Source organism: Streptomyces sp. BK022 (assembly GCF_004217355.1).
Classification (GTDB): Bacteria; Actinomycetota; Actinomycetes; order Streptomycetales; family Streptomycetaceae; genus Streptomyces; species Streptomyces griseoluteus.
Map to the genome: position 1 here is coordinate 1 of NZ_SHKU01000007.1, position 56,828 is coordinate 56,828.

50 protein-coding genes (1 of these 50 running past the window's edge) are annotated in these 56,828 nt (G+C 72.7%); 20 read left to right on the forward strand and 30 right to left on the reverse strand.

The features are described from left to right. Positions 1 to 364 precede the first annotated feature (364 nt). Entirely contained in the window at positions 365 to 1,372 is a 1,008-nt protein-coding gene (locus tag EV284_RS26550) for a stage II sporulation protein M (RefSeq protein ID WP_130338502.1), read from the reverse strand. 139 nt (positions 1,373 to 1,511) lie between these two features. Between EV284_RS26550 and EV284_RS26555 the strand changes: the two genes are divergently transcribed. After that, entirely contained in the window at positions 1,512 to 2,390 is an 879-nt protein-coding gene (locus EV284_RS26555) for an RDD family protein (protein WP_130338503.1), read from the forward strand. Between the two features lie 12 nt (positions 2,391 to 2,402). On the opposite strand, the gene EV284_RS26560 is transcribed toward EV284_RS26555, so the two are convergent. The 8 genes from EV284_RS26560 to EV284_RS26595 all read right to left on the reverse strand — a co-directional run bounded on the left by EV284_RS26560 (position 2,403) and on the right by EV284_RS26595 (position 10,621). Continuing rightward, positions 2,403 to 3,017, reverse strand: a complete 615-nt coding sequence (locus EV284_RS26560) for a hypothetical protein (RefSeq protein WP_130338504.1) — start codon at positions 3,015 to 3,017, stop codon at positions 2,403 to 2,405. A gap of 116 nt (positions 3,018 to 3,133) precedes the next feature. Continuing rightward, positions 3,134 to 4,591, reverse strand: coding sequence for an adenosylhomocysteinase (ahcY, locus tag EV284_RS26565; RefSeq protein WP_130338505.1), 1,458 nt, complete (start codon positions 4,589 to 4,591; stop codon positions 3,134 to 3,136). A gap of 373 nt (positions 4,592 to 4,964) precedes the next feature. After that, positions 4,965 to 5,945: a cation diffusion facilitator family transporter gene (locus tag EV284_RS26570; RefSeq protein ID WP_130338506.1), complete on the reverse strand. Its 981-nt coding sequence runs from the start codon at positions 5,943 to 5,945 to the stop codon at positions 4,965 to 4,967. A gap of 151 nt (positions 5,946 to 6,096) precedes the next feature. Continuing rightward, a complete protein-coding gene (gene manA, locus EV284_RS26575; protein WP_130338507.1) occupies positions 6,097 to 7,245 on the reverse strand; it encodes a mannose-6-phosphate isomerase, class I in 1,149 nt (382 codons plus the stop codon). A gap of 51 nt (positions 7,246 to 7,296) precedes the next feature. Further along, positions 7,297 to 8,424, reverse strand: a complete 1,128-nt coding sequence (locus EV284_RS26580; RefSeq protein WP_130338508.1) for an SIS domain-containing protein — start codon at positions 8,422 to 8,424, stop codon at positions 7,297 to 7,299. A 53-nt stretch (positions 8,425 to 8,477) separates the two neighbouring features. Beyond that, complete coding sequence (locus tag EV284_RS26585) at positions 8,478 to 8,648, reverse strand: Trm112 family protein (protein ID WP_130338509.1); 171 nt, start codon at positions 8,646 to 8,648, stop codon at positions 8,478 to 8,480. A 118-nt stretch (positions 8,649 to 8,766) separates the two neighbouring features. Continuing rightward, complete coding sequence (locus EV284_RS26590) at positions 8,767 to 10,128, reverse strand: phosphomannomutase/phosphoglucomutase (protein ID WP_130338510.1); 1,362 nt, start codon at positions 10,126 to 10,128, stop codon at positions 8,767 to 8,769. Between the two features lie 73 nt (positions 10,129 to 10,201). Beyond that, the gene (locus EV284_RS26595; RefSeq protein ID WP_130338511.1) at positions 10,202 to 10,621 is read right to left on the reverse strand and encodes a DUF3499 domain-containing protein; all 420 of its coding nucleotides are present in this window, start codon (positions 10,619 to 10,621) and stop codon (positions 10,202 to 10,204) included. Between the two features lie 321 nt (positions 10,622 to 10,942). Here EV284_RS26595 and EV284_RS26600 point away from each other — a divergent pair, with 321 nt between their 5' ends. Then, on the forward strand, positions 10,943 to 11,395 hold the full coding sequence (locus tag EV284_RS26600) for a metallopeptidase family protein (RefSeq protein ID WP_130339294.1): 453 nt from the start codon (positions 10,943 to 10,945) through the stop codon (positions 11,393 to 11,395). Between the two features lie 39 nt (positions 11,396 to 11,434). On the opposite strand, the gene EV284_RS26605 is transcribed toward EV284_RS26600, so the two are convergent. From EV284_RS26605 to EV284_RS26615, 3 genes are all read right to left on the reverse strand, one after another. After that, positions 11,435 to 12,931, reverse strand: a complete 1,497-nt coding sequence (locus EV284_RS26605; RefSeq protein ID WP_130338512.1) for a DUF5719 family protein — start codon at positions 12,929 to 12,931, stop codon at positions 11,435 to 11,437. Further along, positions 12,928 to 16,593 carry a glycosyltransferase gene (locus tag EV284_RS26610; protein WP_130338513.1) on the reverse strand — a complete coding sequence of 1,222 codons (3,666 nt, stop codon included), beginning with the start codon at positions 16,591 to 16,593 and terminating at the stop codon, positions 12,928 to 12,930. The genes EV284_RS26605 and EV284_RS26610 overlap by 4 nt, the downstream gene beginning before the upstream one ends. A 202-nt stretch (positions 16,594 to 16,795) precedes the next feature. Continuing rightward, the gene (locus EV284_RS26615) at positions 16,796 to 17,059 is read right to left on the reverse strand and encodes a WhiB family transcriptional regulator (protein WP_030377564.1); all 264 of its coding nucleotides are present in this window, start codon (positions 17,057 to 17,059) and stop codon (positions 16,796 to 16,798) included. Between the two features lie 596 nt (positions 17,060 to 17,655). Here EV284_RS26615 and EV284_RS26625 point away from each other — a divergent pair. The 4 genes from EV284_RS26625 (at position 17,656) to EV284_RS26640 (ending at position 21,549) form a co-directional block, all read left to right on the forward strand. Next, the gene (locus tag EV284_RS26625) at positions 17,656 to 18,162 is read left to right on the forward strand and encodes a cysteine dioxygenase family protein (protein ID WP_130338516.1); all 507 of its coding nucleotides are present in this window, start codon (positions 17,656 to 17,658) and stop codon (positions 18,160 to 18,162) included. Between the two features lie 45 nt (positions 18,163 to 18,207). Then, positions 18,208 to 19,167 (forward strand): 2-phospho-L-lactate transferase, encoded by a 960-nt coding sequence (gene cofD / locus EV284_RS26630; protein WP_130338517.1) that lies wholly within the window; start codon positions 18,208 to 18,210, stop codon positions 19,165 to 19,167. Next, positions 19,164 to 20,465 (forward strand): coenzyme F420-0:L-glutamate ligase, encoded by a 1,302-nt coding sequence (locus EV284_RS26635; protein WP_130338518.1) that lies wholly within the window; start codon positions 19,164 to 19,166, stop codon positions 20,463 to 20,465. The genes cofD and EV284_RS26635 overlap by 4 nt, the downstream gene beginning before the upstream one ends. Positions 20,466 to 20,538: 73 nt before the next feature. Further along, a complete protein-coding gene (locus tag EV284_RS26640; protein WP_207229143.1) occupies positions 20,539 to 21,549 on the forward strand; it encodes a DNA-3-methyladenine glycosylase in 1,011 nt (336 codons plus the stop codon). A gap of 6 nt (positions 21,550 to 21,555) precedes the next feature. Here EV284_RS26640 and EV284_RS26645 read toward each other — a convergent pair whose 3' ends face one another. Beyond that, the gene (locus tag EV284_RS26645; RefSeq protein WP_130338519.1) at positions 21,556 to 22,638 is read right to left on the reverse strand and encodes an NDP-sugar synthase; all 1,083 of its coding nucleotides are present in this window, start codon (positions 22,636 to 22,638) and stop codon (positions 21,556 to 21,558) included. Positions 22,639 to 22,868: 230 nt separating this feature from the next. On the opposite strand from EV284_RS26645, the gene EV284_RS26650 reads away from it, so the two are divergent. The 4 genes from EV284_RS26650 (at position 22,869) to EV284_RS26665 (ending at position 28,595) form a co-directional block, all read left to right on the forward strand. Then, entirely contained in the window at positions 22,869 to 23,624 is a 756-nt protein-coding gene (locus EV284_RS26650; RefSeq protein WP_130338520.1) for a TIGR03089 family protein, read from the forward strand. 106 nt (positions 23,625 to 23,730) lie between these two features. Beyond that, entirely contained in the window at positions 23,731 to 24,903 is a 1,173-nt protein-coding gene (locus tag EV284_RS26655; RefSeq protein WP_242625836.1) for an LCP family protein, read from the forward strand. Positions 24,904 to 25,137: 234 nt separating this feature from the next. Beyond that, the gene (locus EV284_RS26660; protein WP_130338522.1) at positions 25,138 to 26,883 is read left to right on the forward strand and encodes an LCP family protein; all 1,746 of its coding nucleotides are present in this window, start codon (positions 25,138 to 25,140) and stop codon (positions 26,881 to 26,883) included. A gap of 113 nt (positions 26,884 to 26,996) precedes the next feature. Further along, on the forward strand, positions 26,997 to 28,595 hold the full coding sequence (locus tag EV284_RS26665; RefSeq protein WP_242625837.1) for an LCP family protein: 1,599 nt from the start codon (positions 26,997 to 26,999) through the stop codon (positions 28,593 to 28,595). Between the two features lie 57 nt (positions 28,596 to 28,652). On the opposite strand, the gene EV284_RS32845 is transcribed toward EV284_RS26665, so the two are convergent. Further along, complete coding sequence (locus EV284_RS32845) at positions 28,653 to 28,790, reverse strand: hypothetical protein (protein ID WP_165425656.1); 138 nt, start codon at positions 28,788 to 28,790, stop codon at positions 28,653 to 28,655. Between the two features lie 261 nt (positions 28,791 to 29,051). Between EV284_RS32845 and EV284_RS26670 the strand changes: the two genes are divergently transcribed. After that, positions 29,052 to 30,425, forward strand: a complete 1,374-nt coding sequence (locus EV284_RS26670; protein ID WP_165425672.1) for an LCP family protein — start codon at positions 29,052 to 29,054, stop codon at positions 30,423 to 30,425. Positions 30,426 to 30,715: 290 nt separating this feature from the next. Here the strand turns inward: EV284_RS26670 and EV284_RS26675 are convergent, their stop codons facing one another. After that, positions 30,716 to 31,264, reverse strand: coding sequence for an acyl-CoA thioesterase (locus EV284_RS26675; protein ID WP_130338525.1), 549 nt, complete (start codon positions 31,262 to 31,264; stop codon positions 30,716 to 30,718). Between the two features lie 119 nt (positions 31,265 to 31,383). Here EV284_RS26675 and EV284_RS26680 point away from each other — a divergent pair, with 119 nt between their 5' ends. Then, entirely contained in the window at positions 31,384 to 32,658 is a 1,275-nt protein-coding gene (locus EV284_RS26680; protein ID WP_207229145.1) for an LCP family protein, read from the forward strand. 61 nt (positions 32,659 to 32,719) lie between these two features. Here EV284_RS26680 and EV284_RS26685 read toward each other — a convergent pair whose 3' ends face one another. Then, a complete protein-coding gene (locus EV284_RS26685; RefSeq protein WP_030814394.1) occupies positions 32,720 to 33,880 on the reverse strand; it encodes an acyl-CoA dehydrogenase family protein in 1,161 nt (386 codons plus the stop codon). Between the two features lie 179 nt (positions 33,881 to 34,059). On the opposite strand from EV284_RS26685, the gene EV284_RS26690 reads away from it, so the two are divergent. Further along, the gene (locus EV284_RS26690; protein ID WP_130338526.1) at positions 34,060 to 35,403 is read left to right on the forward strand and encodes a UDP-glucose/GDP-mannose dehydrogenase family protein; all 1,344 of its coding nucleotides are present in this window, start codon (positions 34,060 to 34,062) and stop codon (positions 35,401 to 35,403) included. A gap of 114 nt (positions 35,404 to 35,517) precedes the next feature. Here the strand turns inward: EV284_RS26690 and EV284_RS26695 are convergent, their stop codons facing one another. Further along, positions 35,518 to 36,024, reverse strand: coding sequence for a CGNR zinc finger domain-containing protein (locus tag EV284_RS26695; protein ID WP_130338528.1), 507 nt, complete (start codon positions 36,022 to 36,024; stop codon positions 35,518 to 35,520). An 82-nt stretch (positions 36,025 to 36,106) separates the two neighbouring features. Between EV284_RS26695 and EV284_RS26700 the strand changes: the two genes are divergently transcribed. Then, positions 36,107 to 36,466, forward strand: a complete 360-nt coding sequence (locus EV284_RS26700) for a VOC family protein (RefSeq protein WP_130338530.1) — start codon at positions 36,107 to 36,109, stop codon at positions 36,464 to 36,466. A 119-nt stretch (positions 36,467 to 36,585) separates the two neighbouring features. On the opposite strand, the gene EV284_RS26705 is transcribed toward EV284_RS26700, so the two are convergent. Then, positions 36,586 to 36,945: a MerR family transcriptional regulator gene (locus tag EV284_RS26705; RefSeq protein ID WP_130338532.1), complete on the reverse strand. Its 360-nt coding sequence runs from the start codon at positions 36,943 to 36,945 to the stop codon at positions 36,586 to 36,588. A 53-nt stretch (positions 36,946 to 36,998) separates the two neighbouring features. On the opposite strand from EV284_RS26705, the gene EV284_RS26710 reads away from it, so the two are divergent. After that, positions 36,999 to 38,075 (forward strand): alkene reductase, encoded by a 1,077-nt coding sequence (locus EV284_RS26710; RefSeq protein WP_130338534.1) that lies wholly within the window; start codon positions 36,999 to 37,001, stop codon positions 38,073 to 38,075. Between the two features lie 46 nt (positions 38,076 to 38,121). Here the strand turns inward: EV284_RS26710 and EV284_RS26715 are convergent, their stop codons facing one another. Genes EV284_RS26715 through EV284_RS26725 form a run of 3 tightly spaced genes read right to left on the reverse strand, consistent with a single transcriptional unit; the run spans position 38,122 to position 40,963 of the window. Next, positions 38,122 to 39,300 carry a dipeptidase gene (locus EV284_RS26715; RefSeq protein WP_130339300.1) on the reverse strand — a complete coding sequence of 393 codons (1,179 nt, stop codon included), beginning with the start codon at positions 39,298 to 39,300 and terminating at the stop codon, positions 38,122 to 38,124. A 5-nt stretch (positions 39,301 to 39,305) separates the two neighbouring features. Then, the gene (purE, locus tag EV284_RS26720; RefSeq protein ID WP_130338536.1) at positions 39,306 to 39,827 is read right to left on the reverse strand and encodes a 5-(carboxyamino)imidazole ribonucleotide mutase; all 522 of its coding nucleotides are present in this window, start codon (positions 39,825 to 39,827) and stop codon (positions 39,306 to 39,308) included. Continuing rightward, positions 39,824 to 40,963 (reverse strand): 5-(carboxyamino)imidazole ribonucleotide synthase, encoded by a 1,140-nt coding sequence (locus EV284_RS26725; RefSeq protein WP_165425659.1) that lies wholly within the window; start codon positions 40,961 to 40,963, stop codon positions 39,824 to 39,826. The genes purE and EV284_RS26725 overlap by 4 nt, the downstream gene beginning before the upstream one ends. A gap of 196 nt (positions 40,964 to 41,159) precedes the next feature. Between EV284_RS26725 and EV284_RS26730 the strand changes: the two genes are divergently transcribed. Further along, positions 41,160 to 41,645, forward strand: a complete 486-nt coding sequence (locus EV284_RS26730; RefSeq protein WP_130338540.1) for a GtrA family protein — start codon at positions 41,160 to 41,162, stop codon at positions 41,643 to 41,645. Here the strand turns inward: EV284_RS26730 and EV284_RS26735 are convergent. Next, the gene (locus EV284_RS26735; protein WP_130338542.1) at positions 41,642 to 42,907 is read right to left on the reverse strand and encodes an ATP-binding protein; all 1,266 of its coding nucleotides are present in this window, start codon (positions 42,905 to 42,907) and stop codon (positions 41,642 to 41,644) included. The genes EV284_RS26730 and EV284_RS26735 overlap by 4 nt on opposite strands. Before the next feature lie 51 nt (positions 42,908 to 42,958). Continuing rightward, positions 42,959 to 43,636 (reverse strand): response regulator transcription factor, encoded by a 678-nt coding sequence (locus EV284_RS26740; protein WP_030814361.1) that lies wholly within the window; start codon positions 43,634 to 43,636, stop codon positions 42,959 to 42,961. A 493-nt stretch (positions 43,637 to 44,129) separates the two neighbouring features. On the opposite strand from EV284_RS26740, the gene EV284_RS26745 reads away from it, so the two are divergent. Further along, positions 44,130 to 45,668 carry an oligopeptide:H+ symporter gene (locus EV284_RS26745; RefSeq protein WP_130338544.1) on the forward strand — a complete coding sequence of 513 codons (1,539 nt, stop codon included), beginning with the start codon at positions 44,130 to 44,132 and terminating at the stop codon, positions 45,666 to 45,668. 73 nt (positions 45,669 to 45,741) lie between these two features. Here EV284_RS26745 and EV284_RS26750 read toward each other — a convergent pair whose 3' ends face one another. From EV284_RS26750 to EV284_RS26760, 3 genes are all read right to left on the reverse strand, one after another. Then, complete coding sequence (locus EV284_RS26750; RefSeq protein WP_130338546.1) at positions 45,742 to 46,098, reverse strand: hypothetical protein; 357 nt, start codon at positions 46,096 to 46,098, stop codon at positions 45,742 to 45,744. 156 nt (positions 46,099 to 46,254) lie between these two features. Further along, complete coding sequence (locus EV284_RS26755) at positions 46,255 to 46,815, reverse strand: ATP-binding protein (RefSeq protein ID WP_130338548.1); 561 nt, start codon at positions 46,813 to 46,815, stop codon at positions 46,255 to 46,257. Between the two features lie 290 nt (positions 46,816 to 47,105). Continuing rightward, positions 47,106 to 47,483, reverse strand: coding sequence for an STAS domain-containing protein (locus EV284_RS26760; RefSeq protein ID WP_030814352.1), 378 nt, complete (start codon positions 47,481 to 47,483; stop codon positions 47,106 to 47,108). A 245-nt stretch (positions 47,484 to 47,728) separates the two neighbouring features. Between EV284_RS26760 and EV284_RS26765 the strand changes: the two genes are divergently transcribed. Together EV284_RS26765 and EV284_RS26770 are read left to right on the forward strand one after the other, a co-directional pair. Continuing rightward, on the forward strand, positions 47,729 to 48,625 hold the full coding sequence (locus EV284_RS26765) for an RNA polymerase sigma factor SigF (RefSeq protein ID WP_130338550.1): 897 nt from the start codon (positions 47,729 to 47,731) through the stop codon (positions 48,623 to 48,625). A 226-nt stretch (positions 48,626 to 48,851) separates the two neighbouring features. Further along, complete coding sequence (locus EV284_RS26770) at positions 48,852 to 50,390, forward strand: RICIN domain-containing protein (protein ID WP_130338552.1); 1,539 nt, start codon at positions 48,852 to 48,854, stop codon at positions 50,388 to 50,390. 37 nt (positions 50,391 to 50,427) lie between these two features. Here EV284_RS26770 and hutI read toward each other — a convergent pair whose 3' ends face one another. From hutI to hutU, 4 genes are read right to left on the reverse strand one after another with little or no spacing between them, the layout of a single operon-like run. Then, entirely contained in the window at positions 50,428 to 51,603 is a 1,176-nt protein-coding gene (gene hutI, locus EV284_RS26775; protein WP_130338554.1) for an imidazolonepropionase, read from the reverse strand. A gap of 47 nt (positions 51,604 to 51,650) precedes the next feature. After that, positions 51,651 to 52,988, reverse strand: coding sequence for a formimidoylglutamate deiminase (locus EV284_RS26780; RefSeq protein WP_130338556.1), 1,338 nt, complete (start codon positions 52,986 to 52,988; stop codon positions 51,651 to 51,653). Next, positions 52,985 to 54,187 carry an allantoate amidohydrolase gene (locus EV284_RS26785; RefSeq protein WP_130338558.1) on the reverse strand — a complete coding sequence of 401 codons (1,203 nt, stop codon included), beginning with the start codon at positions 54,185 to 54,187 and terminating at the stop codon, positions 52,985 to 52,987. The genes EV284_RS26780 and EV284_RS26785 overlap by 4 nt, the downstream gene beginning before the upstream one ends. A gap of 59 nt (positions 54,188 to 54,246) precedes the next feature. Next, positions 54,247 to 55,911, reverse strand: a complete 1,665-nt coding sequence (gene hutU, locus EV284_RS26790) for a urocanate hydratase (RefSeq protein WP_130338560.1) — start codon at positions 55,909 to 55,911, stop codon at positions 54,247 to 54,249. 146 nt (positions 55,912 to 56,057) lie between these two features. Here hutU and EV284_RS26795 point away from each other — a divergent pair, with 146 nt between their 5' ends. After that, positions 56,058 to 56,828, forward strand: the 5' portion of a protein-coding gene (locus EV284_RS26795; RefSeq protein ID WP_130338562.1) for a diaminopimelate decarboxylase. Its footprint extends 630 nt past the window's final position; the window shows 771 of its 1,401 coding nt (coding positions 1-771); it begins with the start codon at positions 56,058 to 56,060; its stop codon lies off the right edge, out of view.

Sequence of the window (56,828 nt, forward strand, 5' to 3'; positions counted from 1 at the left end):
TGTACTCACCCTCTCGGGCTTTCCTCCGGGCTTCCCTTCGGTGTTTCCGACTCTATCAGATCTTTTTCCGATCCGATTTCCTCGGTGCTTTCCAGTTCTTCGCTTTCGCGTTTCCCTTTCCGGCGGTTCCGACTCTATCAGAAGCTTTCGGCCGGTCTTACCGGCTTCATTTTCCGATTTATCGGGGGTGCTTCTCGGTGATCGCATTCAGCGATGTTCCGACGAAGCCAGATAAAGCTTAATGGTTAGCCTTGAACTTGTCCAGCTCCAGGCAACTGTTCGACTCTACCTCCCCGCTCCACCCGTGTCAACAGGTTTTGTGGGGCGATGAGGAGACTAGCAGCTCGGCAGGGTCGCGCGCACATCAGGCGGCGGTGGGGTCCGTGGAGCTGCGTTCGGCCTCCTGGAGGTCGCCGGTCTCCCCCTCGCGTACCGCCCGGCCGCCCAGGACGTAGACGTAGCTGAGGAAGGCCAGCTCGGCCAGGACGCCGATGGTGATGCGGGCCCAGGTGGGCAGGCCGGACGGGGTCACGAAGCCCTCGATGGCGCCGGACACGAACAGCACCAGGGCGAGGCCGATGGCCATGCCCACGGCGGCGCGGCCCTCTTCTGCGAGCGCGGTACGGCGGGGCCGCGGGCCGGGGTCGATGACGGTCCAGCCGAGGCGCATACCCGTGCCCGCGGCCACGAAGACCGCGGTGAGTTCGAGCAGGCCGTGCGGGAGGACGAGGCCGAGGAAGGTGTCGAGGCGGCCCGCGGAGGACATCAGGCCGAAACCGACCCCCAGGTTCAGCATGTTCTCGAACAGGATCCAGAGGACCGGGAGGCCCAGGAAGACGCCCAGGACGAGGCAGAGCGCGGCCGCCTGGGCGTTGTTCGTCCACACCTGTGCGGCGAAGGACGCGGCGGGGTGGCTGGAGTAATAGGTCTCGTAGCCGCCGCCGGGGCGGGTCAGTTCCCGGAGGTGGCCGGGGGCCGCGATGGACGCCTGCACCTCGGGGTGGGTGCCGATCCACCAGCCGAGGAGGATCGCCACCGCGGTGGAGAGCAGTGCGGTCGGCACCCACCAGTGGCGGGCGCGGTAGACGGCGGCCGGGAAGCCGCGGCCCAGGAAGCGGGTCACGTCGCGCCATGAGGCGCGGCGGGTTCCGGTGACGGCGCTGCGGGCGCGGGCCACGAGCCGGCTGAGCCGGCCGGTGAGCTGGGGGTCCGGGGCGCTGGAGCGGATGAGGGAGAGGTGCGTCGCGGTGCGCTGGTAGAGGGTGACGAGTTCGTCGGCCTCCGCGCCGGTGAGGCGGCGCCGGCGGCGGATCAGGGCGTCGAGGCGGTCCCACTCGGCACTGTGCGCGGAGACGAAGACGTCCAGGTCCATCGGGTCTGCCTGCTCCTCGACTCGTCGTGGCCAGCCGCCACCGAACCACGGGACACTGTCAGCTTGTCGTACCGGGGTGCGATGCGCCCTCAGCTTGGCAGACTTGTGCCCCAGGGGTGGGCGAGGGAAGGACGGCGGCGTGAGTGAGCTCGTGACCGGTGAGGCGGTGGCTCTGGAGCTGCGGCCCGCGAAGCTGCCGAGCAGGGCGTTGGCCGTGCTGATCGATCTGATCGTGGCCGTGCTCGTCTACATCGCCGTGGTGATCGGGCTTGTGGCGGCCACCTCTTCGCTGGACGACGCCGCGCAGGCCGCGATGTCGGTGGCGGCCTTTCTGCTGGTGCTGGTCGGCGGGCCCATCGCGATCGAGACGCTGAGCCATGGGCGGTCGCTGGGGAAGCTGGCGTTCGGGCTGCGCGTGGTGCGTGACGACGGTGGGCCGGTGCGGTTCCGGCACGCGCTGGTGCGTGGTGGTGTCGGGATGATCGAGATCCTCATGACGTTCGGGGTGGTGGCGTGCATCGCCTCGCTGGTCTCGGAGCGGGGGCGGCGGCTCGGGGACGTGTTCGCGGGGACGCTGGTGGTGCGCGAGCGGATTCCGGTGGGCCGGGCCGGTGTGGTCCCGCCTCCGGCGCCCGAGTTGGCGGGACGGTTCGCGGAGCTGGATCTGTCGGCCGTGCCCGACGGGCTCTGGCTGGCCGTGCGGCAGTACCTGACGCGGATGCACCAGCTTCAGCCGCAGGTCTCCTGGTCGATGGCGTCGCGGCTGGCCGCCGACGTGGCCGCGCGGACGGGAGCCGCCGTGCCGCCGGATCTCCAGGCGCGGCCGGCCGTGTTCCTGGCGGCCGTGGTGCATGAGCGGCAGTCCCGGCAGGCGCGGCAGGCGCCTCGCTACGAGGGCGGTGGGGACCACACGGTGGCTTCGGTGTCTCCCCCGGCCGCCGCGCCGGTGAGCGAGGAGAACGTGACGGCACCGAAGGCGCCGCCGAGCCGGTCCACGGGGTTCGCGCCGCCCGCCTAGTGGGCCGGGCGGTCAGGGGAACGTCGACGGTGGGGTCTGGAGGTCCTCCAGCTCGATGCCGGGGGCCGAGAGGACGACGTCCCCGGCGATGTGCACAGCGTGCCTTTCCCCCGTGTCCAGGGCTGTGACCTGGTATTCGTCCACGATCAGGGGGCCGTTGTCAGTGGTGTGTGCTTCTCTGTCGACCAGTGCCCAGGACTGGTCCACGGTGCGGGGGGCGAGGACCGGGTCGGTCAGGGCGACGAGGCGTACGCGGGTCGCGGAAGAGGAGGGGGCGAGGCGCAGGAGACGTGCGGTGGCGACGAGGAACGCCGGGGACGTGCCGGTGAAGGCGTGGGCGGGCACATTGCCCTCCGTCGCCTCCAGCCCGGCCGGGTCGGTGCGGACCCAGGTGACGCCGTCGAGGGCGGCGCCGCGGACCTGCCAGCCGCCGGCGTGGAGTTCGAGGCGGATGGGGCGGCCGAGGTCGTCCAGGGCGAGGTCGACCGAGCCCCGGTGCGCGCCGTCGGGGGCGGTGAGCTGGGAGACGTAGCGCCAGCCGGAGGGGCCGGGGGCGCACTGGAAGTGTTCTTCCGCGAGGGGGGTGTGATCGTGCGGATCGTGGAGCGAATATCGGCCGCGCGGCATGGCAGGTCCTGGGGTCTGGCGGGCTGACGGTCCGGGGCCGCTGGTCCGGCGCAAAGGGGCAGGCCCCCGGCACGGGGGTGCGGGGGCCTGCCTCGGATGGTGCGGGGATCAGCGGCTCAGTAGCGGTAGTGGTCCGACTTGAACGGACCGTCGACCTCGACACCGATGTACGCGGCCTGCTCCGGGCGCAGCTGGGTGAGCTTGACGCCCAGCGAGTCCAGGTGCAGGCGGGCGACCTTCTCGTCCAGGTGCTTGGGGAGCACGTAGACGCCGGTCGGGTACTCGTCGGGCTTGGTGAACAGCTCGATCTGGGCCAGGGTCTGGTCCGCGAAGGAGTTGGACATCACGAACGACGGGTGGCCGGTGGCGTTGCCCAGGTTCAGCAGGCGGCCCTCGGACAGGACGATGATCTTCTTGCCGTCGGGGAAGGTCCAGGTGTGGACCTGCGGCTTGACCTCGTCCTTGACGATGCCCGGGATCTTGGCGAGGCCGGCCATGTCGATCTCGTTGTCGAAGTGGCCGATGTTGCCGACGATGGCCTGGTGCTTCATCTTGGCCATGTCGGAGGCCATGATGATGTCCTTGTTGCCGGTCGTGGTGACGAAGATGTCGGCCTTGTCGACCACCTCGTCCAGCGTGGTGACCTGGTAGCCGTCCATGGCCGCCTGGAGCGCGCAGATCGGGTCGATCTCCGTGACGATCACCCGGGCGCCCTGGCCGCGGAGGGACTCGGCGCAGCCCTTGCCGACGTCGCCGTAGCCGCAGACGACGGCGGTCTTGCCGCCGATGAGGACGTCGGTGGCGCGGTTGATGCCGTCGATCAGGGAGTGGCGGCAGCCGTACTTGTTGTCGAACTTCGACTTGGTGACGGCGTCGTTCACGTTGATCGCCGGGAAGAGCAGGACGCCGTCGCGCTGCATCTCGTACAGGCGGTGGACGCCGGTGGTGGTCTCCTCGGTGACACCACGGATCTCGGAGGCGAGCTGGGTCCACTTCTGCGAGCCGTCGGTGATGGTGCGGTTGAGCAGCTCGAGGATGACGCGGTGCTCGTCGGACTCGGCGGTGTCGGGCGAGGGGACCTTGCCGTCCTTCTCGTACTCGACGCCCTTGTGGACGAGGAGGGTGGCGTCGCCGCCGTCGTCCAGGATCATGTTCGGGCCGCCGGTGGGGCTGTTCGGCCAGGTCAGCGCCTGCTCGGTGCACCACCAGTACTCGTCCAGGGTCTCGCCCTTCCAGGCGAAGACGGGGATGCCCTGCGGGTTGTCCGGGGTGCCGTTCGGGCCGACGGCGATGGCGGCGGCCGCGTGGTCCTGGGTGGAGAAGATGTTGCAGGAGGCCCAGCGGACGTCGGCGCCGAGGGCGACGAGCGTCTCGATGAGCACGGCGGTCTGCACGGTCATGTGCAGGGAGCCGGTGACGCGGGCGCCGGCCAGGGGCTGGGCCTCGGCGTACTCCTTGCGGATCGACATCAGGCCGGGCATCTCGTGCTCGGCGAGGGTGATCTCCTTGCGGCCGAACTCGGCCAGGGAGAGGTCGGCGACCTTGAAGTCCTGTCGGTTGTCGACAGTGGTCATGGCGGGCTGCTCCTCGAAGTCGGGGCGAGGTGGGTACGGCTGGTCTGCACGGCGACGGACACAGGGGTGCCCCGAGAAGAGGACACAGGCATGCCCGCGTACGCGCAGCGCAGTCCGTCGGAGGCCCTCTCTCCCTCGGACGGTCCGCTCCGGGACCGCCCGACCGCCATCAGCAGCGACGTCTGGCTCCGTCCCAAGCTACACCGGAGGGCGGGGCGCGCCCCAGTCCGCGTTCGGACACCCCGTGCCGTCCAGGTGACGGGTGTGGCGCGAACGGGTGGGTGCGGGGCCGGAGCCCCGGGTGCGCCGAGGCCCCCGGCGCGGTCGGTGGGGACCGGGGTGCGGCGGGGGCCTCGGTGCGGCGGTGTGGGGGTCAGTGGTCGGCCGGGTGGGGGTTCGGGCCGCCCGGTGTGGCGAGTGGGTCCGGGCCCTTGGCGGCCTCGGCGGCGCTGTAGATGTCCGGCTCCAGGTAGATGACGCGGGCGATCGGGACGGCCTCGCGGATGCGGGCCTCGGCGCGGTCGATCGCGTTGGCGACCTCGGCGGCCGTGTCGTCGTGCTGGACGGCGATCTTGGCGGCGACGAGGAGCTCCTCGGGGCCGAGGTGGAGGGTGCGCATGTGGATGACGCCGGTGACGGTGTCGCCGTCGACGATGGCGGCCTCGATCTTCTTGACGTCCTCCAGGCCGGCGGACTCGCCGAGCAGCAGGGACTTGGTCTCGGAGGCGAGCACCAGGGCGATCACGACGAGCAGGACACCGATGCAGACGGTGCCGATGCCGTCCCAGACGCCGTTGCCGGTGAGCAGGGCGATGCCGACGCCGCCGAGGGCGAGGACCAGGCCGATGAGCGCGCCGAAGTCCTCCAGCAGGACGACGGGCAGCTCGGGCGCCTTGGCGCGGCGGATGAACTGGGCCCAGGAGAGCTTGCCGCGCAGCTCGTTGGACTCCTTGATGGCCGTGCGGAAGGAGAAGCCCTCGGCGATGATCGCGAAGACGAGGACGCCGACCGGCCAGTACCAGTGCTCCACCGGGTGGGGGTGGCTGATCTTCTCGTAGCCCTCGTAGATGGCGAACATGCCGCCGATGGAGAAGAGGACGATGGAGACCAGGAAGGCGTAGATGTACCGCTCGCGGCCGTAGCCGAAGGGGTGCTGCGGGGTGGCCTCGCGCTTGGCCTTCTTGCCGCCGATGAGCAGCAGGAACTGGTTGCCGGAGTCGGCGACCGAGTGGACGCCCTCGGCGAGCATCGACGAGGAGCCGCTGAACGCGAACGCCACGAACTTCGATGCCGCGATCGCCAGATTGGCGCCGAGTGCCGCCACGATCGCCTTGTTACCGCCTGACGCGCTCATGAGTCCGCGTTTTCCCTTCGCCCTTGTCGGCTTCCCGGCACCCCCGCACGGCTCTTGTGCCCCCACGGGTCGCTTCTTTGCACGTGCTTTGCCGGTGGGCCATTGTTGCAGTCCCACCGGCATGCGGCGCCTCAGGTGTCCACAGGGGTGGTCATACGATCACAGTGGCGCGGAACAACGTGCCCTCGCCGGACGCCTCGGCCTTCTCCCCCGCCGGGACGAAGACGGACCGCCCGGGCAGCAGGCCGTGCTCGCCGACGCGGACCGAACCGGCCGTGCACAGCAGGATCTGCGGGGTCGGGAGGGTCACGTCGCGGGTGGTCTCGCCGGGCAGGACCCAGCGGGAGAGCCGGAATTCGTCGATGGGGGTCTCGTAGACCTCCTCGCCGTCCGGGGACGCCTCGGGGCGCAGGACACCGGGGTCGCCCGCCTCGAAGCGGACCACGCGCAGGAGTTCGGGGACGTCGATGTGCTTGGGGGTCAGGCCGCAGCGCAGGACGTTGTCGGAGTTGGCCATGATCTCGACGCCGACCCCGTCCAGGTAGGCGTGCGGGATGCCCGCCCCGAGGAACAGGGCCTCGCCGGGCTGGAGCCGTACGTGGTTCAGCAGCATGGCGGCGATCACGCCGGGGTCGCCGGGGTAGTCGCGGGCCATCTCGGCGTACGGGGTGTACGGGCCGCCGAGTCGGGCGCAGGCGGCCGTGGCCTCGGTGACGGTGTCGGCCATGTCCTCGGGGTCCGCGGTGAGGATCGCGGTGAGCACCTCCCGCAGCGCGGCTTCCTCGGGCTTGGCGCGCAGCAGGTCGACGTACGGCTTGAGGGAGTCGACGCCCAGGCCGTCGAGCAGGCCGGCCGCGTCGGCGGGGGTGCGGAAGCCGCACAGGCCGTCGAACTCGGTGAGGGCGCAGATGAGTTCGGGCTTGTGGTTGGCGTCCTTGTAGTTGCGGTCGGGCGCGTCCACGGGGACGCCCCTGCGCTCCTCCTCGGCGTAGCCCTCGCGGGCCTGGGCCAGGTCGGGGTGGACCTGGAGGGAGAGCGGGGCGCCCGCGGCGAGGATCTTGAGCAGGAAGGGCAGGCGCGGGCCGAACTTCGCCACCGCCTCGGCGCCCAGCTCGCGCTCCGGGTCGGCGTCGATGATCTCGGCCAGGGTGCCGCGCGGGGTGCGCGACGGGGCGCCGGGGTGGGCGCCCATCCACATCTCGGCCTGGGGTTCGCCGGTGGGCTCGGTGCCCAGCAGCCGCGGGATGGCGGTGGTCGAGCCCCAGGCGTAGGGGCGGACGGTGTTGTCGAGGCGGTCCATGTGTCTTCTCTGTCTCCGTACGGGCGCCGCGGACGGGTGCCTGGGGTCAGCTCAGGCGCCGGCGGCGAGCGCCAGGTAAACGGCGGCGAAATCGGTGACGGCGATCAGGTCGGCGAGGGTCTCCAGGTCGCCGCCCTCCTCCGGCTCGAGTTCGCTGATCGGCGTGTCGTGGCCGAGGGCGAGGTCGCGGGCGGCGGGGGCGGCGCTGAGGCCACCGAGGGGGCGGTCCCGGAGCAGCACCACGCGCGCGTGCATCGCGGGTGCCTCCTCGACGCGGTCGCGGAAGAAGTCGTCCGGATCGGCGCGGGCGGCCAGCGGGCCGGAGAGCAGGGCCTCGTGCGCGAGGAGCGCCTCGGGGAGTTCGGCCACCAGGGCGGGGCGACCTGCGAGTTCGGCAAGGGCGGCGGCGAAGCGGCGACCCGCCGGACCAGCGGAGGTGCCCTCCGTCCAGACGACGGGCAGGGCGTCGGCGAGTTCCGCGGCGAGCGTCTTGGCCGCGTTGCCGTAGGTGGCGATGGCCGGGCCGCAGCGCTCGGCGACCTGGTCGAGGCGGTCGGCCACCTTCTCCAGCGCCTCGGGGCCGGCGGTCAGCAGGCCGACCCGGTCCAGGAGGGCCAGCAGCGGGGTGAGCAGGGCCCAGAAGACGCCGGAGGAGGACGCGGCGACCGGCTCGCCCTGGTCGTACGGCGCCGTGGCCATCGGGATGAACATGCCGTGCGCGCCCGCGACCGCCTCCGCGAGGGGGGTGTCGGCGGGGGCCACGGCCACCACGGAGCAGCCTCTGCGGTACGCCTGTTCCGCGAGGAGGCCGAGGCTCGGTTCCGTGCCGTCGGGGGTGGCGATCAGCAGCAGGTCCACGGAGCCCGCCCAGCCGGGCAGTTCCCAGCGCAGGGCGCCGGGGGCGGGGGCGACCCCGGTGGCCTCCAGGCGGATCACCGGGCTGCCGGGGCCGGCCAGGGTGCCGAGGAGGTCGGCGGTGTGGGTGGCGGCGGCGCCGGGTCCCGCGATCAGTACGGCGCGGGGGCGGCCGTCGGGCCGGAGGGCGCCGACTCCGGCCTCGGCGGCGTGCCGGGCCGCGGTGCGGACCCTGGCGCCCGCTTCCGCCGCGGCGCGCAGCATCCCCCGGCGGTCGGCCTCGGCGAGGCCCTCCGGGGTGTCCAGGAGCGATTCGTCGAGCATGGGCGGGGTGCCTCCGATCGCCGGGGTCCTACTGCGGTGTGCTGCGGCCGCGCCTACTCCGGGCGGCGGGCCTCGTCGACCAGGAGGACGGGAATGCCGTCGCGGACGGGGTACGCCAGGCCGCATTCCTGACCGGTGCAGATCAGCTCCGCGTCCTGCTCCTTGAGGGGGGCGTGGCAGGCCGGGCAGGCCAGGATCTCCAGGAGACCGGCTTCGAGCGGCATGGGGTGTCCCTTCGGGCGGCAACGGGGTCTACGGATGTGCTGGTCAGCGTACCGTGGCGCTCCGCCGGCCGGGCGGGGTGCGTCCCGCCCGTCGCCGCCGGCCCGCGCACGGAGGCACCTACGCGCGGATGATCGCCAGGACCTCGTCCCTGATCTTCGTCATCGTCGCCTCGTCCTCCGCCTCGGCGTTCAGCCGGAGCAGCGGCTCCGTGTTGGAGGGGCGGACGTTGAACCACCAGGTGGGGGTGGAGACCGTGAGGCCGTCGAGGTCGTCCAGGGTCGTGTCGGCGGCCGGGGTGTAGGCGGCGCGGAGGGCGGCCAGGCGGGCCTGCTGGTCGGTGACCGTGGAGTTGATCTCGCCGGAGCCCGCGTAGCGGTCGTACTGGGCGGTGAGGGTGGACAGGGGGGTGGGGTGGGTGCCCAGGGCGGCGAGGACGTGGAGGGCGGCCAGCATGCCGGTGTCCGCGTTCCAGAAGTCCTTGAAGTAATAGTGGGCGGAGTGCTCGCCGCCGAAGATCGCGCCGGTGCGGGCCATCTCCGCCTTGATGAAGGAGTGTCCGACGCGGGTGCGGACCGGGGTGCCGCCGTGCTCCAGGACCACCTCGGCGACCGTGCGGGAGGTGATCAGGTTGTGGATGACCGTGCCGGTACCGCCGTTGCGCGCGAGTTCGCGGGCGGCGACCAGGGCGGTGACGGCGGACGGGGAGACCGGGTCGCCGTTCTCGTCCACGACGAAGCAGCGGTCGGCGTCGCCGTCGAAGGCGAGGCCGATGTCCGCGCCCTCCTGCACGACCCGCTTGCGCAGGTCGACGATGTTGGCCGGGTCCAGCGGGTTGGCCTCGTGGTTGGGGAAGGTGCCGTCCAGCTCGAAGTACATCGGGACGACGGTCAGCGGCAGCCCCGCCAGGACCGTCGGGACGGTGTGCCCGCCCATGCCGTTGCCCGCGTCCACGACGACCTTCAGCGGACGGATCGCGGTCAGGTCGACCAGCGAGCGCAGGTAGGCGGCGTAGTCGTCGAGGGTGTCGCGCGCGGTGAGGGTGCCCGGTGCGGCGGCCGGGGCGGGAGCGCCCGTCTCCGTCCACCGCTCGACCAGGGCGCGGATGTCGGCGAGGCCGGTGTCCTGGCCGACCGGGGCGGCGCCCGCGCGGCACATCTTGATGCCGTTGTACCGGGCCGGGTTGTGCGAGGCGGTGAACATCGCGCCGGGCAGGTCCAGCGCGCCCGAGGCGTAGTAGAGCTGGTCCGTGGAGCACAGGCCGATCTCGGTGACGTCGACGCCCCGGTTCAGCGCGCCGCGTGCGAAGGCGCGGGAAAGGGCGGGCGAGGAGGGGCGCATGTCGTGGCCGACGACGATCGCGGTCGCGTCCGTCACCTCGGCGAAGGCCGCGCCGAAGAGTTCGGCCATGGCCTCGTCCCACTGGTCCGGAACGACTCCGCGCACGTCGTACGCCTTCACGATCTGCGACAGATCTGCCACGGCCGGCCCTCCTGAAAGTCCACTGGGGGCCCAAAACTACCGGTTGGGGTGCGCGGTCGCGGGGAGGGGCGCCCTAGTTGTCCGGCGAGCGGAGGACCCGCAGGTGGCCGCGGCGGGCCACTTCCATCGGGTCGGCGCTGCGGGCGCCGCCCGCTCCGGCCGCGCGCTCCTGCGGACGGGCCGCCTCGCGGACCGCGTTGGCCAGTGCCTCCAGGTCGTCGCCGCTGGGGCGGGCCGGGGCGGAGCCGTCGAGCAGCCGGACGACTTCCCAGCCGCGCGGGGCGGTGAGGCGCTCGGAGTGCTCGGCGCACAGGTCGTAGCAGTGGGGCTCGGCGTAGGTGGCGAGGGGGCCGAGGACCGCGGTCGAGTCGGCGTAGACGTACGTCAGCGTCGCAACGGCGGGTCGGCCGCAGGCGGTGCGCGAACAGCGACGTACAAGGCTCACGATGTTGGACGGTACCGCACTCTTGAGCGGGCCGCGACGACTCTCCACCAGGTCACTCCCCCGTGTCGTGGCCTGCGGGGCTTCCCGGGCCCTTGGGGGCAGGCCCCGGTGAGCGCGCCGTGCCGGGGTGCATCCGGTGATGATCCGGGACAAAGCCCGGCGGGAGACGTCGCTTCTCGGCCACCGGGGCACGCGGGTGTGGCCGGAACCGGGGTGCGCCGCGCGGGAGACGACTGAGCGAACACCGGGAGAAAAGTGCGCGAAGAGTCCGGGCAGGGTGTGCGAAGGCGCGGTCCCACGGGCGGGGAAGGGATGGCTGTCGCGTGGAACCGGGCGTCGGCGGCGGGCGGGGACTACGCTTCTGCGGTGATGGACAACCGTGTACCGCCTCGTGCCGCAGGTCCCCGACCCCGACGCCGTGATCGTCACGGGCGGGGCATGCGTGGCCCCATCGCACCGCCCCAGGTGCCGCTGGCGGCCAGCCGCGCCGAGGTGTTCGCGGACCTCGTGCGGGACTCCGTGGAACGGCTGGAGCGGCGCTGGCAGCAGCTCGCCGAGGTGGAGTTCATGGTGCTGGAGGTGCCCCGGCTGGAGGGCGCCGGCGACGCGCCGTGGGGCGACGAGAGTGTGCCGCTGGGCGGGATCATCCCCGCGCGGGACGGCCGGCGGGCGCGGGTCGTGGTGTACCGGCGGCCGATCGAGATCCGGACCAAGGGGCGCGACGAACGCGCCGAGCTGGTGCACGAGGTGGTCGTGGAGCAGGTCGCCGAGCTGCTGGGGCTGACCCCGGAGACGGTGGACCCCCGGTACGGCGAGGAGTAGCGGGCGGCCGTCCCCGGGGGCGGCCGCCCGGCACTCGCTCTACCGCTGGAGCACCGACAGGTCCTGCTCGGCGCGGGGCACCGCCACCAGGCCCCGGTCGCTCGGCAGGGTCTGGATCGTGAAGCCGGGGACGCCGTCCGAGGAGCCGGTGAGGGTGCGGGCGGCGTAGACGGGGCCGCCGGAGACGTGTTCCACGGTCAGCGCGTAGGTGCCCTTGCCGCCCGTGGGGGCGGCGATGTCCTGGCTGGTGCCGGACTTGACCGTGTACGTCTTCGTCGCGGGGGACCCGCCGTCGCTGCCCGCCGAGGCGGTCACCTTGACGGTCGCGTCGGCCGTCGGCGCGGTCAGGGACAGGGTGGTGCCCTTGGCGCTGTTGTCGGCGGCGGTGGCGCGACGGCCGACGGGGGCGGTGGCGGGGATGTACGCCGTCTCCTGCGAGCTTCCCTTGCCGCGCACCACGCGCAGCGCCGCGACCACGGGGGCCGCCTTGTCGGTGGGCGTGAGGATCAGCGAGCCCGGCTCGCCCCGGGTGACCGGGCCGAGGTCGACGGCGCTGGTCATGCCCGCCTTGACGTGCACGGTCTCGTTGCCGGCCGGGGTGATCGAGCCGTCCGGGGAGGCGAGGCGGACCTTGAGGTCGGCGTCGTCGTCGCCCGGTGTGAAGGCGATCAGGCGGACGTCGGTGGCGTCCTTGGGGATGCCGGGCAGGACCAGGCTGCCGGCCGGGTCGGCGGCCGCGGGCAGCCAGTCGCCGCCGCCCGCGTCGTCCTGGGCCTGCACGGTGGCGCCGACCCGGCCGCTGCGCACGCCGACGTGCACGGTGAGGTCGGTCTGCGCGTCGTCGGTGAGCGTGGACAGCAGCACCGGCTCGCTGGAGTGCGGGGGCACGGTGATGCCGTCGGTCACCGTCGTCTTCACGGCACCGGACTTGCCGTACAGCTTGATGTCGACGACGGCCGCCTCGTCGTCGGGGTTGGTGAGGTGGACGTAGTCGGTGCGGCCCTTGGCGGTGCTGGCGCCGGGGAACCAGAAGTCGGTGTCGGCGGGGGTGCAGGTGACGCCCTGGAGGCCGCGCCCGGTGCCCGCGGCGATCCGGGTGGTCTCCTGCACGGTCCAGCCGGGCGCGTACTTGCCGTCGGCGGTGCCGATCAGGGCGGGTGCGTCGCTGCCGGAGGTGTCGCCCAGGGCCGGGGTGCCCGGCGGCTTGGGGGTGAGCACCGCCTGGTCCTTCTTGCCGCCGCCCTTGCCGCCCTTGCCGCCCTTGCCGTCGGCGGACTCCTCGGCGGCCGCCTCCAGCGTGGCCTTGCCGCCGCTGCCGGCGCCCTGGGTGACGGGCGTGAACGAGGTGTACGCGGTGTCGGCGATGTCGGAGAAGCTCGGCGCCGGGCACAGCAGGCCGGTGCGCTCCACGGGCCGCTCGGTGGCGCTGCCGGCCGCGCTCGTGCCGGGGACGGCGGGCGGGTCGAAGGCGGCGAACCCGGTGACGGCGGCCAGGGCGACGGTGCAGGCGATCAGGGACAGGGTCGTGCGGTTCACTGCTGGCTCCCGTCGTGGCGCTCACTGCCGTCGCCGTAGGGCGGCTGCTGGGCGGGGTCGTAGCCCTGCGGGTGGGCCGCCGGGTCGTACGGCTGCTCCTGCCGCGCCCCGTACCCGTAGGGGTCGTAGGCGTTCTGGCCGTAGGGGTCGGGGTGGTAGGCGCCCTGGTCGTACCCGGGGTGCTGGTACGGGGCCTGGTAGGGGTCGGCGGGGTAGGCCGCGTACTCGGGGTCGGCGTAGGTGCTGGTGCCGGTGTCCCAGTCGGCGTAGGGCTGCTGGTGCGGGATGACCGGCTGCTCCTGCTGCCCGTACGGCGCGGCTTCGGGGCCTTCCCCGGCGGCCTCGGCGGCTTCCCGGGCCTCCGCGGGCTCCTCCGTCCTCTCGGCCTCGGCCTCGGCCTGGGCGCGCAGGCGCCGGGCGCGGCGGCCGTCGCCCTCCATGGCCCGGGCCGGGACCGTCTCCTCCTCGGGGAGGTCGTCGTCGACGTCGCGGCGGCGCCCCGGCAGCGCGAGGACGACCAGGAGGACGGCGAGGGCGCCCTGCACCCACAGCCAGACGGTGTGGGTGAACGGGGCGTCGTAGGTGACGTCCAGCTTGCCGCCGCCGGCCGGGAGTTCGAAGCCCTGGGCCCACCCGTCGACGGTCCTGGGGGTGAGGGGCTTGCCGTCCAGGGTGGCGGTCCAGCCGTCGGAGACGGCGTCGGCCAGGCGCAGCACCCGGCCGCCCGAGCCACCCGGGACGGTGGTGTGGATCTCCACCGGGCCCGCCGCGACGGCCTGCGGGGTGCCGGAGCCGCCCGCGCCGATCAGGGTGGCGCGGGAGACCTCGCGGTCGACGCGCCAGAGGGCGTTGCCGTTCTGCTGGCTGAGCCGGTTCAGGCCGGGCGTGGCGTCCAGGACGCGGGTGATCTGGCGCGGGGTGCCCTGGTGGACGAGGACGTAGCGGACGGCGAAGCCGCCGAGCTGGCCCGTCTGGTCGGCGCCGGAACCGGCGACCAGGTTGGCGACGACCTTGTCCAGGCCGGTGTCGGACCCGTCGGCCGCGGCGATCTCGCCGTCGCCCATGCGGGCGCCCGCGCCCCGGACCAGGGTGTAGCGGACCCGCGCGGTGGAGTCGCCGTCGAGGACCAGCGTGCGGGCCTGGTCACGGGTACCGGCGTCCTCGGCGACGAACGCGGGCACCTGGGCGGGGTCGCGGCGCTCCAGGGGGCCGTCGGCGCCCCGGATCATCCAGCCGGCGGCGGCGACCAGCGGGCCGACGGCACAGGCCAGCGCGATCAGCGCGGCGAGCGGCTGGCGCCAGCCGAAGCTCTGCTCGGCCACCCGCGCGCGTGCCCCGTCGGCGCCGAGCGCGGCGGCGGCCAGCAGGGCGATGCCGTAGACCAGGGTGGCCGGCCCGGCCCAGGCGGAACGGTTGGCCAGGACCGCGAGCAGCAGCCCGGTCAGCGCGACGGCCCAGGCGGCGCGGATGCCCAACTGGCGCTCGGAGCGCAGCAGGGCGGCCAGCGCGGCCGGCACGATGCCGACGAACAGCAGGCCGGAAAGGGTGCCGGGCCCGCCGGGGCTGGTGCCCAGCAGGTCGGAGGCGGAGGCCGCCGAGGCACCGAAGTCCAGGCCGGCCTCGGTGAAGAAGCCGGTCGGCAGCAGGGTCAGCGACCAGGGCGCGAGGACCAGCAGCGGAGTACCGAGCTGGGCCAGGAAGCGCAGGAGGTGCGCGACCGGGTCGGAGCGGCGCAGCACGAGCACGCCGGCGCCGAGCACCAGCGCCGCGGGCCAGACCACGGGCGTGAACGCGGTGGTGATGGTCAGCAGCAGCGCGTACGCCCAGGTGGCGCGCCAACTGCCGCGCCCGCCGGACGGGTTCGCGAGGCCGCTGGCGGCGACGCCCGCGCGGGCGATCAGCGGGAGCAGGACGGCGAGCACGGCGGTGCCGACGCGGCCCTGCGCCAGCGCACCGGTGGTGGCGGGCAGGAAGGCGTACGCGACGGCCGTCCAGGCGCGCAGCAGGCGGGAGCTGACGAGGGGCCGGGAGGCGAAGTAGGCGGTGAAGCCGGCGAGCGGCACCGAGCAGACCAGCAGCACGGTGACCGCGAGCCCGGTGGAGCCGAAGAAGAGCGAGGCGAGCGTCGCCACCACCGCGAGGTAGGGCGGCGCGGAGGTGGTGCTGCCGGCGCCGACCGGGTGCCAGGCGGCGGCGAATCCGGCCCACAGGTCGCTCGCGCCGGGCGGGACCGGCAGCAGCGCACCTCCCGCGAGTGCACCGCCGCCCAGCAGGGCGCGGCAGGCGACGAGGGAGATCAGCAGCAGGGCCAGGAAGAGCACCGGGCCGGGCTTGCGGGCGATGCGCTTGAGGCGGGCGAACTGCTCGATCTCCAGGAAGTCGGCGTCGTCGCCACCGGGGCCGGACTCGACCGCGCTGCCGTGGCGGCCGGCCGAGGTGTCGACGTCGAAGTCGCTGGAGAAGTTGGCGGCGATCTGCTCGGCCGTGGCGCGGATGGTGGCGCCCGGCGGTGGGAACAGCTGCCGCAGTTCGTCCTTGTCGATCCGGGAGGGGCCCCGGCCGCGCCGGGCGGCGAGGATGCGCTCGGGGCGCAGCAGGACGCCCAGCAGGCCGCGGATCTCGTCGAGGGCCTGGCCGGGCACCTTGCCGACCAGGTAGGCGAGGGTGCGCAGCAGGGTGCCGACGACCAGCCGGAGCAGCACCCAGGGCAGCGCGGCCGTGCGGGTGTTGGCGAGCAGGGTGTGGACGGCACCGGCCTTGTCGACCTTGTGCGGGGAAGCGGTGGTGCGGCCCGCGCAGTCGACGGCGCGGCGCTCGCGGGAGGCGGCCTCCGCGTGCCGGACGACCGCGTCGGGGGCGATCAGGACGCGGTAGCCCTCGGTGTGGGCGCGCCAGCACAGGTCGACGTCGTCGCGCATCAGGGGCAGCCGGCGGTCGAAGCCGCCGAGCCGCTCGAAGACGTCACGGCGGATCAGCATGCCGGCGGTGGAGACGGAGAGCACGGTGCGGACGTGGTCGTGCTGGCCCTGGTCCTGTTCGCGGCGGTCCAGACCGGTCCAGCGGCGGCCGGAGTTGGCGATGGAGACGCCGACCTCCAGCAGTTGCCTGCGGTCGTACCAGCCGCGGAGCTTGGGGCCGACCACGGCCACGTCGTCGCGGCCGAGTTCGAGTTCGTTGTCCACGACCCGCAGCATCTGGGCGAGCGCGTCGGGCTCCGGGGCGCAGTCGTCGTGCAGCAGCCAGAGCCACTGGACCGGCTCGCCGTACGGCAGTTCGGGCAGGTCGTAGGCGTCGTCGCGCCAGGTGCGCGTGGCCGGGTCCCAGCTGCTCGGGCGCCTGAGGTAGGGCAGGTCGTCCGGGGTGAGGACGGGAGCGAGGCGGGTGGCCTCGTCCACGGCCTGGCCGAAGCCGGTGCGCCGGGCCAGGTGGACGACGGCCTCGTCCCCCAGGGTCTCGGTGACCAGTCGGGCGGAGTCGTCCGCGCTGCCGGTGTCGGCCGCCACCGCGTACTGCACGGGGCGCTCCTGACTCAGCAGCCCGGCGAGCGCGTCGGGCAGCCAGCGGGCGCCGTCATGGGTGACGAGGACGGCCGTCACGACATGGCGCGGGAACTCAGGGGTGGCAGCGTCGTGTTGGGCTGCCGTATGGCTGTGCACGGACATCGAGGTACGGGCCCCGGTTCGATGGACTGCGGTGGACGCCTGTGCCCATCAAGGACAGCGGGGCGTCTCGGACGAGCGCCCACACTATCGGTCGGTCATGACGACGGCCCGCCGCCTGTGGACAACCCACGTGCGACGGGCCGTTCGCCCCGTATGTGCGTGTGCCCGGCGGCCGTTCGCCGGCCGGCGGCGCGGGCGCCGGTCAGACGGCGGCCTTCTTCAGCCGGCGGCGCTCCCGCTCGGACAGGCCGCCCCAGATGCCGAAGCGCTCGTCGTTGGCGAGGGCGTACTCGAGGCACTCGGAACGCACCTCGCAGGCGAGGCAGACCTTCTTGGCCTCTCTCGTGGAGCCGCCCTTCTCGGGGAAGAAGGACTCGGGATCGGTCTGGGCGCACAGAGCGCGCTCCTGCCAGCCGAGTTCCTCGTCCGCGTCGTCGACCAGCAGTTGCTCCACCAGCTCGGTCATGTGCGCCCCTCGTCTGTTCTTCACGTCCCCGTGCCTGGCCGGTCGCGGCCGAACGACACGAGTGAAATTACAAGTGTGCTGCTCCGAGCGAGTCAAGCCGAGATCTGCTATTGAGCCCGTTATTCACTCTGCGGAACCAAGGCCTTGCGTTAAGTGTTCAAATCGGCATAAACCTTGACACACGGCTGAGGGCGCCGAGGGGCGCCGCCCGGATGTGCGCCATGTGTCCCGAGTACCGGGTGCACAAACCTTTCACCTGAGAGATGCACCGAATGAGGTGAACGATGTCCCTCGATCCGGGTCCCGAGTTGACACCGCAGGTGTGAACCGCTGTCCTAGGGGGCATGCTCGCCGACCTCGCACCCACCACGACCCGCGCCGCCGGGTCTCTCGGTGCTGCCGGCCTGCGTCTCAGCTGTTGTTGCTGTCCCTGCTGTTGAGCCGACCGCGCTCCAGCGGACCCCGGGCCCACTCCGGCCCCGCGTGTCCCACCGTTCCCCCACCCCTCCGGGGACGCCCGCCCGTACGCCCGTGATCCGGGCCGGGGCCCAGCGACACCCAGCCGCCACCTCTCCGCCGAGGAACCCCACACCCCCATGAACAGCGACAACGACCTCCAGATCGCCGGTGACCTCCTCGAAGTCCCCCACCTGCTGCAGCCGCCCCGCGAGCACCCGGTGACCGTCGCCGAGTTCGCCGGGCTGGCCCGCGCGGTCGCCGCCGACCGCGACCAGTGGGCGCACCTGGTCCGCTACGACGCCACCACCCGCTGGTACCACCGGCTGCGCACCGGCCCCGGCTACGAGGTGTGGCTGCTGTCCTGGGTGCCGGGCCAGGGCAGCGGGCCGCACGACCACGGCCGCTCCTCCGGCGTCCTCACCGTGCTGGAGGGCACCCTGACCGAGCGCACCGGCCGGGGCACCCGCACCCTCACCGCCGGCGCCCAGCGGGTCTTCGCGCCCGGCTATGTGCACGACGTGGTCAACGACGCGCTGGAGCCCGCGGTCAGCCTGCACATCTACCACCCGGGCCTCACCGAGATGCCCATGCACACGGCACAGCACTGCGAGGCCCGTACGGAGCCGAGCCCGGCCGCGGTGTGATCACCGGCCGCACGCGCTGTCGGCGGCTGCTGACACACTGATCCCATGCGCATTGTGGTTCTGGCAGGCGGCATCGGCGGTGCCCGGTTCCTGCGCGGTCTGAAGCAGGCCGCCCCGGACGCGGACATCACGGTCATCGGCAACACCGGCGACGACATCCATCTCTTCGGGCTGAAGGTCTGTCCCGACCTCGACACCGTGATGTACACGCTCGGCGGCGGCATCAACGAGGACCAGGGCTGGGGGCGGGCGGACGAGACCTTCCACCTCAAGGAGGAGCTCGCGGCCTACGGCGCCGGACCGGGCTGGTTCGGGCTCGGCGACCGGGACTTCGCCACGCACATCGTGCGGACCCAGATGCTGGGCGCCGGGTATCCGCTGAGCGCGGTCACCGAGGCGCTCTGCGACCGCTGGAAGCCGGGCGTGAAGCTGATCCCGATGACCGACGACCGGGTGGAGACCCACGTCGCCGTCGATCTGGACGGCGAGCGCAAGGCGGTCCACTTCCAGGAGTACTGGGTGCGGCTGCGCGCGTCGGTGCCCGCCGAGGCCGTGGTGCCGGTCGGCGCCGAGCAGGCCAAGCCCGCGCCCGGTGTGCTGGAGGCCATCGCGGAGGCCGACGTCATCCTCTTCCCGCCGTCCAACCCTGTGGTGTCCGTGGGCACCATCCTCGCGGTGCCCGGCATCCGGGAGGCCATCGCGGAGGCGGGCGTCCCGGTGGTCGGGCTCTCCCCCATCGTCGGTGACGCGCCGGTGCGCGGGATGGCCGACAAGGTGCTCGCCGCCGTCGGCGTGGAGTCCACCGCCGCCGCGGTCGCCGCGCACTACGGCTCCGGGCTGCTGGACGGCTGGCTGGTGGACACCGTGGACGCCGGCTCCGTCGGGACGGTGGAGGCGGCCGGCATCCGCTGCCGTGCCGTCCCGCTGATGATGAGCGACCTGGACGCGACCGCCGCGATGGCGCGCGAGGCGCTGGAGCTGGCCGGGGAGGTGCGGACCGCGTGAGCGAGTACCGGGTCTGGGCGCCCTCAGGTCTGCCCGAGGTGGCGCCGGGCGCCGACCTGGCCAAGCTGATCGCCGCGGCGGAGCCGGGTCTCGCCGACGGGGACGTGCTGCTCGTCACCTCCAAGATCGTCTCCAAGGCCGAGGGACGCGTCGTGCGGGCCGCCGACCGGGAGGCCGCGATCGACGCCGAGACCGTGCGCGTGGTGGCCCGGCGCGGACCCCTGCGCATCGTGGAGAACCGGCAGGGCCTGGTCATGGCCGCCGCCGGGGTCGACGCGTCCAACACCGCCGAGGGCACCGTGCTGCTGCTGCCCGAGGACCCGGACGCCTCCGCGCGCGCGATCCGCGAGGGCCTGCGGGAGGCGCTGGGCGTCACCGTGGGCGTGATCGTCACCGACACCTTCGGCCGCCCCTGGCGCGCCGGGCTCACCGACGTGGCGATCGGCGCGGCCGGGGTGCGGGTCCTGGACGACCTGCGCGGCGGCACCGACGCGCACGGCAACCCGCTCTCCGCGACCGTCGTGGCCACCGCCGACGAACTCGCCTCGGCCGGGGATTTGGTCAAGGGCAAGGCGTCGGGCCTGCCGGTGGCGGTCGTCCGGGGCCTGCCCCACGTGGTCACCGGCGCCACCGAGCAGGGCGAGGGCGCGCGGGCGATGGTGCGCTCCGCGCGGGACGACATGTTCCGGCTCGGCACCTCCGAGGCGGTACGGGAGGCGCTGAGCCTGCGCCGTACCGTGCGGGCCTTCACCGACGAGCCGGTCGACCCCGGCTCGGTGCGCCGGGCGGTGGCCGCCGCCGTGACCGCGCCCGCCCCGCACCACACCACGCCGTGGCGGTTCGTGCTGCTGGAGTCGGCCGGGTCCCGGCTCGCCCTGCTGGACGCGATGCGGGACGCCTGGATCGCCGACCTGCGCCGGGACGGCAAGAGCGAGGAGTCCATCGCCAAGCGGGTCCGGCGCGGTGACGTCCTGCGCAACGCCCCGTACCTGGCCGTGCCCTGCCTCGTCATGGACGGCTCGCACACCTACGGCGACGCGCGGCGGGACGCGGCCGAGCGGGAGATGTTCGTGGTCGCCACGGGCGCGGGCGTGCAGAACTTCCTGGTCGCGCTGGCCGGGGAGCGGCTGGGCTCGGCCTGGGTGTCGTCCACGATGTTCTGCCGCGACGTGGTCCGCGAGGTGCTGGACCTGCCCGCCGGCTGGGACCCGATGGGCGCGGTGGCGATCGGTCATGCGGCCCAGGAGCCCCCGGCCCGGCCGCCGCGGGAGGCGGGGGCCTTCATCGAGGTGCGCTGAGGCGGGTTCCGCCGGGGAGGCCCTAGTCTCGTAGGGCACCCCCGCCCCATCCGCACCCTGAGGACCTCTCCCCGTGGCAGGACGTTTCGCCCCCCGGCCCCCGTCGCACGCGACCGTGCGCGCGGCGGCTCCGGCGTCCGTGGTGCCCCGGCAGGCGGCCGGGCCCCGGACGCGGACGTGGGTGCCCCCGGGGCCGTACGACCTCGGTCTGGTGCTCGGGCCGCTGCGGCGCGGGGGCGGTGACCCGACGTTCCGGGCGGCGCGCGACGGCTCGGTGTGGCGGGCCACCCGTACCCCCGCCGGACCCGGCACGCTGCGCGTGTCCACGTGCGGCGGCGAGGTGCGCGGCGAGGCGTGGGGGCCCGGCGCCGACTGGCTACTGGACCGGCTGCCCGAACTGCTGGGCGCATCCGACGAGCCCGACGCCTTCGAGCCCCGGCACCGGCTGGTCGCCCTCGCCCGGCACCGGCGCCCCGGACTGCGGCTGACCCGGACCGGGCTGGTGCTGGAGTCGCTGATCCCCTCGGTGCTGGAGCAGAAGGTCACCGCCGACGAGGCGTACCGGGCCTGGCGGCGGCTGGTGAGCTGGTTCGGGGAGCCCGCACCCGGCCCGGCCGGTACCGGTGAGCGCCCGATGTGGGTGATGCCCGCGCCCCGGACCTGGGCGCTGATCCCCTCGTGGGAGTGGCACCGGGCGGGCGTGGACGACAAGCGGGCCTCCACCATCCTGCGGGCCGTCCGGGTGGCCGCGCGGCTGGAGCAGGCGGTGGGGATGACCCCGGCCGAGGCGCGGGCCCGGCTGGAGGTCGTCCCCGGCATCGGCCCGTGGACCTCGGCCGAGGTGGTGCAGCGCAGCCATGGCGCGCCGGACGCGGTGACCACGGGCGACCTGCACCTGCCCCGCATCGTCGGCTGGGCGCTGGCCGGGAACCGGGACGCGGACGACGCGGAGATGCTGCGCCTGCTGGAGCCGTACGCCCCCGAGGGGCAGCGTCACCGGGCCGCCCGCTATGTCCTGCTCAGCGGCTACGCACCGCCGCGCCGGCACCCCAAGATGCGGAAGACGGACATCGGGAAGTGGTGAGGCGGGTCACTGGTCGGACGAGAACCTGACCGCCCCGGCCGGGATGCGCGCGTCGCACCACACCCGGACCCCGTCCCGCAGCTCGTTGTCGGCTCCGACCACGGCGCCGTCCCCGATCACCGCCCCTGACAGGACCGACCGTTCGCCGACGCGGGCCCGGCTGCCGATGAGGGAGTCGGTGACGACCGCACCCGGCTCGATGACCGCGCCCGGCAGGATCGTGGAGCCGCACACCCGCGCCCCCTCGGCGACGAACGCGCCCTCGCCCACCACCGTGCCCCCGGTCAGCTTGGCGTCCGGCGCGACCCTGGCCGTGGGCAGGATCAGCCGGTCCCCCCGCCGGCCGGGCACGGCGGGCGAGGGGGCGCGGCCCATGACGAGGTCGGCGGAGCCCCGGACGAAGGCGGCCGGGGTGCCGAGGTCCAGCCAGTAGGTGGAGTCGACCATGCCCTGGAGGTGGGCCCCCGCGGCCAGCAGGCCGGGGAAGGTCTCGCGTTCCACGGAGACCGGGCGCCCGGCGGGGATGGTGTCGATGACGGAGCGGCGGAAGACGTAGGCGCCCGCGTTGATCTGGTCGGTGACGATCTCCTCCGGCGTCTGCGGCTTCTCCAGGAAGGCCAGCACGCGGCCGGTGTCGTCGGTCGGGACCAGTCCGTAGGCGCGGGGGTCGGTGACCTTGGTCAGGTGCAGGGAGACGTCGGCGCCGCTGGACTCGTGGGTGTCGACCAGGGCCCGGATGTCGAGGCCGGTGAGGATGTCGCCGTTGAAGACCAGGACGGACTCGTCCGGGCCGGAGCGCAGCCGTGCGGCGACGTTGCGGAGGGCGCCGCCGGTGCCGAGCGGCTCCTTCTCGGTGACGTACTCCAGGTGGAGGCCCAGGGCGGAGCCGTCGCCGAAGTGGGGTTCGAAGACCTCGGCGAGGTAGCTGGTGGCGAGGACGATGTGGTCCACGCCCGCGGCTCTCGCTCTCGCCAGCTGGTGCGTGAGGAACGGCACCCCGGCCGCCGGGACCATGGGCTTGGGCGTGTGCACCGTGAGCGGCCGCAGCCGCGTGCCCTTGCCGCCGACCAGGAGGATCGCTTCTGTCACCTGTCGTCTCCGCTTCCTGCCGGGACCGGCGGAACGTCTCGTTTTCGGCCGGCCAGTGTAGGCAGACGGTGCGGGGCCGGCCGTCGATGGCCGCGCGGTGTCGGGCGGATCGGCGGGCGCCGTCCCCCGGCCGTACGCGTCCGCACGGGCGAGTGCCCGCCCGACGCCCGGCGCGGGCGGCGGCCCTGAGCGGCCGTCGGGCGCGGCCCCGCCCGCGTACCCTTGCGCGGATGAACGCCACCGATCGCACCCCAGCCGGCCTGCTGCGTTCCGCGCTCGCCGCGGACGCCGGACGCCCCCTGGTGACCTTCTACGACGACGCCACGGGCGAACGCGTCGAGCTGTCCGTCGCCACCTTCGCCAACTGGGTGGCCAAGACCGCCAATCTGCTCCAGGGCGAGCTGTCCGTGGCCCCCGGCGACCGGGTCGCGCTGCTGCTGCCCGCGCACTGGCAGACGGCCGTGTGGCTGCTGGCGTGCTCGTCGGTGGGCGCGGTGGCCGATGTCTCCGGGGACCCGGCCTCGGCGGACGTGGTGGTGAGCGGGCCGGACACCCTTCCTCAGGCGCGGGCCTGCCGGGGCGAGCGGGTCGCGCTGGCGCTGCGTCCGCTGGGCGGGCGGTTCCCGCAGGTGCCGGAGGGCTTCATGGACTACGCCGCCGAAGTGCCGGGCCAGGGTGACCGGTTCGCCCCCTTCGCGCCGGTGGACCCGGAGGAGGCCGCGCTGATCGTGGCCGGGGCCGAGTTCACCGGGGCCGAGGTGGTGGAGCGGGCGCTCGCCGACGCACCCGGCCTGGACCTGACCGGGCCGGGCTCCCGGCTGCTGTCGGGGCTGCCGTACGACACCTGGGCCGGGCTGAGCGCGGGGCTGTACGCGCCGCTGGCCGCCGGGGGCTCGGTGGTGCTGTGCCGCAACCTCGACAAGCTGCCCGCCGACGCGCTGGCGCAGCGCATCGACGCCGAGCGGGTGACGGCCTCCCGGCACTAGGGAGTGTCCCGTTCGGCCCAGCAAAGGGCGGCCCGGAGCCGCCCGCGCGGCCATGGTCGTAGGAGCAGGACGTGACGCCCGGACGACCGCGAGGGGTGGTGCCGCCGTGCCCGAGAGCGCGGACGACCCTGCCGTGCCCGGCGCCTCGGCCACCGGGGACGGGCTCGAGCTGCGGCGCCGGCGGCGGTGGCTGAGGGGCGGCGCGCTCGGCACGGCCGTCCTGCTCCTGACGGCGGGCGGGGCCGGCTGGGCGCTGTACGCCCGGCTCAGCGACAACATCACCCCCGACGAGGCGGCCGCGCGCGAGCTGGCCCGCTATGACAAGGAGCGGCCCACCGCGCTGGTGTCGGGGGCCCAGAACATCCTGCTGATCGGCACCGACAGCCGCGCCGGGGACGGCAACGGGCGGTACGGGCGGGATACGGGCACGGAGCGCTCGGACACCACGATCCTGCTCCACCTGGCGGCCGACCGGCGCAGCGCCACCGCCGTATCGCTCCCCCGCGACCTGATGGTGCGCGTCCCGGCCTGCCCGCGCACCGCGGGCGGGCGGACCCAACCGTCGTTCGCCATGCTCAACACGGCCTTCCAGGTGGGCGGTTCGGCCTGCACCATCCGTACCGTCGAGGAGCTGACCGGCATCCGGGTCGATCACCACGTGGTCGTCGACTTCAGCGGGTTCCAGCAGATGGTGGACGCCGTCGACGGGGTGCCGGTGTGCCTGCGCGAGCCCGTCGACGACAAGGCGGCCGGGCTGAAGCTGCCCGCGGGACGGGTCACCCTCGACGGCGAGCAGGCGCTCGGCTACGTACGGGCCCGCAAGACGCTCGGGGACGGCAGCGACACCGACCGGATGGACCGCCAGCAGCGGTTTCTCGGCGCGCTGGTGGAGAAGGTGCGCGGCGACGGCGTCCTGCTGAACCCGGTGAAGCTCTATCCGGTGCTGGACGCGGCCACCTCGGCGCTCACCACCGACCCCGAGCTGGCCAGTCTGCGGGGTTTGTACCGGTTGGTCCGGGGAGTGCGTGACATCCCCACCGAACAGATGCGATTCCTCACCGCTCCGCGCGAGGCGTATGTATACGACTCCGACCGTGACCAACTCGTGCAGCCCGAGGCCGGGGAACTGTTCGCCCGGCTGCGCGCGGACCGGCCCGTCGAGGTGGCGGACACTTCACCGGATACCGGCGGTAAAGCACCCGGCGACAACGCCGGAAACTCCCCTTCGGCCACCCCCACCTACCGGGGCAGCACAGCCGCCGCGCACACGTGTGAGTAATCCCCACACCAAATCGGCGAACTTTTGTTCAGAGGAATGAGCGGGATTGCCCACTTCTAGGAACGTGGAATTCGTCACCGGCGTCGCTCGACCCTGAACTGGGCGGATAGTGTGAGCGACCCGGTGCACCCCGGCCCGTGAGGTCCGTCCTCCGACCGCGCACCGTTTCACCGAGACCCGAGCGCCTACGAGGGGGAAGGCGCCGCGTGGCCCCGACGGAGGATTCGGACAACCGTGGACGCGCAAAGCCGTGGGCGGGCGGAGAACATCGACCCCGCAGACCAGTGGGTACTCAATCCGAACACCGGCGAATACGAACTGCGACTGGGCAATTCCGCACCGCAGTCACCTGTTCCCGGACCGCGGGCCTCCCGGCGCGGCCGTCCCGCTGATCCCGAGGCCGAGCGCGGCCGGGGCGGCGCGGCGGTACGGGAGGCTCCGGAGCGCGGCGCCGAGGTGCCGCAGCCGCGCCGCCGCAGGGGGGCCGAGCCGGAGCCGCCTCCGGGGCGGCGCAACCGGCGCCCGGTGAAGAAGAAGTCGAAGACCAAGAAGATCGTGGCCTGGACCGGCGGCGGTCTGGCCCTGGTGCTGGTCGCCACGGGCTCGGCGGGCTACCTCTACCTCAAGCACCTCGAGGGCAACGTCTCCGCGACCGACGTCGGCAGCGCGGCGAAGCAGGGCTTCAGCAAGGACGACGCCTTCAACATCCTCATCATCGGCACCGACAAGCGCACCGGCGCCGGCAACGAGGGCTACGGCGACAAGAACAGCGTCGGCCACGCGGACACCAACATCCTGCTGCACGTCGCCAAGGACCGGACCAACGCGACGGCGCTGAGCATCCCCCGCGACATGATCGTGGACGTGCCGGACTGCGAGACCATCCAGCCGGACGGCAGCAAGAAGGTCATCCCCGGCTCCAGCCAGGTCCGCTTCAACACCAGCCTCGGCCAGGAGGGCCGGGACGCGGGCTGCACGATGCGCACGGTGAAGGCGGTCACGGGCATCACGCCGGACCACTTCATGATGGTCGACTTCAACGCGGTCAAGACGCTGACCTCGGCGGTCGGCGGCGTCAAGGTCTGCCTGAAGCACCCGGTGAACGACAAGGACTCCCACCTGCGGCTGCCCGCCGGCGAGTCCAAGATCGAGGGCGAGCAGGCGCTGGCGTTCGTCCGTACCCGGCACGCCTGGGGCAACCAGGGCGACCTGGACCGGATCAAGGTGCAGCAGCAGTTCATGGGTTCGCTGATGCGGGACATGTCCTCCAGCGACACCCTGACCAACCCCGGCAAGCTGCTGGACCTCGCCGAGGCAGCGACCAAGGCGCTCACCGTCGACCAGGGCATCAAGTCCGTGAGCACGCTCAAGGACATCGCGCTGGAGATGAAGAAGGTGCCGCCGAAGAACATCACCTTCCTCACGGTGCCGGTGATCGACAACCCGGCGGAGAAGGTGCACGCGACGGTCGTGGTCAACCGGACCGCCGGCCCGGAGATCTTCGACGCCATCAACAACGACGTCTCCTTCACCGACGTCAAGAAGAAGGAGAAGGCCGCCAAGGACGCCCAGGCCGCCCGGCTCAAGGGCACCAGGTCGGCCCCCTCCGACGTGCGGGTGCGCATCATGAACGGCGGCGCGACCGACGGCGCCGCGCAGGAGGTCGTGAACTGGATGCAGACCGAGAAGAGCATCCTCAAGTCGGAGAACGCGGGCAACGCCCCCGCCGAGTTGAAGAAGACGACGCTGGAGTACGCCCCCGACCAGGCACCGCAGGCGCGTGAACTGGCGGCCCTCATGGGGCTGCCGGGGTCGGCTCTGAAGCCGGGCAGGAGCGTGGAGAACGCGCAGGGCCTGCCCGCGATGAGCCTGACGCTGGGCAAGGACTTCAAGGGCGCGGGCGTCTCGCTCACGGCTCCGGCGAAGGCACCCGACGTGGGTGAGAAGTCCACCGCGGACAAGGTGGAGTGCGCCTCCTAGGTAACCCAATGGGCCCGTCGTGCGTCTAACTCGGCGCGGGACGGGCCCGTTTGCTGCGTGTGTGGTGGAAGGACGGGGAGTTGTCGCAAAGTCGGGTTCGGGGGAGGGGTTCGGTGGCGCAGGACACCAGAGAGCGCGCGCCGAGGGCCGGGGGCCCGCGCGACCAAGGCTCCGGCCGGGGCGGCGGCAGAGGCCGGGGCCGCGCCGGAAAGCGGGGCGGGCGGCGCGCGCTGCGCTGGTCGGCGAGTGTGCTGGCGCTGCTGATACTCGGCACGGCCGGCGCCGGATACCTGTACTACCAACACCTCAACGGGAACATCCAACGAGGCGCGCGCACCGGCAGCGACGACTCGCGGGCCGAGCGCACCCGGCCCAACGCGAACGGCCAGACCCCGCTGAACATCCTGCTGATCGGCTCGGACAGCCGCGCCTCCGCGGAGAACGTCAAGCTCGGCGGCAGCAAGGACAACCGCGACAACCCGCCCCTCGGTGACGTCCAGATGCTGATCCATGTCTCCGCGGACCGCAAGAGCGCCGCCATGGTGAGCATCCCCCGCGACACCCGCGTGGACATCCCCGAGTGCAAGGACGCCAAGACCGGAAGGGTCTACCCGGCGACCAACGACATCATCAACACCACGCTCGCGCGGGGCGGCGCCGGCTGCACGCTGGCGACCTGGGAGAACCTCACCGGGGTCTACATCGACCACTGGATGACGATCGACTTCGCCGGGGTGGTGCGCATGGCGGACGCGATCCGCGGGGTCGACGTCTGCGTCAACCAGAACGTCTGGGACCGCTCCACCGCCGCCCAGCGCGGCGGTTCCGGCCTGAAGATGACGGCGGGGACGCACAAGGTCAAGGGTGAGCAGGCCCTGCAGTGGCTGCGCACCCGGCACGCCTGGGGCAGTGACGTGATGCGCGCCCGCGCCCAGCACATGTACCTGAACTCGATGATCCGCACCCTCAAGGGCCAGAACGTCTTCACCGACAGCGGCCGGCTGATGGACCTCGCCGAGGCGGCCACCAAGTCCCTGACCGTCTCCGACGAGATCAGCAGCGTCAAGAAGCTGTACGACCTCGGTATGGAGCTGAAGGCGGTGCCGACCAACCGGATCACCTCGGTGACGATGCCGAACATCGAGGACCCGCGGAACAGTTCGCATGTGCTTCCCGCCCAGGGCGGCGCCGACAAGCTGTGGCAGATGCTCCGCGAGGACGTCTCCCTGGACAAGAACGGCAAGCCGGCCAAGAAGACGGTCGCGGACGCCGAGCCCGTCAAGGCGGCCTCCGCCGCCCCCGAGCGGCTCGGGGTGCAGGTGCGGAACGGCACCCGCAGCGACACCCTCGCCCCGGTCAGCGGCCGCGCCCGGGCGGTGGCGAGCGCCCTGGTGGCCAAGGGGTACGGCCAGGCCCAGGCGGACACCACGGCGGCGCCGGCCGCCGACGAGACGGTGGTGCGCTACCCGAGCGCCGACCTGGAGGGCGACGCCCAGGCGGTGGCCAAGGCGCTGGGCATCCCGGTGAAGCAGGTGGAACGTTCCACCGACGTCTCCGGTGTGACCGTCGTGGTCGGCGCGGACTGGCGCACCGGCGACACCTACCCCGAGAAGGCCGCCCCGAAGGCCGGCGACCTGCCCACCGGCACGGACGCCATCAACGGCTCGGACGACAAGTCCTGCATGGACGTGTACAAGCCGTACCGCTGGTAGCCGGCCGGCGGCGTGGAAGGGCCCCTCCCGGCAGCCGGGAGGGGCCCTTCCACGCCGTCACCACCAGGGTTCGAGCACCGCCGGGCGGCGGGACGCGAGGAGCGCCCGGACGGCGCCGCGCAGATGCCCCTGCTCGTCGAGCAGGGGCATGATCACGGACACGGCGGGATACCGCACGTCGGGCTCGGCGCGCACCAGGGACTCGCGTTACCGCGAACGGGGGACACCGTTGCGCGCCGCCGCGGCCGCGACGCGGGCTGGAGATCGTATCGGCCTACGGTGATCACATTCCCACGTACGGCCGCATCCCGGAGGTGTCCCTTGCCCAGACCGCCTCGGCCCCCCGCCCCCTCCGTCCGGGGTGCGAGCGGCGCTCCCAGGCCGCCGCGCAGGCCGCGGCCGGCAGGCAGGGTGCGGCGGGCGCCGCTCGTCCGCAGGCGGCGGCCCCGCTGGCCGGTGCGGGCGGTGACCGCGCTGTCGGTGGCGGTGCTCGCCTCGGCCGGGATCGGCCACGCGGTGGTCACCGGCCTGGCCTCCGGCATCGCCCGCGTCGACGCCTTCAAGGACATGAAGAACCGGCCCCGCGCGGGCCACGGCACGAACGTGCTGCTGGTCGGCACCGACGGCCGGGACAAGATCACCGAGGCGGAGCGGCGCGCGTACCGGCTGGGTGGCGCTCCCTGCCACTGCACCGACACGGTGATGATCGTGCACATCTCGGAGGACCGGGAGCGGGCCAGTGTGGTGAGCCTGCCGCGGGACTCCTACACCGAGGTGCCCGAGCACGTCGACCAGACCACCGGTGAGCGGCACCACGCGCACCCGACGAAGCTGAACGCGGCGTACGCCGAGGGCGGGCCGCAGCTCACCGTGCGCACGGTGGAGGCGATGACGCATGTGAAGGTCGACCACTATCTGGAGGTCGACTTCGCCAGCTTCATGAAGACGGTGGACGTGCTCGGCGGGGTGAAGATCTGCACCCCGACCCCGCTGAAGGACTCCTACACCGGACTCGACCTCGCGCCCGGCCCGCACACCCTGGGCGGCGGGCAGGCGCTCCAGTACGTCCGCGCCCGGCATGTGGACGGGGCGAGCGACCTGGGGCGGATGCAGCGCCAGCAGCGGTTCATGGCGGCGCTGATCGAGCGGGCCACGTCCTCGGGGGTGCTGTTCAACCCCATGCGGTTCCGGGACGTGACGCGGGCGGTGCTCGGCTCGGTGCGGGCGGACAACGGGTTCGGCACCGACGAGCTGCTCGACCTCGGCCGGGCCATGCGGAACTTCTCGCCCTCGTCCTCGGAGTTCACCACCGTGCCCATCGGACAGATGGGGTACGCCGTGAAGGGCATCGGCTCGACCCTGAAGTGGGACCCGGTCAAGTCCGAGCGGCTCTTCGCCGACCTGCGCGACGACAAGCCGCTCGGCGCCCACCCGGCGGCGAAGGCCCCGGCGGCCACGACCGTCGAGGTCGACCCGCACACGGTCCGGGTCCGGGTGGAGAACGGTACCGGCACGGCGGGGCTCGGCCGCAAGGTGGACGCGGCCCTCGCCGCGACCGGCTTCGCCACCACTCACCGGCCGGTGACCGCCGCGCACCCCGTCGCCCGCACGGTCATCTCCTACGACCCCCGCTGGGACCGCTCCGCCCGCTCCCTCGCCGTCGCCCTGCCCGGCAGCGAACTCCACCCGACCCCCGGCCTCGGCCCCGTCCTCCGCGTGACGGCCGGCGCCGACTGGACATCCGTCCACCCGGTGAAGCCCCCGCAGATCGCCACCCCGGACGCCCCGGTGGTCCGGGGCGACGAGGTGGTGTGCTCCGGGGAGGCGTAGCGCCGCGCGGCCCGGACGGGTAGGGGGTGGGCACGGCTGCCCTCCCGGACCCGGCGAGGCTCGGGCGGGGCGACGGTCGGACAGGGCTGCCCGTCCCGCCCGAGCCTCGCCGGGTCCGAATCGGGCGGGACACATGGTCCGGTGGGGTGGCCGTCCGTACCAACGACATGCCCACCGCCGCACTCCGCCCCTCACGGCAGGGCGCGGAAAGCGAGACCCGTGGGTCTCGGTGGCGCACCAGCGACGCGCGGTACGCGGCACCGCGGTGGGCCGCCGCTCGGCGCGGGCGTTCAGTCGGTGATGCCCTCCGCCGCGCGGCGTTCGCGCAGCTCCCGGATGGCCCGGCGGCGGGCGAGGCGGTGGGTGCGGCGGATCTGGGCTTCCTGGTGGCGGCGGCGGTCGCGTTCGGTCTCGGGGATGACCGGGGGGACCTGGCGGGGCTTGCCGTCGGCGTCGACGCCGGTGAAGACGAGGTAGGCGGAGCCGACCTGGGTGGGGGGCGCGGACTCGTTCCAGCGCTCGGCCAGGACCCGTACGCCGATCTCCATGGAGGTGCGGCCGGTCCAGTTCACCTGCGCCTTGACGTGCACCAGGTCGCCGACGCGCACCGGCTCCAGGAAGACCATCTCGTCCATGGACGCGGTGACGGCGGGCCCGCCGGAGTGGCGGCCCGCCACGGCGCCCGCGGCGTCGTCGACGAGCTTCATGATCACACCACCGTGCACCGTCCCCAGCAGGTTGGTGTCGTTGTGGGTCATGATGTGGCTGAGGGTGGTGCGGGAAGCGGAAGTGGGCTTGCCCGGGATCTCCGGAGAAGCGGCGGGCGCCTGGTCTGTCATGTCCCCCACCTTATGCCGAAGCGGCTTTCGCGGAATTTATGTCGGGTTCGCAACAGAGACGCTCCGATTTTCCGACAACCCTTGTAAGGCATCCGTGGGCACCCTGCACACTGGGGCGCATGAATGACTGGCCCGAGGGATGGTCCGACGACGAGCGCGGCCCCCGCTACGGACGCGGCAGCGCCGGTGCGCAGCCGGAAGGCCCGCGCGTGATGCGGCAGGTACGACGCCCGGCCGCGCCGCCGCCCGGCGCTCCCGCGCCGCAGTACGGCGGCGGTGTGCCCAGGCAGCCGTCGTACGTCGACGGCCAGGGCCACGACGGCTACGACAGCGGTTACAACACCGGCCAGGTGTACGGCGGTGGCGGCCCCGGTGGCCCCGGCGCCCCGGCCGGCACGCGCGCACCCCGCCCGGCGCCCAACTGGGGCCGCCGGATCAAGGTGGGCGCGATCACCCTGGCCGCCGTGCTGGTCGTCACCTCGGTGGCCACCTACTTCTGGGCCGACTCCAAGCTGAACCGGGACGTCGACCTGTCCCAGGTGATCGACCGACCCTCGGAGGGCGAGGGCACCAACTACCTCATCGTCGGCTCCGACAGCCGCAAGGGCATGACGAGCGAGGACAAGAAGAGACTCCACACGGGGTCCGCCGACGGCCAGCGCACGGACTCGGTGATGATCCTGCACGTCGGCTCCAGCGGCGACACCCTGATATCCCTGCCCCGCGACTCCGACGTGGTGGTCCCCTCCTACAAGGGCTCCACCTCGGGCAAGGTCTACCCCGCCACCGGCCGGCACGCGAAGCTGAACGCGACCTACGCCGAGGACGGCCCGACCCTGCTGACCCGGACCGTGGAGTACAACACCGGGCTGCGCATCGACCACTACGTGGAGATCGGCTTCGCCGGCTTCGCCAACATCGTGGACGCGGTCGGCGGCGTCGACATCAAGATCGACAAGGGGTTCAAGGACAAGTACTCCGGCGCCGACTTCCAGGCGGGCGAGCAGACCCTCAACGGCGAGCAGGCCCTCGCCTTCGTCCGCACCCGGCACGCCTTCGCCGCCTCCGACCTGGAGCGGACCAAGAACCAGCAGAAGTTCCTCGCGGCACTGGCCCACCAGGTGGCGACCCCGTCGACCGTGCTGAACCCGTTCACGTTCTACCCGACGATGGGCGCGGGCCTGGACTCCCTCAGCGTCGACAAGGACATGGGCCTGTTCGACCTGGCCTCGATGTTCTGGGCGATGAAGGGCGTCAACGGCGGCGACGGCACGTCCCTGAACATGCCCGTCTCCGGCTCCGTCGGCGGCAACCTCGTCTGGGACAAGGCGAAGGTGAAGACGCTGGTGGACGAGCTGAAGAACGACGAGAAGGTCACCGTCTCGGGCAACTGAGCCCGTACGCGCCGAAGGCGCCTCCCCCGCTCGGCCGGGGAGGCGCCTTCGCCGTCGCCGGCTACTTGGGCAGGTTGCGGGCCATGACGATCCGCTGGACCTGGTTGGTGCCCTCGTAGATCTGGGTGATCTTGGCGTCGCGCATCATGCGCTCGACCGGGTAGTCACGGGTGTAGCCGTAGCCGCCGAGGAGCTGGACGGCGTCGGTGGTGACCTCCATCGCCACGTCCGAGGCGAAGCACTTGGCGGCGGCGCCCTGGAAGGTGAGGTCGGCGTCGACGCGCTCGGAGGCGGCCGCGGCCTGGTAGGTCAGGGCGCGGGCGGCGGCGATCTTCATGGCCATGTCGGCCAGCATGAACTGGATGCCCTGGAAGTCCGCGATCGGCTTGCCGAACTGCTTGCGCTCCTGGACGTAGCCCTTGGCGTAGTCGAGGGCGCCCTGGGCGACACCGAGGGCCTGGGCGGCGATGGTGATGCGGGTGTGGTCCAGCGTCTTCATCGCGGTGGCGAAGCCGGTGCCCTCCTCGCCGATCATGCGGTCGGCGGGGATGCGGACGTTGTCGAAGTAGACCTCGCGGGTCGGGGAGCCCTTGATGCCGAGCTTCTTCTCCGGGGCGCCGAAGGACACGCCCTCGTCCGACTTCTCCACCACGAAGGCGGAGATGCCCTTGGAGCGCTTGGTGGGATCGGTCACGGCCATCACGGTGTAGTACTCGGAGACGCCCGCGTTGGTGATCCAGCGCTTGACGCCGTTGAGCACCCAGAAGTCGCCGTCGCGCACGGCCTTGGTCTTCATGCCGGCCGCGTCCGAGCCCGCCTCCGGCTCGGAGAGGCAGTACGAGAACATGCCGTCGCCCTTGGCCAGCGGGCCCAGGTACTTCTTCTTCAGCTCGGTGGAGCCGGAGAGGATCACCGGGAGGGAGCCGAGCTTGTTGACGGCCGGGATCAGCGAGGACGACACGCAGGCGCGGGCCACCTCCTCGATCACGATGACCGTGGCGAGCGCGTCGGCGCCGGCGCCGCCGAACTCCTCGGGGACGTGGACCGCGTGGAGGTCGTTCGCGACCAGCGCGTCCAGCGCCTCCTGCGGGAATCGGGCCTCCTCGTCCACCGCGGCGGCGAACGGCGCGATCTTCGCCTCGACCAGCGAGCGGACGGCGTCCCGGAGCATGTCGTGCTCCTCGGACGGGCGGTACAGGTCGAAGTCAGCCGATCCGGCCACGGTCTCTCACGCTCCAAAGACGCTGTGATACTGACGCTAATTACCGTTAAGTAACTGAAAGTTTAGAGCGCCGCTCCCGGCCCGCATAGGTGAGCTTGGCGACAGCGGGAGATTTCCCCCGGTCGCGACACGACTATGCTCGGGGGCCGCATCATCGACGTACCCCGCCTGGAGCATCCATGAGCCTCAAGATCACCGTGATCGGCACCGGCTATCTCGGCGCCACGCACGCCGCGGCCATGGCCGAACTCGGCTTCGAGGTGCTGGGGCTCGACGTGGTCCCCGAGAAGATCGCGATGCTGGAGCGGGGCGAGACCCCGATGTACGAGCCCGGGCTGGACGAGCTGCTGCGCGCGCACGTCGCGGGCATCGAGGGCTCTACCGGCCGGCTCCGCTTCACCACCGACTTCGCCGAGGTCGCGGAGTTCGGCGACGTGCACTTCGTCTGCGTGAACACCCCGCAGAAGCACGGCGAGTACGCCTGCGACATGAGTTACGTGGATTCCGCCATCGCCTCCCTCGCCCCCCATCTGCGCCGTCCGGCGCTGGTGGTCGGCAAGTCGACGGTGCCGGTGGGCTCGGCCGACCGGCTCGCCGCCTACCTCGCCGAGCACGCGCCCGCCGGGGCCGACGCCGAGCTGGCCTGGAACCCCGAGTTCCTGCGCGAGGGCTTCGCCGTCCAGGACACCCTGCACCCGGACCGGATCGTGGTCGGTGTGCGCGGGGAGCGCGCGGAGAAGCTGCTGCGCGAGGTGTACGCGACCCCGCTGGGCGAGGGCACGCCGTTCGTGGTGACCGACTTCCCGACCGCCGAGCTGGTGAAGACGGCCGCGAACTCCTTCCTCGCCACCAAGATCTCCTTCATCAACGCCATGGCCGAGGTGTGCGAGGCCGCCGACGGCGATGTGGTGAAGCTGGCCGAGGCCATCGGGCACGACGAGCGGATCGGGAAGAAGTTCCTGCGCGCCGGGATCGGCTTCGGCGGCGGCTGCCTGCCCAAGGACATCCGGGCCTTCATGGCGCGCGCGGGTGAGCTGGGCGCGGACCAGGCGCTCACGTTCCTCCGTGAGATCGACTCCATCAACATGCGCCGGCGCGGCGAGATGGTGGAGATGGCGCGGGAGGCGCTCGGCGGGAGCTCGTTCCTCGGCAAGCGGGTCGCCGTCCTCGGTGCCACCTTCAAGCCCGACTCCGACGACGTCCGGGACTCCCCCGCGCTGAACGTGGCCGGCCAGATACACCTCCAGGGCGGCCAGGTCACGGTGTACGACCCGAAGGGCATGGACAACGCCCGCAAGCTGTTCCCGACGCTGGGCTACGCCGAGTCGGCGCGCGAGGCGGTGCGGGGAGCGGACGTGGTGCTGCACCTGACCGAGTGGCGGGAGTTCCGCGAGCTGGACCCGGCGGAGCTGGGCGAGGTCGCGACGGCGCGGGTCGTGCTGGACGGACGGAACGCGCTGGACCCGGTGCCGTGGCGCGAGGCGGGCTGGACGTTCCGGGCGATGGGCCGCCCGACCGCGTAACCCTGTCCCTGTTCCTGTACGACGCCGGTTCGGCCGAGGCTCAGTCGGCCGAACCGGCGTCTGTGCGCATTCTGCACCACCGGGCCGGGCGGCGACCGCCCAACCCCCCGTCTCTTACCTGTCCTTGGCCCGGTAGCGGCGCATCTTCGCACGCGCCCCGCACACCTGCATCGAGCACCAGCGGCTCCGGCCGGCGGGACTGCGGTCGTAGTACGCCCAGTGGCAGGTCGGCGCCTCGCACGCCTTGAGCCGCTGCCAGGTGCCCTCGGCCAGCGCACCGGCGACGGCGGCGGCGACACGGGAGACCAACGGGCCGGAGTCCGCCGGGGCGAGGGCGGCGGAGCCGTCGGTGTCGTCCACCGTGACCAACAGCGGGGCCTGGGCGAGCAGTTCGCCGAGCGGGGTGACCGGGGCGTGCGGCGGGTGCCCGGCGTGCGCGAGGAGGGCGGCGCGCAGCGACTCACGCAGGGCCCGGGCGGTGTCCAGCTCGCCCTCCCCGATCCCGAGGGCCGCGCGGCCCTCCCCGGTGTCGAGCGCGTCGCGGCCGCTCTCGATGTCCAGGGTGTTCACCAGGGACTCCACCAGGGCGAGGCTGCCCGGCGCGGCCGATCTCTCACTCATGCTTGCGACGTTACCCCTCATGCGGGACCATGGGGTAACCGTTACCGGTAACCGGGCTTTACTAGTAACCAAGGAGGAAGTCATGGCTCTCGCCGAGCTGGGCGCGATCGTCCTGGACTGTCCCGACCCCGAGGCACTGGCCGGTTTCTACGTCGAGATCCTGGGCGGCTCGACGGAAGGAGACGCGGACTGGGTGGACCTGCGCACCCCCGGCGGCCAGACCATCGCCTTCCAGCGCGCCCCGGACCACGTGCCCCCGGCCTGGCCCTCCCCCGACGCCCCCCAGCAGTTCCACCTCGACCTCACGGTCCCGGACCTGGACGAGGCCGAGAAGCAGGTCCTCACCCTGGGCGCCAAGCCCCTGGACACGGACGCCCCCACCCGCACCTGGCGCGTCTACGCCGACCCGGCGGGCCACCCCTTCTGCCTCTGCGCCTGCTGAGACCCCCGGCGGGTCGGCCGTAGTAGTACCGGGTGACGGCGCCGCGCCTCTCTGGTGGCACCGAGAACCGGTACCTCACGTGTGTCACCTTCCGGTACCCCGGCGCGCCGCAAGAGGCGTCACTCTCCCCCGGCCGCCTCGATGACCTCGTCCAGCGTGTCCCTGGTGCGGTGGAGGTCGGCGATCAGGCGGTCCATGCGGGTGCGTTCCTCGGTGAGGTCGGCCAGGAGGCGGGGGGTGGCCCGGGCGGAGGGGCCGCCGTCCTGGTCGCGCATACAGGGCAGGAGGTGGCGCATGCGGTCGCTGTGCAGGCCGGCCGCGTACAGCTCCTGGATGCGGACCACGCGGTCGACGGCGGCCTCCGGGAAGTCCCGGTGGCCGCCGGCCGTGCGCTCGGCCGCGAGCAACCCCCGGCTCTCGTAGTAGCGCAGCGACCGCTCGCTCACGCCGGTGCGCCTGGCCAGTTCACCGATCCGCATGCGCGCCCCCCGGGCTTGAACCTGACATCAATGTCAGCTTCTACCGTACGGCCATGACGGACTTCCTGGCCCCGGCCCGGCTCGGCCAACTCACCCTGCCACACCACCTGTTGATGGCCCCGCTCACCCGCAACCGCGCGGAGTCGGACGGCACCCCGACCCCGCTCATGGCGGAGTACTACGCCCAGCGCGCCTCCGCCGGCCTCATCATCGGCGAGGCCGCGACCCCGAACGCGGTCGGCCAGACGTACCCGGACATCGCCGCGCTGCACACCGACCGGCACACCGACGGCTGGCGCAAGGTCACCGAGGCGGTGAGGGCGGCCGGCGGGCACATGTTCCTCCAGCTCCAGCACGGCGGCCGGGTCAGCCACCCGGCGACGACCGGGCTGACCCCCGTGGCGCCCTCGGCCGTACCGCTCCCGGAGACGATCTTCACCCGGCGCGGGCACCTGCCCGCCCCCGTGCCGCGCGCGATGACGCCCGACGACATCCGCGCCACCGTCGCGGACTTCGCCTCCGCCGCCCGGCGGGCGATCGACGCCGGATTCGAGGGCGTGGAGGTGCACTCGGCCAACGGGCATCTGCTGCACCAGTTCCTCGCCGGGAACACCAACCGCCGCACCGACGCCCACGGCGGCCCGCCCGAGCGGCGGGTGCGCTTCACCGTGGAGGTGACCGAGGCGGTGGCCGACGCGATCGGTGCCGGGCGGACGGGCGTGCGGATCTCGCCGGGCGGCACGGTCAACGGCATCCAGGAGGACGACACCGCCGCCCTGTACCCGGCGCTCGTGCACCGCCTGCGCGACCTGGGCCTCGCCTATCTGCACGTGGTCCGCGCCGACCCCGGCGACGAGCTGTACCGGCGGCTGCGCGCCGACTGGCCCGGCACCCTGATCGGCAACCCGGTGCTGACCGACCTCACCACCGAGGCGGTGGCACGGGCGGCGCGGGAGATGCTGGCCTCCGGCGCGGATCTCGTCGCCCTCGGCCGCCCCTACATCGCCAACCCGGACCTGGTGGCCCGGCTGCGCCGGGGCGCCCCGCTCAACCCGCTCCGCGAGCGGTATCTGATGTACGTGGGCGGGGCGGACGGCTACACCGACTACCCCGCCCTCGCGGACGGCTAGGGTCTTTCTTCCGGATCAGGCCGGCTCGGGATCCGGAAGACAGGCCCTAACCGTCCAGGGACTCGATCGTCGCGTGCGACGCCGGGCGGGCGGCGCGCTGCTCGCGGGCGACGTCCTCGGCCGCGCCCAGGACGCGGACCGCGTTCTGCCAGGTCAGCTTGGCGAGGTCCGGCTTGGACCAGCCGCGCTCCAGCAGCTCGGCGATCAGGTTCGGATAGCCGGAGACGTCGTTCAGACCGTCCGGGGTGAAGGCGGTGCCGTCGTAGTCGCCGCCGATGCCGAGGTGGTCGATCCCGGCGACCTCGCGCATGTGGTCGAGGTGGTCGGCGACCGTGGCGACGGTGGCGACCGGACGCGGGTGGCGCTCCTCGAACTCCCGGTGGACCTTCATGCCCTCCTCGGTGGTGTCGAGGTGGTGCAGGCCGTGCGCGCGCATGTTGTCGTCCGCGGCGGCCGTCCAGTCCACGGCGGCCTGGAGGACGAACTTCGGCACGAAGGTCACCATCGCCACGCCGCCGTTGGCGGGCAGCCGCTCCAGCACGTCGTCCGGGATGTTGCGCGGGTGGTCGCAGACGGCACGCGAGGAGGAGTGCGAGAAGATCACCGGCGCCGAGGTGGCGTCCAGCGCGTCCCGCATCGTCGTCGCGGCGACGTGGGAGAGGTCGACCAGCATGCCGAGCCGGTTCATCTCGCGGACGACCTCACGGCCGAACGCGGTCAGGCCCCCGGCCTTCGGCTCGTCGGTCGCGGAGTCCGCCCAGTCCACGTTGTCGTTGTGGGTGAGCGTCATGTACCGCACACCCAGCGCGTACAGCCCCCGCAGCGTGCCGAGGGAGTTGGCGATGGAGTGGCCGCCCTCGGCCCCCATCAGCGAGGCGATCCGCCCGGAGGCGCGGGCCGCCTCCATGTCGGCGGCCGTCAGCGCGGGCGCCAGCTCCGCCGGGTACCGCTCGATCAGCCGCGTCACACAGTCGATCTGCTCCAGCGTGGCCGGCACCGCGTCCGGCAGGTCCGACCGCACGTACACGGACCAGTACTGCGCCCCCACGCCGCCCTCGCGCAGCCGCGGCAGGTCGGTGTGCAGATGCGCGCCCTGGTCATCGGCGATGTCCCGCGCGCCCAGGTCGTAGGCGACCTGCTCCCGCAGTGCCCACGGCAGGTCGTTGTGCCCGTCCACGACGGGGAACTCCCGCAGCAGCGCGCGGGCCTCGTCCAGCGACGTCACGCGCGTCACTTCCCGAATCCGAAGCCGGCCGAGCCCTCGACCTTGGCGCGCAACCGCTTGCCCTTCTCGGTGGCCTGGTCGTTGAGGTCCTGCTGGAAGTCGCGCATCCGCTGGAGCAGGTCCTCGTCGTGCGCGGCGAGCATGCGGGCGGCCAGGAGGCCGGCGTTGCGCGCGCCGCCGACGGAGACGGTGGCCACGGGCACACCGGCCGGCATCTGGACGATGGAGAGCAGCGAGTCCATGCCGTCGAGGTACTTCAGCGGCACCGGCACGCCGATGACCGGCAGCGGCGTCACCGAGGCGAGCATGCCGGGCAGGTGGGCCGCCCCGCCCGCGCCCGCGATGATGGCCTTCAGCCCCCGGTCGGCGGCGTGCTCGCCGTACGCCACCATCTCGCGCGGCATCCGGTGCGCGGAGACGACGTCCACCTCGTAGGGGATCTCGAACTCCTCGAGGGCCTTGGCGGCGGCCTCCATGACGGGCCAGTCGGAGTCCGACCCCATGACGATGCCAACAACGGGGCTCATTCGGTGATCGTGCCTCTCAGGTAGCCGGCTGCGTGACGGGCGCGCTCCAGCACGTCGTCCAGGTCGTCGCCGTAGGTGTTGACGTGCCCCACCTTGCGGCCGGGCTTGACGTCCTTGCCATACATGTGGATCTTGAGCTGCGGGTCGCGGGCCATGCAGTGGAGGTACGCGGAGTACATGTCCGGGAAGTCGCCGCCCAGCACGTTGACCATGACCGTCCAGGGCGCGCGCGGGCGCGGGTCGCCGAGGGGGAGGTCGAGGACCGCGCGGACGTGGTTGGCGAACTGCGAGGTGATCGCGCCGTCCATCGACCAGTGGCCGGAGTTGTGCGGCCGCATCGCCAGCTCGTTGACGAGGACACGGCCGTCGCGGGTCTCGAACAGCTCGACCGCGAGGTGCCCGACCACGCCCAGCTGCTTGGCGATGTTCAGCGCCATCTCCTCGGCCCGCAGCGCGAGGGACTCGTCCAGGTCCGGCGCGGGCGCGATCACGGTGTCGCAGACGCCGGCGACCTGCCGGGACTCCACCACCGGGTAGGCGACGGCCTGGCCGTGCGGGGAGCGGACGACGTTGGCGGCCAGCTCGCGTACGTAGTCGACCTTCTCCTCGGCCAGCACCGGCACGCCCGCCCGGAAGGGCTCGGCGGCCTCGGCCTCGGAGTCGACGACCCACACGCCCTTGCCGTCGTAACCGCCGCGCACCGTCTTCAGGACGACGGGGAAGCCCTCGCCCTCGGCGGCGAACGCGGCCACGTCGGCCGGGTCGCGCACGATGCGGTGGCGCGGGCAGGGCACGCCGATCTCCGTGAGCTTCGCGCGCATCACGCCCTTGTCCTGGGCGTGCACGAGCGCGTCGGGTCCCGGCCGGACGGGGATGCCGTCCGCCTCCAGGGCCTTGAGGTGCTCGGTCGGCACGTGCTCGTGATCGAAGGTGATCACGTCACAGCCGCGCGCGAACTCACGCAGCGTGTCGAGGTCGCGGTAGTCGCCGATGACGACTTCGCTCACGACCTGCGCCGCGGAATCCTGGGGAGTGTCACTGAGGAGCTTGAACCTGATGCCCAACGGGATGCCCGCCTCGTGCGTCATACGCGCGAGCTGCCCCCCGCCGACCATGCCGACTACCGGGAACGTCACCCCCCTAGCGTATCGGCCGCGCGGACCGGCGCGGACGGCCGCCGTCCCGGTCCGCCGGACGCACAGCTCTTACCCGGCCCTTGCCCGCCTCTTGCCGACCCGTTTCCCCGCCGGGGCCCGGCACGCGGGCATGGGAGGGATCGCGTGGATAGCATGGCGGGGCCGAGAAGAACCTATGGACGGGAGCTGCACAGCCATGGAACGTCGTTCCTCGGGGCTGCAACGGCTCGCCCGTGAGGTGGCCAAGTTCGGTGCGGTCGGAGGAGCCGGGGTCCTGGTCAACCTCGGTGTGTTCAACCTGGTCCGGCACGTGTCCCACCTGCCCGTGGTCCGGGCCAGCATCATCGCCACCATCGTGGCCATCGTCTTCAACTACCTGGGCTTCCGCTACTGGACGTACCGGGACCGCGACAGGGGCGGCCGCCCGCGCGAGCTGATGCTGTTCCTGGTGTTCAGCGTGATCGGCCTGGTCATCGAGAACGGGGTGCTGTACCTCGCCACCTACGGGTTCGGCTGGGACACCCCGCTGCAGAGCAACGTCTTCAAGTTCGTCGGCATCGGCGTGGCCACCCTCTTCCGCTTCTGGTCGTACCGCACCTGGGTGTTCCGCGCGCTGCCCGGCGAGCCCGGCCGGGAACCGGTGGCCCGGCACGAGCCGGACAGCTCCGAGCGGGTGCGTTAGCGCACCGTGGCCTCTTCGCCCTTGTGGGTGGGGGCGGTGCGGGACAGGAAGAGGCCGAACACCGGCGGGTGCGTCTGGAGCAGCTCCAGGCGGCCGCCGTCGGCCTCCGCGAGGTCGCGGGCGACGGCGAGGCCGATGCCGGTGGAGTTGCGGCCGCTGATGGTCCGCTCGAAGATCCGCGCGCCGAGGTCGGCGGGGACGCCGGGGCCCTCGTCGGTGACCTCGATCACGGCCTGGTTGCCGGTGACGCGGGTGCGCAGCGCCACCGTGCCGCCGCCGTGCATCAGCGAGTTCTCGATCAGCGCGGCCAGCACCTGCGCGACCGCGCCGGGCGTGCCGACCGCCGTCAGGTGCCGCTTGCCCGAGGTGACGATGGCCCGGCCCGCGCTGCGGTAGGCGGGGCGCCACTCGGCGAGCTGCTGCTGGATGACCTCGTCGAGGTCGAAGGTGACGGCGGAGCCGGTGCGGGGGTCGCGCGAGTTGGTCAGCAGCCGCTCCACCACGTCGGTCAGCCGTTCCACCTGCGCCAGCGCGATGGTGGCCTCCTCCTTCACCGTGTCCGGGTCGTCGGTGAGGGTGATCTCCTCCAGCCGCATGGACAGCGCGGTCAGCGGCGTGCGGAGCTGGTGCGAGGCGTCGGCCGCGAGGCGCCGCTCTGCGGTCAGCATGCGGCCGATCCGCTCGGCGGAGGAGTCCAGCACGTCGGCGACCCGGTCCAGCTCGGGGACGCCGTACCGCTTGTGCCGGGGGCGGGGGTCGCCGGAGCCGAGGCGTTCGGCGGTCTCGGCGAGGTCGGTGAGCGGGGAGGCGAGCCGGTTGGCCTGGCGTACCGCGAGCAGCACGGCGGCGATCACCGCGAGCAGGGCGACCAGGCCGATGATCAGCAGGGTCCGGCCGACCTCGCGGGTCACGGCGGAGCGGGGCTCCTGCACGGTGACCCTCTCGCCCTCCTCGCCGGCCTGCGTGGAGTGGATGACGTCACCCTCGGGCTTGCTGCCGATCTCGATCGGGGCCCGGCCGGGCATCTGGATCACCGCGTACTGGGTCTTGCTGACCGGGTTGCGCAGCACGTCGGCGTTGACGTTCTCGGCGGCGAGGATGCGGCTGTCCACGATGCTGGCCAGCCGCACCGCCTCGGACTCCACCCGCTCCTGCGCGCTGTTGCTGATCGTCCGCGTCTCCACGATCACCAGCGAGACCCCGAACACGGCGATCACCACCAGCACGACGGCGAGCGTGGACTGAATGAGACGACGACGCACAGGGTTCCTCCGGGCAGACTAAGGACCACCAGTCTCCCCCGGCGGCGGACCTCAGCTCTTCTCGAAGCGGAAGCCCACTCCGCGCACCGTGGCGATGTACCGGGGGTTCGCCGCGTCGTCGCCCAGCTTCTTGCGGAGCCACGAGATGTGCATGTCCAGCGTCTTGGTGGAGGACCACCACGTCGTGTCCCACACCTCCCGCATGAGCTGGTCCCTCGTGACCACGCGGCCGGCGTCCCGCACCAGCACCCGCAGCAGATCGAACTCCTTGGCCGTGAGCTGGAGTTCCTCCTCGCCCATCCAGGCCCGGTGCGACTCGACGTCGATCCGCACACCGTGGGTGGCCGGCGGCTGCTGGGGCTCGGCCGAGCCGCGCCGCAGCAGCGCCCGGACCCGGGCCAGCAGCTCGGCGAGCCGGAAGGGCTTGGTGACGTAGTCGTCGGCGCCCGCGTCGAGCCCGACGACGGTGTCCACCTCGTCGGCGCGCGCGGTCAGGATGAGGATCGGCACGGTGTGGCCGTCGGCACGCAGCCGGCGGGCGACCTCCAGGCCGTCCATACCGGGCAGCCCCAGGTCCAGTACGACGAGATCGACCCCGCCCTGGAGTCCGGCGTCGAGCGCGCTGGGGCCGTCCTCGCGCACCTCGACCTCGTAACCTTCCCGGCGCAGGGCGCGGGCCAGTGGCTCCGAGATGGACGCGTCGTCCTCGGCGAGCAGTACACGGGTCATGAGCTGATGGTAGACCGCCCGCGCGTGGGGCCGGGGCGTGGTCGGCAGCAGTGCTCTTACCTTTGTACCCTGCTGGTACAAACCAATGACGGTGCGATGCGAGGGTGGAAGACACCTTGGAAACGGTCGCTCGGTTCCCTTGATACCTGTGATCCGTGTCTCAAGTCCTTCCATATCCGGCAGTGTCCTGCCGTATGGTGACCTGAACGCCTGTAGCACACCGGGGGCCTTTTGGCGGGCACATGACGCCGAGGGTCTCTCTTTCTGTGCGGGCTGACTCCGCTCAGCCTTGAAAGGAATGACCTCTGGCCGGGCTCCGTACGCAGTGACGCGTAGGAGCGTGGATCCCGGTGGTCGCCGTCCTCCGCCTTCGATGCCTTCGATGCGGGAGCCCCCAGGGCGTGGGGGTGGACGCCCGACCCTGCCGGTGCCGGCCGCACCCCCACCGGGCGCGCAGCGCTCCATCGCGCGTCCCGACCAGCAAGGAACGACCATGGCGTCCAGCCTGACGAAGGACTCGGTCCGCCCGGAGACCCCGGGTAGCGAGAAGACCTTCTTCGGCCACCCCCGCGGCTTGGCCACTCTCTTCATGACCGAGATGTGGGAGCGGTTCTCCTACTACGGCATGAAGGCCCTGCTCACCGTCTACCTGCTCTCCGGCGGCCCCGGCGCCGGCAAGGGCAGTATGGGCGGCGGCCTGGCGATGGACGTGGCCACCACCACGGTGATCGTCTCCGTCTACTCGGCGATGGTGTACCTGCTCGCCATGCCCGGCGGCTGGCTCGGCGACCGGGTCTGGGGCCCGCGCAAGACGGTGGCCATCGCGGCCATCACGATCATGTGCGGCCACCTCGTGCTGGCGCTCCCCGGCGGCCAGGCCCCGTTCTTCGCCGGTCTCGCGCTGGTCGCGGCCGGTTCGGGCCTGCTCAAGGCCAACATCTCCACGATGGTCGGCCACCTGTACAACGGCCCGGACGACCCGCGCCGTGACGGTGGCTTCACGATCTTCTACATGGGCATCAACATGGGCGCGTTCTTCGCTCCCCTGGTGATCGGCACCGTCGGCCAGGAGGTCAACTGGCACCTCGGCTTCGGCCTGGCCGCGGTCGGCATGGCCATCGGCCTCGTGTCCTTCCTGCTGGGCACCCGGCACCTGAACCCGGTCAGCAACCTCGTCCCGAAGCCGCTCAGCACCGAGGAGCGGACCTCCTGGCTGCGCAAGGGCCTCGCCTGGCTGCTGGCCGCGGTGGTGTTCTACGGCGTCGTCGGCGGCACCGGTCACTTCACCATGAACTGGGCGATGATCCCGCTGACGATCATCGGTCTGGTCATCCCCGCGGGCGTGCTGCTGCGCATCAAGCGCGACAAGGAGCTCTCGTCCCTCGAGCAGTCCAAGATGACCGGCTACATCTGGTTCTTCGTCGCGGCCGCCGTGTTCTGGATGATCTACGACCAGGGCGCCTCCACGGTGCAGGCCTTCGGCGAGGGCAAGGCCGCGAACGCGATGTTCGGCTTCGACTTCCCGTCCTCCTGGTACCAGTCCGTGAACGCGCTGTTCATCATGGCGCTGGCCCCGGTGTTCGCCTTCGTGTGGGTGTGGCTGAACCGCAAGGGCAAGGAGCCCAGCACCATCGTGAAGTTCTCGATGGGCCTGATCCTGATCGGTGTCTCGTTCTTCTTCTTCCTGATCCCGCTCGGCATGGCGGCGAACGGGACCGCCGTGAGCCCGATGTGGCTGGTCGGCATCTACTTCATCCAGACCGTCGGCGAGCTGTGCCTGTCGCCGGTGGGCCTGTCGGTGACGACGAAGATGGCCCCGGCCAAGTACGCCAGCCAGATGATGGGCGTGTGGTTCCTCGCGGTCACGGCAGGTGACTCCATCACCAGCCTGCTCTCCAACCCGGCGATCGCCGGTGTGGACCTCGGTAGCACGGGCGCCGTCTTCGGCGAGGCCCTGCTCGCGGCCCTCGCCGGGTTCGCGGTGTGGATGTACCGCCGCAAGGTCAAGTCGCTCATGGGCGACGTGAACTGAGCACGCGGGACACCACGGCGAAGGCCGCCGCACCCTCGGGGGTGCGGCGGCCTTCGTCAGTTCCGTCTCCGCGTCACTTGGTCTCGACGGACCAGGAGCGCGTGAAGCTGCTGAAGCCGCACATGACAGTGGACTTCTGGCCCGGCTTCACCCAGGGGCCCCACAGGTACCACGGGATCTCATGCGGGTTGCCCCGGCCGCGGACGACATCGCACACCAGCTTGACCCGGTGCTTGGTCACCTTCTTGCCGGAGGCCGACTTCTTGCACGTCGACGTCGCTTTCGGCCGGCCGAGGTCCAGATGCACCTCTGCCTTGCACTTATAGCGGGCCCCTGCCGCTTCCGCCGTGCCCGCGGCGCCCAGGCCCAGTCCGGCGCTCATGAGCGCGATGGCGAGCGCGCCGCCCGCCACCCTCTTCCCCCAGATCATTCATTCCTCTGTTCCCCCACCGGACGCGAGGGAACAGAGCCGATGGGTCCGGCCCGCCCGCCCCCGGCAGACAGTGCGTGCCCGCTGGTCATCGCGGGCACCGAGGACGTTATGGGGAAGTCGATCTTGGAGGCAAGCCGTACGGCGTGTCGTCGCTCAGGCGGGGGCGGCCAGTTCCGCCCAGACCGTCTTGCCGGAGCCGTCGGGGGTGCGTACGACGCCCCAGTCCAGGCTCAGGCGCTGCACGATGAACATGCCGTGGCCGCCGGGGCGGCCGGCCTGGTGCGGGGTCCGGGGGGCGGGCTGGCCGGCGCCGCGGTCGGTGATCTCCAGACGGATCACCTTGCGGTCGCAGGACAGGACCAGTTCGTCCGGTCCGTCGGCGTGCAGACAGGCGTTGGTGACCAGCTCCGAGACGACGAGGAGCACGTCCTCGGCGGCGGCCCGCTGCTCGGCGCCCGAAGCGGGGAGCCAGCCCCACTCGTAGAGCGCCTGGCGAGTGAAGTCACGGGCGAGCGGGACCACCCCGCTCTCTCCGTCCAGGCCGAGTCTGCGGACCTGCCGCCCCCTCGCCTCCGGCGCGGCCCCAGAGGGCGCGACGGGCAGGGCGGCACTCAAGGCCGCCCCGGACGCCGTCGCGCCCTCCTCGGGCATGCCGGAAGCGCCGCTCGGCTCCGGGCCACCGTCGCCCGGCGAGTAGGGCCGGGTGGTGCTCATCAGCGCTTCACCTCACCGATCCACCAGTACACGATTCACAAGTCCGACTCCGTTCGGTCCCGGACGGCCGGTTCACCGTCCGTCCGGTGTCCGCGTGCTGCCTCCGTCACCTTCGGCGTCCGCCCCTCGTCTCATACGTCGCGCCGGACCACCTCTCCGGTTCCCGGAGCGGGTTCGGCGGCGGGGCCGCCAAAAGGTTTCAGATGTCTCCTGCCCGACTGATCCCCCGGAACACCCCCTCATTCACCCGGCACCCGAAAGCGACGGCCGGAGGGGGTCCGCGGGAGGAGTCAGCCGGTCTCGCCCGCCAGGGCGGCTTCCACGGAATCGTGGACGGTGAAGACCGCCTCGGCTCCCGTGATCTCGAACACGCGCGCGACTACGGGCAGCATGCCCGCGAGGTGCACGCCACCGCCGGCGGCGTCCGCCTTGAGGCGCGCCCCCAGCAGCACGTTCAGTCCTGTCGAGTCGCAGAACTCCAGTCGTGAGCAGTCCACGACAAGTCGTGTGAAGCCCTTCTCGAGGAGGTCGTCGAGCGGCTCGCGCAGTAGATCGGCGGTGTGGTGATCGAGTTCACCCGCCGGCGTCACTACGGCGCTGGAACCCTCTTCCCGCACCTCCACCAGAAGCCGGCCCGACTGTGCGCTGCCGACCGTCCCGTGGTCCATGCCGTCTCTCTCCCGAGGTCTTGGCTGCTGATGCCCCCGAACATTACGCCTTCCAGCCACACTTCGACACCCGAACAACCCCTCTAAAACGGGCATATAGCCGCAAATGCCACTTGCGACCATCTCGCCGAAGCAGGTAGGGCTAGTACGGCACACATCCCTACACGCCGGCTTCGGAGGCGCCGCACACCGCAGTGCACGTATCGGCTTCGGCAGCCATATGCCGAGAACGATGGAGGACACCCATGTCAGCCCGGCTCGACGGATCGCCTACCCACAAAGCGACGTCGACACCCCCACCGGAAATGCTGGACCACACCATCGACCCTCTCGACCCCCTGGCGGGGCTCCCCGAGATCCCGCCCTTCGACGAGGTCGGCCCGGTGGACGCGCGAGCCCTGTCCAAGACGCTCTTCGAGCGCCTGGAGTCGCTGGAGGAGGGCACGTACGAGTACTCGTACGTCCGCAACACCCTCGTCGAACTGAACCTGGCGCTGGTGAAGTTCGCCGCCTCGCGGTTCCGTTCCCGCAGCGAGCCGATGGAGGACATCGTCCAGGTCGGCACGGTCGGCCTGATCAAGGCGATCGACCGCTTCGAGATGTCACGCGGGGTCGAGTTCCCGACCTTCGCCATGCCGACCATCATCGGCGAGATCAAGCGCTTCTTCCGTGACACCTCGTGGTCCGTGCGCGTCCCGCGCCGCCTGCAGGAGCTGCGGCTGGACCTGGCCAAGGCCGGGGACGAGCTGGCCCAGCGACTGGACCGCGCCCCCACCGTCGCGGAACTGGCCGAGCGCCTCGGCCTCTCCCACGAGGAGGTCGTCGAGGGCATGGCCGCCTCGAACGCCTACACCGCCTCCTCCCTGGACGCACAGCCCGCCGAGGACGACTCCGAGGGCGCGCTCGCGGACCGGATCGGGTACGAGGACCACGGGCTCGAAGGCATCGAGTACGTCGAGTCGCTGAAGCCCCTCATCGCCGAACTGGCGCCGCGCGACCGGAAGATCCTCTCCCTGCGGTTCGTGGCGGGTCTGACCCAGTCCGAGATCGGCGAGGAGCTGGGCATCTCCCAGATGCACGTCTCCCGCCTGCTGTCGCGGACGTTGACGCGGCTGCGCAAGGGACTGACGCTGGACGAGTGAGGGTGGGCGCCGCCGGAAGGCGGACCTGCTTTCCCGTACGCGTGAGGCGGCCCGGCTGACGATGCCGGGCCGCCTCTTCCGTGCCGCCGGCACGCGGGTCCGCGCCGCCGGTGCGCGAACCGTTATGGGTTACCTGAAGTAACCCCTTTCCCGGACCGCACCCCTCCAGCACCATGGGCCACCCGACCGACGGGTATGTCGGAACCCCAGGGGACGGAGGGCGCGCATGGCTCAGGGCGACCAGGCCGAGCCGGACGAGGACGTCGGCAACGCGCCGGACGCGCGGCTCACCGAACTGCTGCGCACCCCCACCACGACGGCGTACCCGGCGCTCCAGGAATTGCGCCGGCGCCACCAGCCGGCGGTACTCGCCTACGCCCGCCTGTGCACCACCGGCGAGTCCACCGCCCGCAGGCTGGCGGGCGAGGTCCTCACCGAGGCCGCCCGGGACACCGCGCGCGGTATCGAGCCGAACGTGCCGCTGCGCCACCACCTGCTCCTCCTGGCGGGCCGGGCGGCGGCCTCCTGGGCCCGCGACGAACGGGCGGCGGGCCTCGACCCCAGCCTGCTGCTGGTGCTCAACTCCGTTGCCGAGCAAGGGAGTCCGATCCCTCCTCTGCTCCCGGCGTTCCAGTCGCTGCCATCCCGCGACCAGGGCCTCGTCTGGTACGGCGTCCTGGAGGAGGAGCCCCAGGAGCGGACCGCCGCCTACCTCGGTCTCGGCCCCGCCGATGTCGCCCACGGCACCCCGCAAGCCCTCCAGGCGCTGGCCCGGGCGTGTCTGCGCCACCGGCTGGCCGCGTCCGACGACCCGCGCTGCGCCGACTTCCGCCGGCTGATCGAGGAGGCGGTACGCCCGGAGACGCCCCGCCGCAGCGTCGACCTGGACGCGCACAAGGCCCGATGTCCTTGCTGCACCGCCGCGTTCGAGGACCTGAGCGCGCTGCGGGACACCCCCCGGCAGGCCCTCGCGGAGGGGCTGCTCCCCTGGGGCGGCACGGCATACGCGCACCGAGGCGGTCCCGCACCGGCCGCGGCGACCGAGGGGCCCGCCCCGCGCCGGAACCGGCCGCCCCGGCGGCGCCATCTGCCGGCCGCGGTGGCCCTGGGCGCGGTCCTCGTCCCGCTCGTGGCGTTCCTGCTCCTGCGCACCGACGACTCCCCCGGGCAGCCGGTGGCGGCCCCGGCGCCCCCGCGGGTGACGGTCACGACGACGTTCTCCCCCTCGCCCACCGCCTCCCCCACGCCGTCCCGCACAGCCAAGTCCCCTTCCCCGAGCAGGACCTCACACCGTCCGGCACCCCGGCCGACCCACCGCGAACCCCGTCCCTCCCCCACGCCCCCGCCGCCGCCACGGCCACCGGGCGCCGCCTATGCCCAGGTGGTGAATCTGGCCACCGGCACGTGTCTGGGCGTACGCGGCGGCGACTTCGACAAGGGCACCGACGTCATCACCGCCCCCTGCACGTCCTCGCCCGCCCAGCGCTGGAGCGTCGACAGCGACCTGGGGGTCGTCCGCTCGGCCGCCGACTCCGACTTCTGCCTGGACAGCCGGGGCGACGTCGACCGGGGGGTGGGCATCTGGACCTGCGACTCGGTCGAGGGCCGCAACGGCCGGAACCTCCGCTTCACGGTCGACCCCGACGGCACCGTCCGGCCCGGCATCGCCATCGAGACGGCCGTGGTACCCGACGGCGGTGGCGGCGTGGAGCTGCGGCCCCTGGACGGCGGGCGGGAGCAGCGGTGGCGGGCGGGGGCCCGCTGACGGGGACGGGGCCGGCGCGCAAAAGGCACCGGGCCGGTCAGGCCACCCGGACGCCGCTCCGCCACACCTCGCCGACCAGCGGGACGCCGGGCCGGTAGGCCAGGTGGACGTGGCTGGGCGCGTCCAGGAGGACCAGGTCGGCGCGGGCGCCGGGGCCGAGCCGGCCGATGTCGGTGCGGCGCAGGGCCGCGGCCCCGCCCGCCGTGGCGGCCCACACGGCCTCGTCCGGGGTCATCCCCATGTCCCGCACCGCCAGCGCCACGCAGAACGGCACGGACGAGGTGTACGAGGAGCCGGGGTTGCAGTCCGTGGAGAGCGCCACCGTGACCCCCGCGTCCAGCAGCCGGCGCGCGTCGGGCCACTTGGCGCGGGTGGAGAACTCGGCGCCGGGCAGCAGTGTGGCGACCGTGTTGCCGGCGGCCAGGGCGTCCACGTCGGCGTCCGTGAGATGGGTGCAGTGGTCGGCGCTGGCCGCGTCCAGCTCGACGGCCAGCTGCACGCCCGGGCCGTACGAGAGCTGGTTGGCGTGGATGCGCGGGTGCAGGCCCTTGGCTCGGCCGGCCGTGAGGACGGCGCGGGCCTGGTCGGCGTCGAAGGCGCCCTTCTCGCAGAACACGTCGATCCAACGGGCGTGCGGGGCGCAGGCGTCCAGCATCTCCCCGGTCACCAGGGCGACGTACGCGGCCGGGTCCTCGGCCAGTTCGGGGGCGACGATGTGGGCGCCGAGGTAGGTCACCTCGTCGGTGTGGGCGGCCGCGAGGCGCAGGGCGCGGGACTCGTCCTCGACGGTGAGGCCGTAGCCGGACTTGGTCTCCATCGTGGTGGTGCCCTGGCGGAGCGCCTCGGCCAGGTGGCGGACGAGACCGGCCTCCAGCTCCGCGTCCGAGGCGGCGCGGGTGGCGGCGACCGTGGTGCGGATGCCACCGGCGCTGTAGGCGCGGCCGGACATGCGCGCGTTGAACTCGTCGGTGCGGTCCCCGGCGAAGACCAGGTGCGAGTGGGAGTCCACGAAGCCCGGCAGGACCGCTTTTCCACCGGCGTCGAGGTGGTTGTCGGTGGCGGGTGCTTTGCTCGACTCACCGGCCCACACGACGCGTTCGCCGTCGATGACCAGGGCCGCGTCCCGGATGAGCCCGAGAGGGGAATTGTCACCGAGGGAGGGGTCGTTGGTGACCAGCGTGGCGATGTTGGTGATGGCGGTGCTGCTGCTCATGGTGTGCTCGGTGTCCTCAGTCGTGCCGGTGGGGGTGCCGGTGGGGGTCAGTCGCGCAGGGCGCCGATCGCGTCGGCGAGGGCCGAGGGCACATCGGGCACACGCGTGTGCGCCCCGTCCCGTACGACCTGGCGGCCGCCCACGACCGTGTGCCGGACGTCCGCCGCGCTCGCCGCGAATACGGCTGTCTCGGCGCCGAGCCGGGGCGGTGGTCCGGCCGTCCTGACCGAGTCGAGGGCGATGGTCGTGAAGTCGGCCAGGCGCCCTGGCTCGATGGCGCCCGCCTCCTGCCAGCCGAGCGCCGCGTGGCCGTCCTCGGTGGCGGCGCGCAGCAGCGCGGCCGCGGTCCAGTGGCCGCGGGTGCGGGTGCGCAGCCGCTCGTCCAGCTCCATCGCGCGCGCCTCTTCGAGCAGGTCGACGACGGCGTGGCTGTCGGAGCCGAGGGAGAGCGGGGAGCCCGCGCTCTGCAGGGCGACGGCGGGCCCGATGCCGTCGGCCAGGTCGCGTTCGGTGGTGGGGCACATGCAGGTGCCGGTGCCCGAGCCGCCGAGCAGGGTGATGTCCTCGCCGGTCAGATGGGTGTTGTGCACACCGGTGGTGCGCGGCCCGAGCACGCCGTGGTCGGCGAGCAGCCGGGCCGGGGTGACGCCGTGCGCGGCGAGGCAGGCGTCGTTCTCGGCGGTCTGCTCGGAGAGGTGGACGTGCAGCGGGGCCCGCCGCTCCTGGGCCCAGCCCGCCACGGTCGCCAACTGGGCGGCGGGCACGGCTCGTACGGAGTGGACGGCCGCGCCGATCCGGGCGTGCTCCCGTTCCTTGAGAACGGAACAGCGTTCGGCCCAGGCGTCCGCGGTGCCGTCGGAGAAGCGGAGCTGATGGTGGTCCGGAGGCCGGCCGAAACCGGCCGAGAGGTACGCGGTGTCGAGGAGGGTGATGCGGATGCCGGCCTCGGCGGCGGCCGCGATCAGTGCCTCGCCCATGGCGTTGGGATCGGCGTAGGGCGTGCCGCCGGGGGCGTGGTGGAGGTAGTGGAACTCCCCCACGCAGGTGATCCCGGCGAGGGCCATCTCGGCGTACACCGCGCGGGCGAGGGCGTGGTAGGTGTCCGGGGTCAGCCGGTCGGCCACGGAGTACATCACCTCGCGCCAGGTCCAGAAGGTCCCGGAACCGACCTGGACCGTGCCGCGCAGGGCCCGGTGGAAGGCGTGGCTGTGCGCGTTGGCGAGACCGGGCAGGGTGAGGCCGCGCAGGATCTCGGCGCCGGACGGCGGGGCGGGTGTGCCGGTGCGGACGGCGGTGACACGGCCGTCCGCGACCTCGACGAGCACCCCCGGCTCGACATAGCCGCCGAGCCAGGCGTGCTCCAGCCAGTAGGTTCCCTGGGTCACCTGCGGGTCAGTCCTTCCAGTACGTCGGCGAGGGCGCGCACCCCGGCCACGCAGTCGTCCTCGGTCGCGGACTCGGCCGGGGAGTGCGAGACACCGGTGGGGTTGCGCACGAACAGCATGGCGGTCGGCACGGTCCCGGAGAGAATCCCGGCGTCGTGTCCGGCGCCGGTGCCCAGCACGGGCACCGTCAGCCCGGTGTCCCGGCCCAGCAGGCGGCCCAGCTCGTCGCGCAGGGCGTGGTCGAACTCCACCACCGGGGTGAAGGACTCCCGGACCACGTCCAGGTCGATGCCGTGGGCGTCGGCGTACTCCCGCGCGGCCCGCGTGATCCCGTCGAGGACCGTGTCCAGCGCCTCCTGGCCGGGGGCGCGGGAGTCCAGCCAGCCCCGCACCAGGGAGGGGATGGCGTTGACCCCGTTGGGTTCCACGGAGATCTTGCCGAACGTGGCCACGGCTCCGGCGAGTTCGGCCTCCCGGCGGGCGGCCAGCACGGTCTCGGCGTACGTCGGCATCGGGTCGCGCCGGTCCGCGAGCCGGGTGGTGCCGGCGTGGTTGGCCTCGCCCCGGAAGTCGAAGCGCCAGCGCCCGTGCGGCCAGATGGAGCTGGCGATGCCGACCTGGTCGCCGGACAGGTCAAGCGCGCGGCCCTGTTCGACATGCAGCTCGACGAACGCGCCGATACGGGCGAGGCGTTCGGGGTCGGCGCCGATGGCGTCCGGGTCGTATCCGGCGGCCGCCATCGCCTTGGGCAGGGTGATGCCGTCCCCGTCGGTCAGCAGACGCGCCTGCTCGGCGGTGAGCTGCCCGGCGGCCAGCCGCGACCCCACACAGGCCAGCCCGAACCGGGCCCCTTCCTCGTCCCCGAAGTTCACGATCCCGAGGGGCCGGTCGAAGGTGGCGTTCCTGAGCCGGAGTTCGTCCAGCGCGGCGAAGGCGGACACGACTCCCAGAGGACCGTCGAAGGCACCACCGTCGGGCACGGAGTCGAGATGCGACCCGGTGACGACGGCGTCCCCTTCGGCGGGGTCACCGAGCCAGGCCCACTGGTTCCCGTTCCGGTCCACCTCGAAGGCGAGCCCGCGCGCCTCGGCCTGCTCCTGGAACCAGGCCCGGCACTCGGCGTCGGCGGAGGTCCACGCGTGCCGCCGGTAGCCCCCGGAGGCGGAGCTGCGCCCGAGGGGAAGGAGCTCGGCCCACATCTCCTGGAAGGAAGCCGCACGGGGGGAGGCCCCCTCCGCCCCCGTCGCGGAGCCGTGCCTCACGCGTCGCCACCCTCGCGCATGGGCACCCGGACGTCCCGCTCCTCTGCGACGGACTCCGCGATGTCGTACCCCGCGTCCACGTGCCGGATGACACCCATACCGGGGTCGTTGGTCAGCACCCGCCGGATCTTCTCCCCCGCCAGCGCGGTCCCGTCCGCCACACTGACCTGGCCGGCGTGGATGGACCGGCCCATCCCCACACCGCCTCCGTGGTGGATGGAGACCCAGGAGGCCCCGGAAGCCACGTTCACCATGGCGTTCAGCAACGGCCAGTCGGCGATCGCGTCGGACCCGTCCAGCATCGCCTCGGTCTCGCGGTAGGGCGACGCGACGGACCCGCAGTCGAGGTGGTCCCGCCCGATGGCCAGCGGGGCGGCGAGCTCACCGCTCGCGACCATGTCGTTGAACCGCTCGCCCGCCTTGTCACGCTCCCCGTACCCGAGCCAGCAGATCCGGGCCGGAAGCCCCTGGAAGTGCACCCGCTCGCCGGCCATCTTGATCCAGCGCGCGAGGGACTCGTTCTCCGGGAACAGCTCCAGCAGCGCCCGGTCGGTCTTGGCGATGTCGGCCGGGTCGCCGGAGAGCGCGGCCCAGCGGAAGGGGCCCTTGCCCTCGCAGAACAGCGGGCGGATGTAGGCGGGGACGAAGCCGGGGAAGGCGAACGCGCGGTCGTAGCCCGCGAGCTGGGCCTCGCCGCGGATGGAGTTGCCGTAGTCGAAGACCTCGGCGCCCGCGTCCATGAAGCCGACCATCGCCTCGACGTGCCGGGCCATGGACTCGCGGGCGCGGGTGGTGAACCCGGCCGGGTCCTTCGCGGCGGCGTCGGCCATGTCCTCGAAGTCGACGCCGGCCGGGAGGTAGGCCAGCGGGTCGTGCGCGGAGGTCTGGTCGGTGACGATGTCGATGGGGGCGCCCATGGCGAGGAGCTGCGGAACCACTTCGGCCGCGTTGCCGAGGACGCCGATGGACAGCGGGCGGCGGGCGTCGCGGGCCTCGGTGGCGAGCTGGAGGGCGTGCTCCAGGCTGTCGGCCCGCACATCGAGGTACTTGTGCTCGATGCGGCGCTCGATGGCGCGCGGGTCGACGTCGACGCAGATGGCCACGCCGTCGTTCATGGTGACGGCGAGCGGCTGGGCGCCGCCCATGCCGCCGAGTCCGGCGGTCAGGGTGATGGTGCCGGCCAGGGTGCCGCCGAACTTCTTCGCGGCGACGGCGGCGAAGGTCTCGTAGGTGCCCTGGAGGATGCCCTGGGTGCCGATGTAGATCCAGGAGCCGGCGGTCATCTGGCCGTACATGGTGAGGCCGAGGGCCTCCAGGCGGCGGAACTCCTCCCAGTTGGCCCAGTCGCCGACCAGGTTGGAGTTGGCGATGAGGACGCGCGGCGCCCACTCGTGGGTCTGCATGACGCCGACCGGGCGGCCGGACTGGACGAGCATCGTCTCGTCCTGCTTCAGCGTCCGCAGCGTGCGCACCATGGCGTCGAAGGAGCGCCAGTCGCGGGCCGCCTTGCCGGTGCCGCCGTAGACGACGAGCTTGTCGGGGTGCTCGGCGACCTCGGGGTCGAGGTTGTTCTGGAGCATCCGGAGGGCGGCTTCCTGCTGCCAGCCCAAGGTGCTCAGTCCGGTGCCGCGCGGTGCTCGTACGGGGCGGGGTCCCGACATCGTGTGCTCCTCCTGTTGCTGTCTCTATTCACATAGTCCAGTCGTGAATAGAGCTAGTCAATAGGTACCGGGTGCCATCGCCCGCGCGTCGGGAATGTTTGGCTGGAACCGTGAACGGGGGCGAGCGAGAGGGACGAGGGCACACCGTGGCACAGGAGACCGTGGAGCAGGACGGCACCGACGCGAGGGAGCGGGAGGCCGCCGCGCGTGTCGCCCGGCGGGACGCCGCCGTGCGGGGCGCCGTGACCGGCGAGCTGCTCGGCCCCGACGCGCCGCTGGTCGCGCTGCTGGACGTGGCGGGCATCCGGGAGTCGGCGGCCGCCCTGCGCGCGGCGTTCGACGCGGTGGTGGCGCCGGGCACCCCGGTGCTGCACGCCTTCGCGGTGAAGGCGGCCCCCCTGGTGCCGGTGCTGAGCCTGCTGCACGCGGCCGGTCTGGGCGCCGAGGCGGCGAGCCCCGGCGAGCTGGCCCTCGCCCGCGCGGCCGGGGTGCCCGCCTCGCGGACCGTGCTCGACTCCCCCGCCAAGACGCCCGGCGAGCTGCGCGAGGCGCTGGCGCTGGGGGTCGCCGTCAACGCGGACAACCCGCAGGAGCTGGCCCGTATCGACGCCCTGGTGGCGGCCGGGTCCACCCGGTCCCCGCTCGGCATCCGGGTCAACCCGCAGGTCGGCGGCGGGACCATCGGGGCGACCTCCACGGCCACCCCGACCTCGAAGTTCGGGGTGGCGATGCTGGACGAGGGGGCCAGGGAGTGGGTGGTGCGGGCGTATCTGGAGCGGCCGTGGCTGACCCGGCTGCACGCCCACACCGGCTCGCAGGGCATCCCGCTGCCGCTGATGGCGCGCGGCGTGGCGGAGGCGTACGCGCTGGCGGAGGAGGTCAACGAGCGGGCCGGGCGGCGCCAGATCGACACCCTG

Bases quoted from the DNA above. Each gene is read 5' to 3' on its own strand.
- EV284_RS26690 (WP_130338526.1), top strand. From the start codon at position 34,060: ATGAGCCTCAAGATCACCGTGATCGGCACCGGCTATCTCGGCGCCACG.
- EV284_RS26585 (WP_130338509.1), bottom strand. From the start codon at position 8,648: ATGCCGCTCGAAGCCGGTCTCCTGGAGATCCTGGCCTGCCCGGCCTGC.
- EV284_RS26710 (WP_130338534.1), top strand. From the start codon at position 36,999: ATGACGGACTTCCTGGCCCCGGCCCGGCTCGGCCAACTCACCCTGCCA.
- EV284_RS26675 (WP_130338525.1), bottom strand. From the start codon at position 31,264: ATGACAGACCAGGCGCCCGCCGCTTCTCCGGAGATCCCGGGCAAGCCC.
- EV284_RS26550 (WP_130338502.1), bottom strand. From the start codon at position 1,372: ATGGACCTGGACGTCTTCGTCTCCGCGCACAGTGCCGAGTGGGACCGC.
- EV284_RS26650 (WP_130338520.1), top strand. From the start codon at position 22,869: ATGAACGCCACCGATCGCACCCCAGCCGGCCTGCTGCGTTCCGCGCTC.
- EV284_RS26695 (WP_130338528.1), bottom strand. From the start codon at position 36,024: ATGAGTGAGAGATCGGCCGCGCCGGGCAGCCTCGCCCTGGTGGAGTCC.
- EV284_RS26580 (WP_130338508.1), bottom strand. From the start codon at position 8,424: ATGCTCGACGAATCGCTCCTGGACACCCCGGAGGGCCTCGCCGAGGCC.
- ahcY (WP_130338505.1), bottom strand. From the start codon at position 4,591: ATGACCACTGTCGACAACCGACAGGACTTCAAGGTCGCCGACCTCTCC.
- hutI (WP_130338554.1), bottom strand. From the start codon at position 51,603: ATGAGCAGCAGCACCGCCATCACCAACATCGCCACGCTGGTCACCAAC.
- EV284_RS26600 (WP_130339294.1), top strand. From the start codon at position 10,943: ATGGACAACCGTGTACCGCCTCGTGCCGCAGGTCCCCGACCCCGACGC.
- EV284_RS26610 (WP_130338513.1), bottom strand. From the start codon at position 16,593: ATGTCCGTGCACAGCCATACGGCAGCCCAACACGACGCTGCCACCCCT.
- EV284_RS26705 (WP_130338532.1), bottom strand. From the start codon at position 36,945: ATGCGGATCGGTGAACTGGCCAGGCGCACCGGCGTGAGCGAGCGGTCG.
- hutU (WP_130338560.1), bottom strand. From the start codon at position 55,911: ATGTCGGGACCCCGCCCCGTACGAGCACCGCGCGGCACCGGACTGAGC.
- EV284_RS26740 (WP_030814361.1), bottom strand. From the start codon at position 43,636: ATGACCCGTGTACTGCTCGCCGAGGACGACGCGTCCATCTCGGAGCCA.
- EV284_RS26755 (WP_130338548.1), bottom strand. From the start codon at position 46,815: ATGAGCACCACCCGGCCCTACTCGCCGGGCGACGGTGGCCCGGAGCCG.
- EV284_RS26765 (WP_130338550.1), top strand. From the start codon at position 47,729: ATGTCAGCCCGGCTCGACGGATCGCCTACCCACAAAGCGACGTCGACA.
- EV284_RS26770 (WP_130338552.1), top strand. From the start codon at position 48,852: ATGGCTCAGGGCGACCAGGCCGAGCCGGACGAGGACGTCGGCAACGCG.
- cofD (WP_130338517.1), top strand. From the start codon at position 18,208: ATGCGCATTGTGGTTCTGGCAGGCGGCATCGGCGGTGCCCGGTTCCTG.
- EV284_RS26785 (WP_130338558.1), bottom strand. From the start codon at position 54,187: ATGTGGGCCGAGCTCCTTCCCCTCGGGCGCAGCTCCGCCTCCGGGGGC.
- EV284_RS26560 (WP_130338504.1), bottom strand. From the start codon at position 3,017: ATGCCGCGCGGCCGATATTCGCTCCACGATCCGCACGATCACACCCCC.
- EV284_RS26700 (WP_130338530.1), top strand. From the start codon at position 36,107: ATGGCTCTCGCCGAGCTGGGCGCGATCGTCCTGGACTGTCCCGACCCC.
- EV284_RS26615 (WP_030377564.1), bottom strand. From the start codon at position 17,059: ATGACCGAGCTGGTGGAGCAACTGCTGGTCGACGACGCGGACGAGGAA.
- manA (WP_130338507.1), bottom strand. From the start codon at position 7,245: ATGGACCGCCTCGACAACACCGTCCGCCCCTACGCCTGGGGCTCGACC.
- purE (WP_130338536.1), bottom strand. From the start codon at position 39,827: ATGAGCCCCGTTGTTGGCATCGTCATGGGGTCGGACTCCGACTGGCCC.
- EV284_RS26750 (WP_130338546.1), bottom strand. From the start codon at position 46,098: ATGATCTGGGGGAAGAGGGTGGCGGGCGGCGCGCTCGCCATCGCGCTC.
- EV284_RS26680 (WP_207229145.1), top strand. From the start codon at position 31,384: ATGAATGACTGGCCCGAGGGATGGTCCGACGACGAGCGCGGCCCCCGC.
- EV284_RS26625 (WP_130338516.1), top strand. From the start codon at position 17,656: ATGAACAGCGACAACGACCTCCAGATCGCCGGTGACCTCCTCGAAGTC.
- EV284_RS26570 (WP_130338506.1), bottom strand. From the start codon at position 5,945: ATGAGCGCGTCAGGCGGTAACAAGGCGATCGTGGCGGCACTCGGCGCC.
- EV284_RS26760 (WP_030814352.1), bottom strand. From the start codon at position 47,483: ATGGACCACGGGACGGTCGGCAGCGCACAGTCGGGCCGGCTTCTGGTG.
- EV284_RS26745 (WP_130338544.1), top strand. From the start codon at position 44,130: ATGGCGTCCAGCCTGACGAAGGACTCGGTCCGCCCGGAGACCCCGGGT.
- EV284_RS26730 (WP_130338540.1), top strand. From the start codon at position 41,160: ATGGAACGTCGTTCCTCGGGGCTGCAACGGCTCGCCCGTGAGGTGGCC.